Source organism: Methanocorpusculum vombati (genome assembly GCF_026891935.1).
Lineage (GTDB): Archaea > Halobacteriota > Methanomicrobia > Methanomicrobiales > Methanocorpusculaceae > Methanocorpusculum > Methanocorpusculum vombati.
On sequence record NZ_JAPTGC010000004.1, the window covers coordinates 113,205 to 170,875 of the forward strand.

Sequence of the window (57,671 nt, forward strand, 5' to 3'; positions counted from 1 at the left end):
CAGCACCGATCTTGCCGCACTCGTCGGACGCGGAGGAACCTCCGGTATCGGCGTACACGCCTTCGACCTTGGCGGATTCATCGCCGACGGCGGTCACAGCAAAAAAGAAAAAAGCAGCTTCCTGCCAAGCTCTGTCTCCACCGCCAGACCCGCATGTCTTCTTGGACGCTATCCCTTCCCCGAAGACTGGGGCGTCCTCCTCGCCGTCCCCGCATTCGGCAACCGGTATACCGGGGCCGCCGAGAAAAACATCTTCCAGACGCACTGCCCTGTCCCCAAAACCGACGTCGAACAGGTCTCCCACCTCGTCTTCATGAACCTCATCCCGTCGTTGATCGAACACGACATCGAAGCATTCGGCCACGCCCTCGATCAGATTCAGACCGTCGGCTTCAACAAAATCGAGTTCACCCTCCAGCCCCCCGAACTCACCAAACTCAAAAACGACATGCAGGACGCAGGCGCCTACGGTGTCGGCCTCAGCTCCTTCGGCCCGACACTCTTCACCGTCTATGACCGCACAAACAAAGACATCGTCGCCGCAACCCAGGAACTCCTCGGAGAAAACGGACTCGTCATCACCACCCGCGGCCAGAATCACGGCGCAGAACTGCTCTGAAACCCAAAACCCCGCCCCCTATGAACATACAGAACATCACCGTAAAAAATATTCTGACAAAATCCAGTCTCCCGATCGGAGATTACTCCGTAAACCCGTATGTGGGCTGCACCCATGCCTGCAAATACTGCTATGCCTCCTTTATGAAACGCTTCACCCGCCATCCGGAACCCTGGGGAACCTTTCTGGATGTGAAATACTGGCAGGAAATCCGCAACCCGGAAAAATATGCCGGAAAACACTTATTTATCGGATCCGTCACCGACCCCTACAATCCACAGGAAGAAGTCTACCAAAGAACACGGGAACTTCTGATACAGCTGCAGGGAAGCGGCGCAGCGATAACCATTGCCACAAAATCAGATCTGGTACTGCGGGATTTGGATCTCATCCGGACGTTCCCCCGTGCCCGCGTCTCCTGGTCGATCAATACACTGGACGAAACATTCCAAAAAGACATGGACCAAGCAGTCAGCATCCCCCGGCGGCTGAAAGCAATGAAAACATTCTTCGAAGCAGGTATTCGTACGACCTGTTTTATCTCCCCCATCTTTCCGGGTATCACCGACATCCCCGCCATTGTCAGGAAAACCCGAGATCAGTGCAACCTGATCTGGCTGGAAAATTTAAACCTCCGCGGCAGTTACAAACAGAACATTCTCACCTATATCGCAGAAAACTATCCGGAACTTATCCCCCTCTATCACGAGATCTATCAGCTGGGCAGCCGCAGATACTGGGAAATGCTTGATGCGGAGATGCAGGAGTTTGCAAACGAACAGGGACTCCCCTACCTGCGCAACGACGACACCATCCAACGACCATTTGATGCCCCGCCGGCGCTGGTGAATTATTTTTACCATGAACAGATCAAACAGTCCGCAAAAAAGAAGGAACGAACATGCCCGAACTCCCGGAAGTAGAAACCGTCAGACGCATTCTGGAACCACAGCTGAAAGGACGCAGAATCTCTGATCTGACGGTGAACCGTCCGGAAATCATTGCCCATCCGACTGCGGATATCTTTACGCATGCAGTGATCGGAACCGTGATTGCACGCATGGGCAGACGGGGAAAATATCTCTTCCTGCATCTGGACACGGGAAATACTATTCTGCTCCATCTGCGGATGACCGGGCAACTCCTGGCAACACCCGCGGACTTTCCCGCAGAAAAACATACCCACCTGATCTTTCATCTGGATGACGGAACCGAACTCCGGTACCTTGACACCCGGCGGTTTGGGCGCTTCTGGCTGCTGCAGAAAACGGAAAAAGACATCTGGAGCGGAATCCAAAAACTTGGTCCGGAACCCTTCGACCCGCAGATAACGCCCGCATGGCTGCGGGAAAAAATCGGCAGAAGCCGCAGACCCGTCAAGGAATGTCTGCTGGATCAGCGTACAGTTGCCGGAATTGGAAATATCTACGGGGATGAAATATTGTTTGCAGCAAAAATCTGTCCGGCACGCCCTGCATGTTCATTGCGGGAACAGGAGTGGCAGACACTTGCCGCAGTGATTCCTGCGGTCCTGCAAAAAGCAGTTGACGACAACCGCATGACGCCGGAAGAGTATCTGGAGGGGCGGGGAAAAGAGTACCGAAACGATCCGTTTCTGCAGGTGTACGGACATGAAGGGGATTCCTGCCCGTGCTGCGGAGCGGCACTGAAACGGATTACACTCTCCGGAAGAAGCAGTGTGTACTGCCCAAACTGCCAGCCGGAACAGCCGATACCGTAACAGAACCATTCCAAAAAAAAAGAAAACCGGCGGAATACCGCCCGCCGCAGATAGGTATTACACTACCTGATTTACCAGGCTCTGTTTTACCGGCGACATACTCATCGGAGAAACCGTCTCCGCAAGCACCTTCATCAGGATACCAAGACCCTGCACCAGCTGCTCATCCTCGATCACCAGTGGCGGCATAATCTTCACCACAGTATCCTCGCGGCCCGACAGCTCAAGGATCAGACCCTGCTCAAAGCAGGCTTTCCGGATCTTCTGCGTCGTTCCGCAGGGGTATGACCCCATATCAATACCCCACATCAGACCGAGACCCCGGAAGGTCAGTGACGGATCGATCAGCCGCAGACGGGATGCGAGGAACTCCTCCACAATCCTTCCCTTCCGCATCGTCTCCGCCTCCAGATCATGGGCAAGCATGTACTCAATCGCCGCCTTTCCGGCAACAAACGCCAGCTGGAATCCGCGGAACGTCCCGTTGTGCTCTCCGGGCAGGAGAACATCATACTCCGGTTTCACAAGAGCAATCGAACACGGCATCCCGATACCGCCGATAGACTTCGCCATCACCACAATATCCGGCACAATACCCGCACGCTCGAACGAGAAGAACGAACCCGTCCTGCCGCAGCCCGTCTGGATATCGTCAAGGATCAGCAGCATATCATGCTTATCGCACAGCGCCCGGGCATCCCGGAGCCACTCATTGGACAGCACATTAATACCGCCCTCTCCCTGTACCGCCTCAACAATCAGTGCCGCAGGCTTATCCACACCGCTGTGATCATCCGTCAGCAGCATATCGATATAGGCGATCGTATCAAGACCCGGCATCATACACGGATGCGGAACATGCGTCACGTTCCCGAGTGCCACACCGCAGGCATCACGGGCACTGCGTTCGGTCGTCAGGGCAAGCGACCCGAGCGACATCCCGTGGAATGCACCCATCAGGGCAAGCACATTTGATCTGCCCTTCACCTTGCGGGCGATCTTGAGTGCAACCTCAACCGCATTCGTACCGGTAGGTCCCGGGAACAGAACCTTGTAATCATACCCCCGCGGAATCAGAACCTTGTTCTCCAGACACTCGATGAACTCGCCCTTTGCAACCGAGTACATATCCAGCCCGTGCAGAAGGCCGTCGTTCATCAGATACTCAACCACTTTTCCCTTGATATAGTCATTATTATGACCATAGTTGCAGCTTCCTGCTCCACAGAGGAAATCGATGTATTCTTTTCCATCCTGATCGATCAGTACTGATCCTTTCGCTTTCGAAAAGACTACCGGATATTTTCTGCAGTACGATCTGACGTTGCTTTCGAATGTTTCGAATACCGTGGATTCCATTAAGACTTCATTTGTGTTTCTTAAACCCATAGACCACACCCCCACTTGACTAGGATAGTATGAATTTACAGGCAATCTTACTCTGCAGATTTCGCTGCGCCGAGATTACAGGATCATGTTGCCCCCCTCAGTTCTTAAAGCTGTCCCTCAAAAAGAATGGATCATGGCCTGCCGTATGGACTTTCAGCGAATATCCTTGGACTTCAAAAAACCCGGCCACCCCCCCGATTCCCCATCCCTGACCCCTGGGGGGTTAAATGGTTTTCGGATGAAACATCCTTTCGTCAGGGTCTCCGCAAACGCCCGGAACGGGACGCGCACCAGTGAGGAAATACAGAACAGGAAGAGTGAAACGGACGTTTCCCCAAAAAAGGAATTATTGTTTTCCGACGGTGATCTCATCGTGGTCGTTGACCCCGATAACCTTCTCGCCTGCAGCACGGAGATCACGGATATAGCAGATGACCTCTTCCGTGAGCATTTCGCCCGGACAGACAAAAGGAATCCCCGGCGGATAGGGAATAATAGCCGAGGCACAGATTCTGCCGGCGCCTGCGACGAGAGGAATCCGTTCTTTGTCCTGGGGGACGGGGAAGAGGGAAAGTTTTGCTTCAAACACCGCACTGACCGGTTTTTTGTCGGGCTGAACCGCAGTTCGTCCGCGGCTGATCTCCCGCAGGGCGGCAAGCAGCCGTTCCATATCGGCTTTCGTGTTGCCGATACCGGTCATGCACATGAGAATGTTGCCGGTCGTAAGCTCGGCGAAGATGCCGCGGTCCATCAGCTGGTGTTCAAGCTCTGCCGCGTCCAGTCCTGCGGCACTCATGTCCAAATTGATCTTGGTGAGGTCAAGGCTGATGCTGCCTGCATCATCGAACGGATTACCAATAACAGAAAGTCCCTGAATCGTTTTTGCTTCGCGATAGAAGAAAAGCAGAGCCTCATACCAGTTGGTCATGATCTCATTGCCGTGCCGTTTGAGAATGTCGGCATTGATGTCAAGCGACGCCATCAAAAGATACGAAGGGCTGGTTGACTGAATCATCTGGAGTTTGTCTTCGAGTACATACGAATCAACACGGTCTGAGTTCAGGTTGAGCAGTGCGCTCTGCGTGAACGAGGCAAGGGTTTTGTGAATCGAGTTAACGGTAATGTCGGCTCCCTGCTCCTCGGCTGACCTCGGCATCCCGGCGCAGCCGGCATCCGAGAAGAACTTGAGATGTGCCCCGTGCGCCTGATCGACGATGAGAACTTTTCCGCGGGCATGGACGACCTCGGCGATTGCCCGGATGTCTGAACAGATGCCGTAGTAGTTCGGCGACGGAAGAATGACCGCTTCAGCGTCAGGATTTTCGGCAAGGCAGCGTTCGATCTCTTCGGGCGTGATGACCCCTGAAATCCCGTACTCGTGAATCATCTCGGGATACGCATAGACCGGCTCAATTCCGGCAAGCACAAGAGCGTTGAAGATCGCCTTATGGGAGTTTCGCGCCAGGATCAGTTTCTTTCCTTTGGGAACTGCTGCCATGATTGCCGCAATAACCCCGCCGCTCGTTCCGTTAATGAGGAGGTACGATCGTCTGGCGCCGTAGAGGTTTGCGTACTCTTCCTGAGCGGCTTTGAGGATTCCCTCGGTCTGGAACAGATTGTCGGCTCCGGGAATCTCGGTGATGTCGCAGTCCATGATGCGGTTCAGGAATGGTTCATAGCCGAACCTCCGGTAGATTGCCGAGCCTTTGTGGCCCGGCATGTGAAAGGATACGGTATGTTTGTCTGCATGGCGAATGAGAAAGTTCAGAATGGGAAGCGTGGTCACGGGCGTTACCTCTGGTTGGTACACACGTTGACGCGGGAACGAGATGAGGATTGCGGTGTTGGTGAAAAAATCCAAATGAAACTTGGATACGCGATTTTTTCCCGCATTCCACATCTATAAATCTCCTCAGCCCAAAGATAGTACCTGCAAATTGAGACGGGAGTTTTCTTCCGTCTCCGGTGAAAAACATGACAAACGATGACTCTTTCGTGTCCTCCGGACACCAGCCGGATCGTGTCTATATCTTTGACACTACACTCCGTGACGGCGAACAATCTCCCGGCGCAACCATGACCCTACAGGAGAAGGTGCGTCTCGCCCGTCAGCTTGAGCTACTCGGCGTAGATATCATCGAAGCAGGGTTCCCTGCCGCAAGTCCGGGCGACTTTGAAGCGGTGCGTGCGGTATCGGCAACCGTCCGCAACTGTCAGATCGCAGGACTCTGCCGCTGTGTTGCCGCAGATATTGACCGGGCGTGGGAAGCACTGGCGGACGCCGCACATCCGCGGATTCATGTGTTCCTCGCAACCAGTCCCATTCATATGGAGCACAAGCTCCGCAAAACCCCGGAACAGGTTCTGGAGATGGCGGTTGCCGGCGTCCGGCACGCAGCATCCCTGACGAAGAATGTTGAGTTCTCCGCTGAGGATGCGTCGCGAAGCGAGCCTGCATTTCTGGCAAAAGTGGTGGAAGCGGTGATCGATGCGGGCGCAACCACGGTAAATATTCCCGACACGGTCGGTTACAGCCAGCCTGCCGAGTACGGTGCCCTTATCCGGTACCTCAGGGAACATGTCAGCAATATTGCAAAAGCCGTAATCTCCGTGCACTGCCATGACGATCTCGGCCTTGCGGTCGCAAACAGCCTCGCCGCGGTTGAGGCGGGCGCCCGGCAGATAGAGTGTACCATTAACGGCATCGGCGAACGTGCCGGAAACACGGCAATGGACGAGGTGGTGATGAACCTCAACGTCCGCCGCGACCACTATCACTGTACCTGCGGGATTGTCACCGAACAGATTTTTCCGACCGCACGCACGCTGTCTCACATCATCGGTATGCCGATTCCGGCAAACAAAGCAATTGTCGGTGCAAACGCATTCGCCCACGAGTCCGGCATTCATCAGGACGGCGTCCTTAAATGCCGCGAGACCTATGAGATCATGGACGCGGCCACTATCGGTAAAACCGGTAACGACATGGTTCTCGGCAAACACTCAGGCCGCCATGCAATCAAGGCCAAGGTCGAAGAACTCGGTTACAAATTAACCGACGATCAGATCACCGTCGTCTCTGATGCGGTGAAAAAACTGGCCGACATCAAAAAAGAGATCTTCGCCGAGGACGTGGAGGCAATCATCCTTGAGGAGATCTTCCGGATGCCGGACAGGTTCAAACTCAAATATCTTCAGGTCCATGCCGGTAACGGCCCGATTCCGCCGAACGCCGTCGTTATTATGGACGTGAACGGCGAGGAAAACCGGCTGCACAACTTCGGGGTCGGCCCAATCGATGCGGTCTTCAACACGATTGGAACGATTGCCGGGTGCAAACCTGACCTCGAACAGTTTGCCGTCAACGCAATCACGGGCGGAACGGACGCCCAGGGTGAGGTGACCGTCAGACTCCGGAGAAACAGCTACTCGGCTATCGGCAGAGGATCCGATCCGGATATTCTCGTCGCCGCAGGCAAAGCCTACGTGAACGCACTCAATCGTCTTGCAAAGAAAGTGGAGGAAAACCATGCATAGAACCATCGCCGAAAAAATCCTGCAGGCACACACCGATCAGAAGATTACCGGCCCCGGCCAGATTGTCAGATGCAAACTCTCGCTGGTGCTCGCAAACGACATCACCGCTCCCTTAGCCATCAAATCGTTCCGCGAGATGGGGGCAGCGAAGGTCTTTGACAAGGATCGGGTGGTCTTTGTCTGTGACCATTTCACTCCGAACAAGGACATTGATTCCGCCGAGCAGGTTGCGGTCACCCGCCGGTTTGCCGAGGAGATGGGGCTGACCCACTATTACGAGGGAGGCAGATGCGGTATTGAACACGCCCTCCTCCCGGAAGAGGGTCTTGTCGGTCCCTGGGATCTCGTGATCGGTGCGGACAGCCACACCTGTACCTACGGGGGACTCGGGGCGTTTTCGACCGGTATGGGTTCGACCGATATTGCCGCCGGTATGGTTCTTGGGGAGAACTGGTTTAAGGTTCCGCCGAGTATCCGTGTGAATGTCCACGGCAAGATGGGTAAGTTTGTGCAGGGCAAGGATGTTATTCTGAAACTGATCGGCACAATCGGTGTTTCCGGTGCTCTCTATAAGGCTCTGGAGTTCGGCGGGTCGGGCGTTGAGAAGATGTCAATGGAAAGCCGCCTGACGATTGCCAATATGGCAATCGAGGCGGGCGGTAAGGCAGGTCTTTTCCCGGCGGACAAAAAGACGCTGAAGTTTACCCGCAAGACGGGACGGGAGGACGAGGAGATCAAGCCCGATAAGTTTGCGGTCTATGAGTCGGAGGTGGAGATGGAGCTGAAGGGTATGGCCCCGCAGGTTGCTCTCCCGCATCTGCCGGAGAATGTGAAAGGCGTGGACGAGGTAGGCGAGATGCGAATCGATCAGGCGGTTATCGGCAGCTGTACGAACGGAAGAATCGAGGATATGCGGGAAGCGGCAGAGATTCTGCGGGGCAGAAAGGTGGACCGGCATGTCCGCTGCATTATTATTCCGGCAACGCCCCGTGTCTGGCGGGACTGTGTCCGCGAAGGGCTGATGCAGGTGTTCATCGATGCAGGTGCGATTATTTCGCCGCCGACCTGTGGTCCGTGTCTTGGCGGTCACATGGGGATTCTGGCAAAAGGTGAACGGGCAATTTCCACGACGAACCGGAACTTCCGGGGACGGATGGGGTCTCTTGAGTCCGAGGTTATTCTGTCGAATCCCGCGGTTGCGGCGGCGTCTGCGGTGACGGGTCTGGTTACCGACCCAAGGAGTCTGTGAAAATGAAGTATAACGGCAAAGCCCATGTGGTCGGGGCAAATATTGATACGGATGCAATTATCCCTGCACGGTTTCTGGTGACGACCAATGAGGCCGAACTTGGCAAAAACTGTATGTCGGGTCTTGCGGAGAACTGGATCTCCCGCGTTGCCCAGGGTGATTTTCTGGTGGCAGGCGAGAACTTCGGCTGCGGGTCGTCCCGCGAACATGCTCCGGTTGCGATTAAAGGAGCGGGTATTCCGGTTGTGATCGCCCACAGTTTTGCACGAATTTTCTACCGCAATGCGTTCAATACCGGATTGATCCTGCTGGAGGTCGGCGACGATTACCAAAAGATCGCCGACGGGGAGGAGTTGACCATCGATACGAAGAAGGGGACGATCACGACCGCCGAAGGCATCGTGATCACCTGTCCTCCGGTTCCTGCGTTTATGCAGGAGATTTTAGATGCGGGCGGGCTGGTCGGGTATGTGAAGAAGCAGATCGGGGCTGAGTAAGATGGGGAGATATACGCTTGCGGTTCTTCCGGGCGATGGTATCGGTCCGGAGGTGGTTGCGGAGGCGGTGAAGGTTCTTGCGGCGGTCGGGAAAAAGTTCGGGCATACGTTTGATCTGCGGTATGCACCATTCGGGGGAGCGGCGATCGATTCGTCCGGGTCACCGTTTCCGCCGGAGACGGAGGATACGTGCATGAATGCAGATGCAGTTCTGTTCGGTGCGGTGGGGGGTCCGAAATGGGATACGCTTGATCCGGTCATCAGGCCGGAGAAGGGGCTGCTTGCCCTGCGGAAAGCGGCGGGAGCGTTTGCAAATCTCCGGCCTGCGAAGCTGTTTCCGGAGCTTGCGGATGCCTGTTATCTGCGGCCCGATATTGTGGCAAAGGGTATTGATATCATGGTCGTTCGGGAGTTGATCGGGGATGTGTACTTCGGGGAGCCGTCGGGGATTGAGGTCCGGGACGGCGAGCGGGTGGGTTTTTCCAATATGATTTACGGGGAGTACGAGATCCGCCGCGTTGCAAGGGTGGCGTTTGAGACGGCAATGAAGCGGAACAAAAAGCTCTGTTCGGTGGATAAGGCGAATGTTCTGGCGGTGTCCCGGCTCTGGCGCGAGGTGGTGACGGAGGTGTCACGGGAGTATCCGGAGGTTGAGCTGTCATATATGTATGTGGATAATGCGGCGATGCAGCTTGTCCGTAATCCTGCGGCGTTTGATGTGATTGTGACGGGGAATTTGTTCGGCGATATTTTGTCGGATGAGGCTGCGGCGATTACGGGGTCTATTGGGATGCTGCCGTCCGCGTCGGTGGGAGGGCCGGATATGCCCGGTCTCTACGAGCCGGTTCACGGTTCGGCCCCGGATATTGCGGGGCAGGATCTGGCAAATCCGGTGGCGACAATTCTGTCGGCTGCGATGCTTTTGCGGTATTCGCTGAGTCTTCCTGCGGAGGCGGACGCGGTGGAGGCGGCGGTTGCTGCGGTGCTGGCGGAGGGGTACCGGACGGGGGATATTTACCGGGACGGGATGCGGAAGGTCGGCTGTTCCGAGATGGGACAGCTGATTGCGGATCGGGTGTGAGTGCCACCCGTTCTTTTTTCGTATACTGTGATGAAAAAATATTTTTCTGTGGATGTGCTGCGGAATTTTTTTTCTGCCACACGGAAAAAATTTTGTGAGAAATAATTTCAGATGTCTGGCTGCGATGCAGAATCTTCGGAGGCTCCCTGTGTGAGGCGTTCGTAGATCTGTTTTGCCTCGCCGGTAAGGAAGCAGCAGAATTCGTCACTCATCAGGTTCCATGAGAACGGTGATGCACACGATCTGTTGTGATCCGAAATACGCGTGAGCTCTGTTCGTTCAAGTGCCACAAGCGCGCACAAGCGGACATGATAGCCCCAGCATCATATCTGCCCCCAACCAGAATGGGAATACTACGTATCTCATCAGGGTGTGAGAGTTTGGTATTTTTCTATTGGCAGAATTATTGATCATAAACTCGCATTTCACCCAAAAAATTCAAAAATATGATCAATACCTATATCATCACTGAGATCAATATACCCGATTATGGGGATCGGCATATTCCCCAAAAAATGCAACTGACGCAGGCATCTGCATGGGTTGTACTGTTGACTGCGTCCGATCTTTGAGTCGGAGAGGCGGATAACAGAAAGCCGGAACATTCTCCACACAGGTTCCGTTCCGACATATGCCAAGTAGGCAATAATCGAGATATCACATTTTGTGGCGAGAGAATTATCTTGACTCGGATATTGCCATGGAGTTGATTCTATGAACCTAAAGATATTTCTTATTTCAATGATGGTGGTGTTATTAACCACAGTAGTGATTGCCACACCAGTTTGTGCAAATGAAAATAATGTCACAGATGCTGAAATAGCTCTGGAGATTCCTGATTTACTCTCCGTACAAAGAACAATCATTACACAGGATCTACTGGATAAGATGGCACGTCAAATCTCTAATAATGATCAATTGGATCTTTTAGAGAAAGAACAACGCCTGAGTTATATCTCAATCATTCATGAAAAATACCCAAATCTAACTTCAGATGATACCGAAGGAATTGTGGAATTACTGTCAACTATCATCAGCGAATCAGAACCAGTTCCTACCGTTACTCCCTATTGGGGTGGTGTAAAACCGGATGAAGGTCCCCCATACTCTTATGGGATGCACAATGCAATGGCGAGGCATGCAGCTTCAACGATGGGAATCACCAATACTGCTTATCTTGATCTCATTGAAGCATGTGCTTCGGAGCCAGATACATGGTTTGGGCAGCTTGGCACAGTTGTTCACTATAACCCTACTGCTCAATTATACGCCGAGGCGCATGCAAATGAGGCGATCTCTCATCTGTCTGCTCAGTCCCATGTAGAAGGGTATAAAGATTTGTCATATGCATTACATTTTATGTCTGATCTCTCAAATACATTCCATGCCAATACTCTTGTACAGGATTATGGTGCCCATTACTTATATGAAGTATATGTAGCAAATAATTGGGAAAATGGTGAGAACTATCGTAATGCTATGACATCTGCCTCAGGATACTATGCAATAACTGATGTTAGCGAAGCAGGAAGCAATCTTGCATCATTAGCTGGTTCATATGCCAACGCAATTTATCTTACACTTATATCTGAACCCAATACTTGGACAAATGATCCTGATGTGATCGCCTACACGAAGGAATGTATCAAATTGGGTATTCGATATGATAAAGGATTAGTTGAGTATGTGATCGGATAATTTACAGGATAATTATGCAAGAAAAGAAGAGAACACCTTGGTTCATCGTGGGATTGATCCTCATTCTATTTTTATCCCTGCCCTTAGGATACATGGGTGCCAGCTGTATCGCTGGTTTTGTGAATGGGGAGAAAGCATACGAGGTAACGATCTCCGGTTTTGAAAATTCTTCCCTTGAACAGTCCCTTACCCTCTATCTGCCGTTGCCTCTGGTAAACGGTGAACCCCTCTATCCGGATGATCAATATCAGAACAAACAGTTTTCCGGCTGGGAATCATCCGTTGTCGAGACACCCTATGGAAAAATGCTGGCATTCCACACAACCTCCCTGCCGGTACAAAATCTCCATGCCGAGTTCCGGGAAACCGGTATCCTCACACACTCTCTCCCAAAACTGCATGGGGATTCCTCTCTAACGTACTTCCCGCAATCTGCGGATAATCTCAGTACGATTCTCCAGTACAACGCGATGAATAACTATCCACACTGGGGCGGGCCGTTTCCGACCTATGTGTATTTCCCTGATTCTTGTGCAGACATGAACGTGCCCTTCGTCGAAATACGGACTTCTGCGAAAGTAAAAAGAACGACCTGGCATTTTCCGAGGAGTTATGGTATGACATACTATCTTGAAAGTCATGTAAAAATCCCCGGAGAACATGCGTCAGGATTTGTTACCATACCCGGCTTTTCCCGGAACGTTCCCTGGGATGGATTTTAACGAACCTATCTTTATATTGGTAAAATTATTGATCATAAACTCGCATTTCACCCAAGAAATTCAAAAATACTATCAATACCTATATCACCAGTGAGATCAATCTGCTGGATTATAGGGATCAGCATATGCCAAGTAGGCAATAATGGCCTTCGGGAAATTGATATCCCATGAAGCAAACCACCAGACGTATCCTCAGTATCATACTGATACTTCTCATAGCTGTGTCTATTTTTTCGATCATTCTTTGGTCTTCGGCGGAAGATGATTCTTCCTGGACAGAATATACACTGATCATGTACCGATGCTGGATTTATGAGTGCAATGAGACGTATCTGAATGAGAAAAATATGACCGTTACATATCTGAATGAGACCTTCCTCGATCAGTACCCAAAGTACAAACTGGGTCTGGAAACAGCGTTCAATACATCAGTAAACCAAAAAAAGTGGCGGGAAAACCTGCGTTTTGTTACTGAGTTTTATGATTATGATCTGGTCTACCCAGAACTTCCCGCTCTATTCTCGAAAGAAGATCTGCTCTATAATCGACCGGTATATGAGTATTAGGGAAAGTACTTCGTCTTATTCTACATGCCAGAATATCACCGAACTGATGGAGCTGTTTGAAAAGAACGTGTGTATTGTGTTGTTGTTTTCATTTTTGTAAGGGAAAATGTAGTTCTCTCAGAAAAAAAAATATTTTTTGCAATGGACGGTAGAAATTTTTTTTGCCTGTCACTCGAAAAAAAAATTCACGAAAACAAAACGGATCTCCAAAAAATTTCTTCTGTGATCTGAAACGTTCTCAGTTGTATTCGCGAACCATTTTCTTACAGTGTTTCCTCCGCGAACCACTCATAGATTTTCTCTACCTCATTGGTAAACGAGCAGTAGAACTCCCGCCGCATCTGATGACGCTTTGCTCCAAAACTGATAAATAATCTCGCGGGAAACACTCAGCATATGCCTCTCAGCAATACCGCTCTCACGAAACTCGGCCTCATATTCGCCTATCTTCTCTGCTTTTCCCTCTTCCTCTGGTTTGCAGTCGCCCTGCTGTACCTGCCCTTCCTTCCGGCAACCAACCTGTTCGCGTATAACTATTTTTACATAAGCCCCCTTCCCGGCCTCATCCTTCCCGCACTCGGAGGAGTTCTGTACCTCCGGCATGGCAGACCGGAAAACCCGAAACCACTGTACCTTTTCATCGCAATTCTCCTGATCGCCGTTGCCGTATCCTTCCTCCCGGGCATCAATACACTACTGACCCTCTTTTTTCTTGGCACACTTTCTCCTGCAATCCTCTACCTCTCCCTACTTGTCCTCCCGAAAACCAGCTTCATCCGGACACTCAAAATATTCTCCGCCATCTTTGCAGGAATCGCCCTCGTATTCAGCATCTGTATTCCGGCATACTTCGACGCAGTAAAAACCGCCGCAGCCGCAGCCGGCGGCTATCCCCTCGCCGGAGAAACCTGGCTCTTCATCGGCATAATATTCTGCCTTCTCTTCCTCACCCCCGCCTATGGATTCACCTTCCTTCTCAGCTCCTTTAACGCTCTCAAATCAGTACCGGCATCACAAAATTCACCACAACCTGAACCATAAACCCAGCACAAAAAAACGATGCACAGGAATCAGAACCCCTGCATCCTTTCTTTCAGTGGGAACCATACTTCTCCGGATACCTTGGGATCACGCGGTCAGCAGAATCTTTTGTACCGCACCATCCGAATGCAGCGTGACAAACCCGGCATATTCTATCAGTTCCCGTTCAGGAATGGTTGCAAAGTGATAGTGTTATACACACGCACCTTAGCGGTACTCCCGCTCCGCCGCCTCCACAATACCGCCCGCCGTCTTCTCCCCGACACCTTTGACCTGCATCAGCTCCTCAGCGGACGCGGAAAACACCGCCCGCAGTGTCCCGAACGCCGCAAGAATCTCGCGTGCAGCCTTCGGCCCCACCTCCGGAACGGCGGTCAGAATATACTCCAGCTCCTCGCGGCCGCTGCGTGCGGACTTGTGGCGGTGGAAACTCCGCTCGCCTTTTGCCTCGCCCATCTCCCGGCGGGCAAACGCGTACAGCATACCCGCCGTCTCCTCGGCATCCCGGGTAAAGACAAGGGAGACATCAAAGTCCACCGCAATAGAGGCGAGGGTGTTGCGGATTGCATTCGGATGGATGTTCCGCAGTTCATAGAGATCGGCAATCGATCCTCCCTCGACGATCAGAACCGGGCGGGACGCCGACTCGGCGAGGGAAGCAATCTGCCCAAAGAGATCGCGGTCAACCAGCGTATCCACAAAATCCTGAACGGTTTTGCGTTCCACCAGCACACGGTCTCCGATCGCGTAGTCACCGACCGGCAGAGCCGCAAGAGTAATCTTTGCGCCGAGATTACTGAGATGCTCCGCAACCTTGGACGACATCTCGCGGTTGTCAATGACAACCGCAGGCCTGTCTGCGCCGTCCCCCGCGGCAAGAGTCGCCGCACGAATGGCAGCGTCCGCAAGCGTAAGCTGGCCGCCTTCGGCGGCGGGGCTGCCGGCGGGAGCCGGAGCTGTCGGAACATTTCCGCCCCGCATCGCTTTGACACCTTTTTGCATCTGCTTTTCGCGGGTATTACTCACCCAGCGGAAGGTTTCGTCGGTCGTTCCCTTGGTGATGAGAACGATAATCTTTCCCGCCGAGTTTCGGCCGGTACGTCCCTTTCGCTGAATACTCCGCACCTCAGAAGGCACGGCCTCATAGAACACCACCAGATCGGTGGACGGAATATCCAGTCCCTCTTCCCCGACCGAGGTTGCGACGAGGACGTGATACTCGCCCTCACGGAACTTGCGGATCGCTTCGATCTGTTCCTTCTGCGACAGGCCTTTCTCCGTGTCGCGGGATGCCTGACCGACAAACCGGATGGCGGGAACACCCGCTTCGGCAAGATGATCAACGAGCATGGAGACACCATCGCGGTAGGTAGCAAAAACGATGACGCGGGAATCGGGATCCTCAACCAGCTGATCCAGTACGATCCTGACAACTTCATCGGCTTTGGGATGCAGCTCCCGCGTCCAGCTGTCCGCAAGCGCAAGCAGACGTTTGAACCGTTCGTCCGCACAGAGCCGTTTACTTGCTTTGCTTCCGGCACCGGACGCTCCTTCGCTTTCGAGGCGGGAGAGGTAGGCTTTGAGTGCGGTCGTTCCCTGCGACTCGGCCATGGTAACCCCGTGTTTGAGTTTCATCAGCTCGGCGTGAACGGAAACAGCCGTATAGGCTGTGCGGTCACGCTGCTGCATTCTGCTCTGAATCTGCGCCATGATGCCGTTTAAGGCTTTCATGGAGAGTGCTTCCCGGCGGGGAACGCGGTACCCGAGATCAGCAAGCGTGGAGAGGCGATCCTCGATCATACTGTTTAAGACACTGAGTGCGAGCCAGAGATCTTCGGGAAGGTCAACCGTCCGGTACTCGATCTCCCGTTCATGGACGTACGGCCGTACGTCCGCGTCCGTCTCAACCCGGCTTTCGACGATATCGACTGCGAGATGGCCGCAGATTTCTGCGACCATCTCCGGGTCGGAACCAGGCGATGCAGTCATACCGAGGATGAGGGGCTGCGCCGCGGTTGCGGCGTAGCGTTCGGCGATAAAGACGTAGGCGTAGTTGCCCACCGTCCGGTGGCATTCATCGACGATCAGGAGCGAGACGTCACGGAGCGAGTAGCGTTCGGCGATGAGATCGTTTTTGATGACCTCCGGCGTTGAGATGCACAAGCGCGCTGCCTTCCACATCTCGATGCGTTTTGCCGGAGGATTGCTGCCGGTAAACATGGCGACGTCTCCCTCTTCGAGGAGAAGGTTCTGGGAGAAGTAGCGGAAGTGCTGTTCGACCAAAGGTTTGGTCGGGGCAAGCATGAGAATTTTTCCGAGAGCCAGCCGCTCTGCTGCGACGCGAAGCGCAACGGCGGTTTTTCCCATACCGGTAGGCAGGACGACGAGGGTGTTGCCGTCGAGGGCGTGCCTGGCGATGTTGGTCTGGTAGGCACGTTCTTCGATTGTGTCCGGCGGGATGAGAGGGTGGCTGACGTGGGGCATTAGTTCTGGGTAGTTTGTCTGTAAATTCTTATGAAGGTTTGCCAACAAACTGAAGTCGGGAAAAAGAACTGTTTGGTAACCGAACGAAAAGATACAAGAGTATGCGTATGTTTTTCTGAGAGTTCGTTGAAGAAACGTATACAGGGTATCTTCGAAAATAAACTCAGAGATAATTTTCGAAAACAGAGCAGGATACCACAAACATCCACGCATCTTTTTTGGAAAAATGCTAACGCATCTCTCCGGAGCCACGAAGAGCTATTCACCCTACACGAAAAAAAGAAAAATTATCCCAGCTGATCAAACGCCTTCTTGCCCTTGATCAGCTGATACACCACTGCGGGAATCTCCGCCAGCGGCATCCGCACCTGCTTCATTGAATCACGATCCCGCAGCGTTGCCGTTGCATCCTCCTTCGTATCATAATCGATCGTAATACACACAGGCGTTCCAATCTCATCCTGACGGCGGTAGCGGCGACCGATAGCTCCCGCATCATCATACTCCGTCTGAATACCTTCATCCTGCAACTCCGCCACAAGCTTGCGGGCAATCTCGTCCAGACCATCCCGGGCCATCAGCGGCAGAACCGCCACCTGAACTGGCGCAACGCAGGACTTAAACCGCATCACCGTACGGGTCTCGCCGTCCGCCTCATCCTCCGCATATGCATGCTCCAGAACCATGTAGCTCATCCGGTCAATACCGTAAGACGGCTCGATCACGTGCGGCATCACATCCTCGCCAAACACATCAACCATCTCATCCTTCACCGTGTACATCTCCGGCGGGACCACAATCTCCTCGCCGTCAACGGTGAGGTGCAGACCATCCGCCTGCGGCTCTGCGATCGTCGTCTTCATCAGCTCGCTGATAGCCTTTGCCTTCCCGCGATAGACCGGGCCCATCTTGCCGAAGTTCGGCACAACCGCCTTGTGGTGCACCTTCTTCGCCTCCGGATACTGGACAAAAACCGTCATCTTCTCGCCCGACACCCGGGAGTGAGCTTTCAGATCATAATTCGTCCGATCCGCAATACCCACAATCTCCACCCAGCCGAACCGGTCGGAGAACGCCTCGGCGTCCCAGCAGTCGGTCGCATAATGCGCCCGCTCGTCGGGCATGTGCTGGCGGAACCGGATTTTGTCCGGATTAAACCCGACCGTACAGAGAATATCATGCGTCATTGCAACGTAATATGCAACATACTCATTTGCAATGATACCCTCATCAACCGCCTCCCGCATCGTTTTAACGACCGCGGGAGCATCGGCCTCCTGCTGGGCAATGCCGCAGAGCGGCATTGCATAATCCGCATACCGGGCGAAGAACGGATGATCCTTCTCCTCCGGATGCACAAAGATCTCCGCCTCGGCCTGCGTAAACTCCCGCAGACGAATCATACCCTGACGGGGCGAGATCTCATTCCGGTAGGACTTGCCGATCTGAACAGCCCCGAACGGCAGATGATCCCGATAGAACCGCAGAAGACGCGGGAAATCCACAAACATACCCTGTGCCGTCTCCGGACGCAGATACCCCTTGCGCTGTCCTCCGGGACCGATACTCGTCGTAAACATCAGATTGAAATCAAAGACATCAACCGAACCGAGAACTTTCCCGCAGGCCGGACACTCCTTATCCTTCAGAACCTCATGCAGCTCCTCCTTCGACATGGTTCCTGCATGCGGAATCCCGAACGCCTCGGCAACATGATCGGCACGGAGGAACTCCTGGCAGTGCGGGCACTGGAACATCTTATCGGAGAAACCGCCGACATGGCCGCTCGCCACATAGATCGGCTCAATACCCACCGTCGGGCACTCGATCTCATAGTAGCCTTCCTGCACGACGTAAAAATTCCGCCAGACATTCTCAATTCTGCGCTTCATCATTGCGCCAAGCGGGCCGTAGTCAATGAATCCGGCAACGGAACCGTAAATTTCAGACGAGGGCCAGACAAACCCGCGTCTCCGTGCAAGTTCGGTGACTCTTTCGTAGGTATCTTCCATTTCTGCCATGGTATTCAGGTGCTGTATGTATGGGTCGGACAGGCATATAGTTCTCTCGTTCAACAGCGACACTCCAAAAAACCCGGGACACCGCAAACGTTGCCTGCACACTCTGAGATTCTGTCAACCAAAATCAACATACTTTTTTTGCAAAAAAAACTTCTGCTCACAAGGAACGAAAACACCTCAGACACAAAAGAATGCCCGCAGATGCAGGACAATCGCCGGAGAAAAAAATTGAAAAAAATTTCATGCAGGGATCGTTGCCGCAATCAGAGACGCATGATCCCCTTTCGCAAGCTCCGCGACCCGTACCGGATCAAGTCCCAACGCCCGTGTCATCCGTTCGCCGTACTCGGCATCCGCCCAGACACAGTGAACCGCATGGCGGTACTTAATGTTCTCCGTACACGGCTCAATATTTCGCGCCGTGTTCTCGATCAGAAGCTGCTTCTTATCCTCGGCAAGAATCCGCCAGAGATTTCCTCCCGCACGGAAACAGTCATCAGTGGGATCCTGTGCCGGATCAAACGCGTACGCTGCGCCGGAAATATCCAGTGCAGGCTCCATCACCTCAGGCTGCGCCGTCCACGCACCCGCACTGTTCGGCGTATATGCCGGAGTCCCACCGTAGTTTCCGTCAACCCGCATCTTTCCGTCGCGATGATAATCATGAACCGCAACCTTCGCACGGTTCACTGGAATCTGATTATAGTTCACCCCGAGCCGGTACCGCTGGGCGTCACCGTACGAAAACAGCCTGCCCTGCAACAGAATATCCGGACTGAAACCGATACCCGGCACCACATGTGCCGGAGCAAACGCCGCCTGTTCAACCTCCGCAAAATAGTTCTCCGGATTGCGGTTGAGTTCAAGAACACCCACTTCAATCAGCGGATACTCCGCATGCCGCCAGACCTTCGTAATATCGAACGGATTCTCATAATGATTCTTCGCCTGATCCTCGGTCATGATCTGTACATATAATGTCCAGCGGGGATACTCCCCGCGTTCGATCGCCTCAAACAGATCGCGGCCGTGACTCTCGCGATCCTTTGCAATGAGAGCTTCCGCCTCCGCATCCGTCAGATTCTTGATTCCCTGCTGCGTCTTGAAATGGAACTTGCACCAGACCCGCTTGTTCTCCGCATTGTATAAACTGAAGGTGTGACTGCCAAACAGATGCATATGGCGATAGCTTGCCGGAATACCGCGGTCAGACATCACCACGGTGGTCTGATGGAAACACTCCGGCAGCAGCGTCCAGAAATCCCAGTTGTTCTGAGCTGACCGCAGATTTGTACGCGGATCGCGTTTCACCGCACGGTTCAGATCCGGGAAGTTGTGGGCGTCGCGGATGAAAAACACCGGCGTATTATTGCCGACCATATCCCAGTTACCGTCCTCGGTGTAGAACTTGCAGGCCGCTCCGCGAATATCCCGTTCCGCATCGGCTGCCCCCCGTTCTCCGGCAACGGTGGAAAACCGCACAAAGACCTCGGTCTTTGCGCCGGGCCGGAAAACCTTTGCTTTCGTGTACTGCGTGATATCGTGCGTAACCGTAAACGTACCGTAAGCCCCCGACCCTTTCGCATGCATTCTGCGTTCGGGAATAACCTCACGATCAAAATGGGCGAGTTTTTCCAGCAGCCACACATCCTGCAGCAGAACCGGCCCGCGCTCCCCCGCCGTGATCGAATGCTCGTTTTCGGCTACCGGAGCACCGACTTCGTTGGTGAGTTTCTTGTGTTCGGATGAATTCATCGTATGGGGAATTGGGGCGTATAGGTTCTTATAGATTGGGGTAAAGGTAAAAAAAGAAGAGTCAGGCATCACTCTTGTGCAGAGGAAGCTCTAAACCGGCAGGAGTCGTCAGTGTGGCGGAGCCGTCCGCAGAAAGCGTCACCACATACGTTCCCAGCAGCTGGGCATCAATCGTATAGACGTTTTCATTTTTGGAAACAGTTCCGTCCATTGCGTAGTGATTGGAGGTGGAATGGAAACCCTTCCGCTCTTTGAGATCATAGGCAACAATACCACGACCGTCCGACGAAATGGTGATGGTATAGTTTGTGGAAATCTCGGTTGTTGTGCCGGAATCGGTCTTGGTTGTCTGTTCACTTGCGGTCCAGACACCAAGGGCAGGATCTCCGGCAAGCGGGGAGGGGGTTGGAGTCGGGGTAGGAACTGCCGGAGTGTCCGTTCCAATACAACCGGCAGCAAACGCCGCGGCTGCAAGAATCAGAATGCAGGCAGTCAGGGAAACATATCTCATAAACAAACGTATAGATCAGAACACCAATAAACGTTTGCACCGCAAGAACCATGCCACCCGCCCGGAGGAAATCATCACACGGGAGTCGGGGACAGGGCAGATGAACTCTTGTGCAGAAGAAGCTTTGACCCGCATGGAGTCTCCAGAACAGCAGGACCGTCCGCAGAAAGCGTCATCACATACGTTCCCTCTGAAGAGCCGCCGATCGTATAGACGTTGTCCTGTTTGGAAACGGTAACATCCCCCCAGAAAGAATGAGAGACATCTCCCTCATACTGACCAACGGAGGAACGGCCCCGCTTCATAGAATGATAGGTAAGAGTACCGCTGCCGTCCGCAGAAACCCGGACTGTGTAGTTCTCGGAAATCTCCAAAATATCACCAGTACGGGAATCGATCTGGGTGATCTGTTTGTTTCCGATCCATTCTCCCAGAACCGGATCTCCGACAAGAGATTCGGTAACCGGAGAGTCCACGCCTACACAGCCCGCCGACAGTATCCCCACCGCAAGAACCAGAACAAGAACAGTCACCACCCCATACTTCATACGGAGTTTTAGGACGAACGTGCAGATAAACATTTGTCCGGTCCCGGACATTCCAAACCCTTAATCCCTCACGCACCAAACCACATAGACAACAGGAGGGAAGTATGGCAACCGAACTGGAAATCATTGATCGTTCCAAAGAATGGGCGGCGTTTCTGAAAAAGAAATACAAAACCGAACTCAACAAACTCGCCCGTGAATACCCGTACACCAAATCCCTCACCATTGGCTACGACGTCCTCGAAGGCTACGGCAAAACCGGAACAATCCTCGCCGACGAACTGCTGGAACGTCCCGGCAAAACCCTCGAAGACATCCGTGACGCCATCCGCACCGCTCATCTCATCAGCCGCAAAGACCGCGAAGGAAACGACACCTCCGAAGACGTCATTTCAGGCATCAACATCCGGTTTATTCGTCTCCCGAGAAAAACCCAGATCCGGGACATCCGTGCCGAACACATCAACAAATTCATCAGCGTTGACGGCATCATCCGCCGTGTAACCGAAGTCCGGCCCCGGCTCGTCATCGGCGCATTCCGCTGCGCTGCAGGCCACTTCACCTACAAAGCCCAGGACTACGGCACTTACTCCGAACCCGACGTCTGCGGAAACGCCGAGTGTACCCAGAAAAAACTGGAGCTCGTCCAGAACAAATCCACCTTCATCGACTCCCAGAAACTCCGCATTCAGGAAACCCCCGAAGGACTCCGCGGCGGTGAACAGCCGCAGAACATCGACATTGACGTGGTCGACGACCTCTGCGGCATCGTCTCCCCCGGCGACCGCGTCATCATCAACGGCATTCTCAGGAGCGTTCAGAGAATCACCGGCGGCCAGAAAAGTACCGTCTTTGATCTCTTTGTGGAATGCAACTCCATCGAGATCTCCATCAAAGAGTTTGAAGAGGTCAACATCAGCGAAGAAGACGAAGAAACCATCAAAGAGATGGCAACCGACCCCGCCGTATACGGAAAAATCGCCCGCTCCATTGCCCCGACCATCTACGGAAACGACGAAGTCAAAGAAGCAATCGCACTGCAGATGTTTGGCGGCATCGCCAAGGAAATGCCGGACGGCAGCAGTCTTCGGGGCGACATCCACGTCCTCCTCGTCGGTGACCCGGGTATTGCAAAATCCCAGCTCCTGCGTTACGTCATCAAACTCGCCCCCCGCGGCATCTACACCTCCGGCAAATCTGCATCCTCCGCCGGTCTCACCGCCGCCGCCGTCAAAGACGACCTCGGCGACGGACGGTGGACTCTTGAAGCCGGAGCACTCGTACTTGCCGACAAAGGAATCGCCGCCGTCGATGAGATGGACAAGATGCAAAGAGACGACCGCTCCTCGCTCCACGAAGCAATGGAACAGCAGTCCATCTCGGTTGCCAAAGCCGGCATCAACGCAACGCTCCGGACACGCTGTTCTCTACTTGGTGCCGCCAACCCGAAACTCGGACGGTTCGACGAGTTCACCAACATCTCCGAACAGGTCAATATGCCGCCGTCGCTTCTCTCCCGGTTTGACCTCATCTTCATCATGAAAGACAAACCCGATGCCGTTCGCGACCTCAACATCGCCAACCACATCTTAAAGTCCCACATGGCCGGAGAAAAGATCATGCATCACAAAAAGCATCCGATCCCGGGAGCCGACGACGAGTACTTCAAACGTGAACTCGCCCCGGTAATGCCTGAGATCGATGCCGTGCTGCTCCGCAAATATCTCGCTTACGCAAAACGGAACTGTTTTCCGATGCTCACCAACGAAGCAAAAGAGATTCTTGTCCAGTATTATCAGAGTCTTCGCGGTGTTGCGATCGACTCCGATAAACCCGTACCGGTCACCGCCCGTCAGCTAGAAGCACTTGTCCGCCTCGCCGAAGCCAGTGCCCGGGTCCGGCTTGCGGATGAGATTGACGTCGAGGATGCAAAACGGGTGGTCAAGATCGTGGACACCTGCCTCCGGCAGGTGGCATACGATCCCGCAACCGGCCAGATCGACATCGACAAGGTCGCGACCGGCATCAGCAAATCCAGCCGCGACATGACCCGCGTCCTGCGCGAAACCATCAAAGTCCTCTCCGAAGGGGGAGGAGCCGCCAAACTGGACAAAGTGATCGACACCATGGTCAGCCAGCACCATTACGGCAAAGACGAGGTCGAAAAACTTCTGGACAAAATGAAACGTGCGGGCGACATTATTACGCCCCGAAACGATACCGTAAAACTACTTTAAGGAAATCATCATGGCAACCGACAGAGAAAACGCAGTGTTTGAAGCAGCGATTAAACTTGGCGCACTCTACCACCAGTTTGTGGGAACGCCCATCAGCAGATCAACCGCCGACAAAGTCGAGGCAGCAATTGAAAGTGCAGTCTCGCTTCAGCCGTATGTGACCCGCATCGAAGTACATCTCGACCGGTCTCTCATGAACGAAAACCCGTTCGGATACTCCGAACTGACCGGAGCAATGTATCATGCGGTGATTGAAACAACCTTCGGCGACGCAACCTGCCGTGCCCAGCTGAAGTTTGAGAACGGCTACCCCATGATGAAGATCCTTGAGTAACATGCAGGAATCATTTCCCGTCCTCGACGATCATTTCCACATCAACCGCCGAACGGGTGTCGGTCCAGTCGTGGTCAGGGAGTTCATGCGGTCGGGCGGGACGCACATCGTTCTCGTATCGCTTCCCTCCTGGTCGCACGAGATCGCTCCTACCCGGCCTGCGGATTTCCGGCCCGTGTTTGACGAACTGCTCGAAACAGCAGCAGCAGTCCGTGCCGAAGGATGTATCTGTTATCCCGTTTGCGGCGTCCATCCGGCGGAGATCGGAAAACTCTGCACCCGCATGAGCCTCGGCGAAGCCGAGGCTCTCATGTGCGGGGCACTGGATGTTGCCGCAGAGTACGTTGCCGAAGGACATGCAATCGGCCTCAAGTCAGGCCGTCCCCACTATCCGGTAGAGCCGGAGGTATGGGACGCTTCCAACCGTGTGCTCTCCCATGCTCTCACCCTTGCAGGTGAACTGGACTGTGCATTGCAGATTCATGCCGAAAGCGGCACCTGTGCAGATGTTGTCGATCTCGCAAAAGCTGCCGGCATGAATCCGGCCCGTGTCGTCAAACACTTTGCCACCTGCGAAACACCGCTTCACCCATCCGTTACGGTCCGCGAACCGTTCCTTGCTGACTGGTTCGCAGAGAAGCGGGAGTTCACCATGGAAAGCGACTACATGGACGATCTCTCCCGACCGGGAGCAGTGAACGGACCGCGGTCCGTCCCCCGGAGAATGCAACGAATGCTTCAGGAAGGAACCGTGACTCCCGAAGACATGTGGCGGGTACACTCTGCCGTACCGGAAAAGATCTACGGCGTATCATTTTGTGTCTGAGAAGACCTCCGCAACGTATAGTGCGGCGTCACACACTGCACCGTAAACTCCTCGGAATCGGGGAACAACCCTCTCAACTCTTTTGGCAGTTCCTGAATAAACTTATACTCACTGATACCTATCGGCTTTTCAAGATTGCGGAGAGCATATTCCGCAACCACCTGCGACTCATCGCGGCACAGAATCAATCCGATCGATGGGTTGTCGCCTTCTCCCCGCAACAGATCATCCACAGCAGAAAGATAAAAGTTCATCTTTCCTGCATACTCCGGGCAGAACTTCCCGGTCTTCAGTTCGATCACCACATAGCAGCGAAGCTTCAGATGATAGAACAAAAGATCCAGATAGAAATCCTCGCCACCTACCTCAAGATGATACTGTCTCCCGACAAAGGCAAACCCGGAACCAAGCTCCAGCAGCATTCGCGTCACATTTTGTACCAGCTGGTTTTCCAGATCCCGTTCAAGGGCATCCTCTTTCAGATCCAGAAAATCAAAAATATATGGATCCTTCATCACCGCAAGCACCTGCTCGCTGTGCGGTGAAGGAAGCTGATGACGGAAATTCTGGATCTTTTTGGATGCAACCTGCCGGGCATACAATCCTGTGGCTGCATGGTGTTCAAGGACTGCAACCGACCATCCGTTTTCAATTGCCATTTCGCCATACCACATGCGTTCAGCAGGACTTTTCACCTTCTCAAGAAGCACGATGTTATGCGACCAGGATAATTTTGCAGACACTGTCTGCACAAATCGGGATTCGGGCATCAACTGCGCAAATTTTTTCATGTATCGAAGGTTTCTTACAGAAAACCCTTTCATTTCTGGATATTCTTTCAAGAGATCTTTGGATAAATTTTCAATGAAACGGCTGCCGCGGGTATCCTGTGCAAGGAGAATACTGCCAATCTTCCAGTACAAAAGAATCAGCTCACTATTCACGCTTAACGCTGCTTTACACCGGGATGACTGAATTTCCTCCTTTACGCTCACAAGGATATTCAGGTACTGCGAGGTGTTGGAGATCATAGCAATATGCTCTGGTTGGGACGGGCAAGGATTTATGTGTTTGGGCAGAACTTATCTCAAAAGACAACCCACTCTTTTCTGATGAACACCCGTCTGCTCCTTATCCCGGCACTCATACTTCTTCTCATCACCGCAGGCTGCATCGCTGCCCCGCACACCGAAGAAAATCCTCTTCAGCCGCTGGACTACGCACAGGAAGAAAACTGGGCTTACCTGCCGGATCCTGCCGATGAAAAACCCGCGGACGTCTTCTACCTCTACCCGACGCTGTTCAGAACCCTCTACATCGATGCAATGAACACCAGTGACCCCGCATTCCGGCATGGGGCCATCGATGATGTTCTGATGAAGAAAGGACTCTTTGCAGAAACGGCAAACATCTATGCCCCCTTCTACCGGCAGACCGGCCTGTACTCCATGCTGGGAAACGGTACGTGGACAAAAGATCAGTACATCGCTGAGAAACGTGCCTATGAAGATGTAAAAGCCGCGTTCCGGTATTATCTGGAAAACTACAACAACGGAAAACCATTCATCCTTGCCGGTCACTCGCAGGGATCCTACCGGATCAAACAGCTGATGATCGATCTCTTCGTCGACCCGGACCTGCAGGACAAACTCATCGCTGCCTATCCTATCGGCTACACTATCTCGGAGTATGAACTTGCCCAGTATCCGCAGCTGAAAGCAGCTGCTGGCAAAACCGATACCGGCGTGATCGTCACCTACAACACACAGGGAAAAACCACCTCCGGCAAAAACACAATTGCCCTGCCCGGGGCAATCGGGATAAACCCACTGAACTGGAAGACCGACACAACCTATGCGAACGCTTCTGAAAATGCAGGAGCCGTGTTCTTCTATAATAATGGCAGCATCTCCTCAGAAATCCCGAACTTTACCGGAGCCTATCTTGCGGAGGTGGACGGATCAGTTGTCCTTATCGCCGACTCACCCGACCCTGCATCCTACTCGCTGCCGGAACTGTTCGCCGACGGCGTATACCATGTCTATGACTACTACTTCTTCTACGAAAACCTCAAAGATAACGTCGCAGATCGGACTGCCGCATACTTCGCCCAGCATGCAACTGCCTGACCTCCCTATTTTTCAATCCGCATCAAACCGAATCTGTTATATGACAACACGTGACACTCTTATGGTATGATACTTGGATTACCTGACATCACCGTGCTGACTGTGGGCGGCACGATTGTCATCGTCTTCATTCTTCTCATCCTCTGGGGACTTACCTTCCCCAAGGTGGTGGAGGAGTAATCAATGGGGCTAAGTGAAGGAAGTACCCTGGTCACTCTTGCACTTATTGTTGTGTACTTCATAGTGCTGCTTGGTATCGGTGTGTGGGCATCGAAAAAGATCAAAAACTCCGAGGATTACATGCTTGCCGGCAGAAGTCTCGGGTTCTGGCTGTTCACGCTTCTGATCGTCTGTTCCATCTGCAGTGGTATGACGCTTGTGGGAACCAGCGGGTTCGGTTACGCTTCCGGCTGGCCGGGAATCTGGGAACAGATCTTTGTACCGCTCGCTGCTGCGTTCTGTATTATTTTCTTCGGATCCAAACTCAATAAAATTGGCCGGGAAAAAGGATGCATGACGCTTGAGGACTACTTTGCCCTCAGATACGAGAACAACAAAGAGCTTCGCGCTCTCTCGGCTCTGGCGAGCATTGCCGTCAGTCTGGTCTATCTTGTCGGCCAGTACACGGCAATCAGTATTGTTCTCATCTGGGTGTTCGGTCTGGAACACTGGCAGGCGCTTCTGATCTCAGGAATCATCATCACGGCATACACCGTGATTGGCGGGTTGTATGCGGTGTCGTGGACCGGACTTGTGCAGGGACTGATTCTCATCTTCGGTGTTCTGCTGGTCTCACCGTTCATTCTCAGTTATGCGGGAGGCATTGAGCACATCAATACTGTCCTCGCATCGATTGATCCAAACCTTGTCATGCCCGCGTTCCCGAATGCGTATGCGGCGTATGCCTACTGTACGCCTGAGTTCCTAGTTTCGTTCGGAATCCTCCTGATGGTGGGTCTTGCCTGTGCGCCGCACATCATGTCCAATGTCTTTGCGGCGAAGAAGATCTCCTACTTCAAGTGGGCCCCTCTCGTTGCATTCGGTATTTATGTTGTCATCATGTTCCTCGTCAAGCTGTGTGGTATGGGTGTCCGTGTCATGGCCGAGGACGGAAAACTTGACGCAATCGCGGCAACCAATGCTCCGGACTTCGCGCTGATGTACGGGATTCAGGCGGCAGCTCCAAGTATTTTTATTACTGGCCTGTTTGCGGTGATTGTTCTGTCCGCAGTCATGTCCACCACCGACCGGCTGATGCTTACGGTGGGCACAGAGTTTTCCTGGAACATCTTCAAAGTTATGCTTCGTCCGAATGCAAGCGAGCGGCAGGTTGTCCGCATCAGTCAGATTTGTGTGCTGATTGCAGCGGTTGTTTCGCTGATTCTTGCGATTAATCCGCCGGAGATGCTGGCTTTCCTGATCTGGCTTGGTATCGGGCTGATGCTCTGTTCGTTTGCCGTTCCGCTGATTGCTGGTCTGTACTGGCGGCGGGCGACCGCAGCGGGCGCGATTGCGAGTATGGCGGTCGGATTAGTTTCGTCGATCGGGTTTGGCTACTATTATCAGTTCATTGAGAAACTGCCGATGCACTTCTCTATCTACGCACTGGCGCTTGCTATCCTTGCTATGGTAGTGGTGAGTCTTCTGACGCAGAAGAATTCGGATGCGGCACTGGATGAAACATATACCGGTGCGTATCTGCATCCGAAAGAACTCAGGAAATAATCTGCAAAACTATCTTTTTTTGGGAGCGAACATGCGTTGTTCTGTTCCCGTGCCTGTCTGAGGGGAAGAGAAACTGCAACCCCATAGAACATATATGCAAAGACCGAACAAATAGATAAGGAATTTTCATGACGCGGGTTGTAATCTCTGTGGGAGGATCGGTTCTTGTACCAACACTTGATACTCATCGGCTGATGGAGTGGGCAGATGCCCTGAAAACTCTGGTCAAAGCCGGACATCAGGTGTTCGCCGTGGTCGGCGGGGGAGGGGAGGCCCGCCGGTATATCAATGTGTGTCGTGATATCGGACTGGATGAGGCGTCGTCCGATGAGTTCGGCATTCTGATTACCCGTATCAATGCCCGGCTGCTGATCGCGGCCCTTGGCGAGTACGCGTATCCGCGGGTGGCCGAGTCGTATCTGGATGCAAAGGAGTTTGCCCTGACCGGAAAGATCGTGGTGATGGGCGGCGTCACTCCCGGCCAGACCACCGATGCGGTTGCCGCGTGCCTGGCGGAGGAGATCGGTGCTTCGATGATGATCAATATGACCGCGATTGACGGTATCTACTCGGCCGATCCGAAGAAGGATCCGGCAGCGGTCAAATATGATACGCTCAGTCCGCAGGGTCTGATCGATTTGATTATGAAGGAAAAACTCTGTGCCGGCAGTAATATGGTCATTGATCTGGTGGCCGCAAAGATCACCGAACGTTCCGGGATTCCTCTGGTTGTCATCGATGGTCGCGACCCGTCGCTGATCTGCCGGGCACTGCTTGAGGGTGCGTTTGGGGGAACGGTTGTCGGCGACAAAGTTGTCACGTTCCCACTCTGAAACTTTTTTTTCACTATGCGTTCCGCAGGGTACCGGGCCAAAGCGAGGCAGCGTCGTTCATCAGGACCCGTTTCGATCCTCCCAACAAACAGAGAGCTGCAACCCTTGCTGCGGGGATCACACGAAAAAAGAAGGAGAGAAGATCACTCCGGATCTTCCGCAATCCATGCCTGGTACTCCTCATCGCTTGGTTTCCAGGACGGCTTCTTCAGCTTCCGCAGAATGATCGGCGGCAGAAGAATAATCACCAGCACGGAAACCAGCATACCGATCACATACAGAATCGTCTGCGTCATACCGTAACTCACCCCATTCGTCTCCGGCAGCAGTCCCACCCCAAACGCAAAGAACAGCGTAATCAGGGCAACACCGCCCACGAGCCACATACCGACCTTTCCTCCCGGCAGTTTGTACGGCCGTTTCACATCCGGCTTGGTCTTCCGCAGCTTAATGAACGCCGCGAACATGAACATGTACATCACCGCATTGATCAGCGATGTAATCGCCGTCAGAATCCAGTATCCCTCATTGATGGACGGAATCGCAATCATTGCAATCGCAAACGCCGACGAGATGATACCCTGCACGACCAGAACACCAAGCGGCATACCGTACTTGTTGGTCTTCCGGAAGATTGGCGGAAGATCTCCGGTCATTGCCGCGGGCAGCAGACCTTTTGCCGGACCGACAACCCACGTGGACAACTGGGCAATAATACCGATCGCAAGCATAATCGCAACCGGAATAACCAGCCACTCCACATGCATGTGGGTAAACATCGACAGGAACGTCTGAACGATACCTGCATTCAGACTGATCTCCTCAGCCGGAATCACCACACCAACCGCAAGAGTTCCGAGGATCGACATGATACAGATAATTGCCGCAGCAATGAACATCGCAATCGGATAATCCCTGCGTGGATTCTCCGTCTCACGGGCATGATACCCTGCCATTTCCATACCGGCAAACACAAGGATCATACTCGCTGCAAAGGTCACGGTACTCATATTCATCGACGGCAGAAGATTCTCAACGGTCGGGTCCCCGAGAGCGTTCGGGTTCCCAAGGGCAAGCCAGACGATCATCAGCACCACAATGATACCGATCGGAATCAGCGACCCGAGGAAGGTACCCACCGTGGACAGCAGCGTCGAGTTCTTCGTCGAGCTGTAGAAGTTAAAGAGCGTTACCCCCCAGTAACAGGCAAGCATCGCAATTGCCATGTAGATGTGGTTGTTGCCAAGAGCCGGTGCAAGAACCGCGTAGGCAAGGGTTGCCGCAAAGAACGAAACAACCGTCGGGAACCAGACCAGATTGTTCACCCAGGAACACCAGATGGTAATAAAACTCCCGTCCCCGGGAAAAGCTTCCTTCACCCACGCGTAAATACCTCCAGCCTTCGGCCAGGTAGAGGCAAGTTCGGCAGCAACAAGAGCGGTCGGAATCAGGAAACACACGGTAAACAGAACGTACCAGAAGATCATTCCCCACCCTTCCATGGCCATCGTCGGGAAATTCCGCAGACTTAACACTGCGGCGACGTTGATCATCGCAAGAGAGATGATTCCGAGCTTCTTGTTGGAGCTCAATTTTTTCGCCGGGGCACTTCCTGAGGAAGTGCCCGCGGCAGCTGGCGAATCAGTCATGAAATCTTACTCCTTCAGACAGTACACATAGTAGGTTCCGTCAATTGCCTCAACACCATGCGTGTCGTGGGCAAATCCGGGGAACCTCCGGTCAAACTCCTGCAGGGTCTTCAGGTACATCAGAATCGGGCCGTCAGCCTTTCCTGCGTTCTCGCCCGGCATGAGCATGGGGATTCCCGGAGGGTAAGGAACAACACCCGTTGCAACAATGCGGTCTGCCATTTTGTCGACCGGCACATGTTCAACCTGACCTTTGACGATATAGCAGTATGCATCTGACGGTTTCATAACCGGAGTCGGCATCACCGCACAGGCCTCGTTGGCAAGCTGGGTCTGGCGGGTGGCCTTGATGTACTGGTGCATCTCCCGGGCAAGCGTCTGTAAGGTCATGCCGCCGTAGCGATCCGGATATGCTTTGACGAGCTCCGGCAAAACCTCTTCCAGAGGTGTATTTTTGTCAAACAGTGTCTTGAAATCGAAGAGTGCGGACATGAGCGTACCCCACTTTCCTTTCGTGACGCCCATCGAGAAGAGGAACAGAATATTGTAGTCACCGGACTTCTCATTGATGATTCCTTTCGTGTCAAGGTAGGCGAGCACGACCGCTGCCGGAATACCGAACTCAGCATGGGTTCCGTCATCGTTCATACCCGGCGTAAGGACCGTGACTTTGATCGGATCCAGCATTGCCCAGTTCTCGGACATGTCCGGGAACCCGTGCCACACCTCGTCCGGCCGGAGCATCCAGCATCCCGGATTGTGGGCAAGGATCTCCGGGTCGGCGTCGGCAAACGGAACTTTCTTTCCGTCCGGCATGGTAACCATATCGGGCTGCCAGGCATGGAACCACCAGTCGCCGGGTTTGCAGATGTCCAGCTCCCCACAGGCACGTGCCATCATCTGGCGGAAGTGGATTGCTTCGTTGATGGATTCCTGCATGAGAGCGCTGCCGCCCATATCCATCATCTTGGAGGAGACATCAAGGGATGCAATGATGCCGTACTGCGGGGAGGTGGATGCATGCATCATGAACGCTTCGTTGAAAAGAGCGTGGTCAAGCGGGTGTTTGCCGTTCTTGATGTGGATCATCGATGCCTGGGAAAGAGCGGCGAGCAGTTTGTGGGTGGACTGGGTGGTGATCACCGTCGGGCGGTCGCCTGCCGGACGGGTATCCTCGTGCATGCCGAACCGTCCGGCATACATGGGGTTGAACTTTGCATAGCCGTACCAGGCTTCGTCGTAGTGGATGGTATTCACGGTCTGTCCCAGCAGTTCTTCGGAATGAACTGCGTCGTAACAGACGCCGTCGTAGGTTGAGTTGGTGACGACAGCAGCTGCCGGGGTCTGGTTCTTTGCTTTGGATGCCAGAGGATGGTCGGCGAGTTTCTTTGCGAGCGTCTCCGGTTCCATTTCATGCTGCGGGATGGGGCCGAGAATGCCGTACCGGTTCCTGGTCGGCACCATATAGACAGGAATGCCGTGGTCAAGGGTGAACGCCTGTTCAAGGGATTTGTGGCAGTTCCGGTCCACAAAGACGATCTCGTCCGGAGCGACAAGCGCGCCCTGTACTACACGATTGGAGGTGGAGGTTCCGTTGGTGACGAAGAAGGTCATGTCTGCGCCGAATACTTTTGCGGCATACTGTTCCGCATCACCGATGGGGCCTGAGTGGTCAAGCAGACTGCCGAGTTCGCCGACCGAGATGGAAAGGTCGGAACGGAAGGTCTGTTCACCGTAAAATTCGTAGAAGAGTTTGCCGATCGGGGATTTGAGGAATGCGGTTCCTGCGGTGTGACCTGGGGTGTGCCAGGAGTACTCGAAGTCTTCGGAGAAGTCCATGAGTGCGCCAAACATCGGCGGAAGAATTGCTTTGCGGTATTTCCGGGCGGCGGATTTGATTCTTCCTGCAATGAATTCGGGAGTGTCGCCGAGAATCCATGCGTATTCGTCGATGGTGGAGAATACGTCTACCGGGATTCGGGAGAGGTCACCGGGTTCGGTAAGGAGGAAAATGCTGACGTATTTGTTCTGTTCACGAATGAGTTTGATCAGTTCTCTGGCGCTTTTTGCATGCCAGTCGATGAGGACGCAGTCGGCCATTGCACCGTTTGCGATGAAGCCGTCTTTGAGGCCTTCAAATGTATCGACGCTGATTACGTTCATGTCATCGTCTTTCAGATGATTGATGAGTGCCTGCATGTTGTGGGAGAAGGCACTGCCGGATTTTGTGTCGGCCCCGATTATCAGGACGGACAGGGTATCTGTTGGTTCCATAAATATTCACCTGTGGGTTGATACAACGTGTGTTGTATGCTGAACTATTGCCCCCCGCATAATAAAACCATATCAATGATGACAAATTTTTGTAGATTTTTGGCAACATCAGGTACATTTAATACAAAATTTTTCGTTTGATAATGTCAGTATGCATATCTATATATGAGATGCGGGCGGGAGGGGCTGTCGCTATGCGGGGATTTATGTAGAAGGATAGTTCGGGCGATAATTCCGGAGGCATGCCGGATCTGTGTTGTGACAGGGACGCGCACCTGTTGGAGTATTTTGCAGAAAGGGTTGATTATTTACTTTCTGCCGCCGCATGTGTATAGCATATATGGCAGGTGTGCCGGTTCCGTTTTCTCTTGCGGATATTCCCCATAGTCCGGGCTGTTATCTGTACAAGGACCGTACGGGGACGATCATTTATGTGGGGAAGGCGAAGGATCTGCGGAAGCGTGTTTCGTCGTATTTTCAGAAGCGGGATCATGATCCGAAAACGCAGAAGCTGGTGCAGACGATTGCGGATGTGGAGTATATTGCTACGGGGACGGATGAGGAGGCGTATCTTCTGGAGAATAGTCTCATTAAGCGCCATCAGCCGAAGTACAATATTGATCTGCGGGATGCGAAAAGTTATGCGTATATTGAGCTGACGAAGGAGGTTTTTCCCCGGATTACGATTGCCCGGAAGGCGAAGGGTGCGGGGCAGTTTTTCGGGCCGTTTGTGTCGGGGAAGGAGCGGGATTATGTGCTGTCTGTTGTAAAAAAGACGTTCAAGCTCCGGTCGTGTAAGAGTATGCCGAGGAATAATCGTCCGTGTTTGCGGTTTCATATCGGGAATTGTACTGGGCCGTGTGCGGGGAAGGTGAGTGCGGAGGCGTATGCGGTGCAGTGTTCGCAGGCGGAGGCGGTGCTGAAGGGGAGGACTGCGGAGCTGGTGGCTACGCTTACGGAGGAGATGAACCGGTATTCGGCAGCGATGGAGTTTGAGGCGGCGATGCGGTGCCGGGATGTGATTGGGGCGGTGACGCATCTTGCGGGGCGGCAGTGTGTGTCGCGGCAGAAGGATTATGATGAGGATGTGATTCATTTCCTGACGGCTGCGGGGATGGTGTATCTAATGGTGTTTCATGTGTATTCGGGGACGCTGGGCGGGCGGGAGGAGTTTATTTTTGAGGAGTCGGCGGGTTTTTTCGAGGAGTTTCTGGCGCAGTATTATTCGGAACATGCGGCTCCCCGTGAGGTGATTGTGCCGGAGGCAGTGGATGAGAGTCTTGCGGGGTATCTGGGGTCGGTTGCGGGGCGAAAGGTGATTGCTACGGTGCCGAAGCAGGGGGAGAAGGCGAAGCTGCTGGAGCTTGCCCGGAAGAATATTGAGCTGGTGCATTTTGGGGATGAGATACGGGTGGAGGAGCTGCGCAAAGCGCTGCGTTTAGCGGAGGCGCCGCGGGTGGTGGAGTGTTTTGATATTTCGCATCTGTCGGGGACGGATACGGTGGCGTCGATGGTGCAGTTTCGGGACGGGAGGCCGGATAAGAGGAATTACCGGAGGTTCCAGATTAAGACGGTTGAGGGGATTGATGATTTTGCGTCGATGGCGGAGGTGGTGCGGCGGCGGTATTCGCGGTTGATTGCGGAGGAGAAGGAGATGCCGGATCTGATTCTGATTGATGGGGGGAAGGGGCAGTTGTCGGCGGCGAAGCGGGTTTTGGATGAGTTGGAGGTGGATGTGCCGGTGATTTCTCTGGCAGAGCGTGAGGAGGAGGTGTTTGTGTCGGGGGTTCCGTTTCCGCTGCCGTTTGGGAAGAAGACGCGGGCGAATATGTATCTGCAGGAGATCCGGGATGAGGCGCACAGGTTTGCGATTACGTATAACCGGCTGCTGCGGAAGAAGCGGGTGGTGGGGAAGTAATTTTTTGGGGGGTTTTGGGGGTTGTTGGTGTTTTTTGGGGGAGGTGGAGGTCACTGGTCAGTGGTCACTCTCGGATTATTCTGAGATAGAGGGGGTGGAGGGAAACTTTTCTTTTGTGGACAGTCCGTTTCTTTATATACTATTAGTTAAATATAAATACAACAAGAGAGTACTGCGGAGCACTGGTGTGGTGTTGTGAGAGTGTGCGGGATTTTTTTGTGGGGATTTGTTTTTTGTGGGGAAGGGGAATGAACTATGACCAGTGAACTGGACTTTTGTGGATTTTGGAGGTATTTATGAGAATTATTGGATAAAGCAGAATAAATTACCGTAGGTTATCCCATCACTCTATGAGATGGGATGAGAAAGAATGTCAATCAGAAAACTGCAAAAAATTCACCAGTTGATCAAGAATCCCGAAACTCACCTCAATTCAAAAGATCAACGGTTCATCCACATTCAACGCAGGCTTCGCTCCCACATGTTCTACTCTTCTTCGGCCTTCACTACCCATGTTATAATATCGGACACTATCTGTTATCACATCTATAACACCTAAAATCTCTGCTTTCATCTGCAGTAACTGTACAGAATCAACCACACACTCAAACACCGAATTCTGAACACGGGTCCCATAATTCTTACACACACGAGCAACCTGCCGCAGTCTTCTTCTTCCTTCCGGACTTTCGGTATTTACATCATAGGTAACCACAACAAACATACATCACCTCATTATAAATGGAGGATATCCATCAATATCTCCCCGCAGATATCGGGCAAGCAACATCGCCTGAGCATAGGGAAGCAAACCCAACGCAATCTTTTCCTCAAGATATCCATGCATGACCTCATCAGATTTTCTCTTTTGCCATTCCTGCAAAATCTTTCTGCGCCCATCATCCGTCAGAAAAACTGCACCATTTTCCTGGAGCACAAAATCCTTCACGGTTACCATACGATTGTTAATCAGACTCAGAACAAACCTATCTCCCAGATACGGACGGAACTCCTCCATCAAATCCAGCGCAAGACCAGGTCTTCCTGGCCGTACCCGATGCAGAAATCCTACCTGTGGATCCAATCCCACTGACTCCAGAGCAGATGCACAATCCGCAGCAATCAGCATATATACAAACGAAAGCAGAGCATTCACTCTATTTAACGGAGGACGGCGACTTCGGCATTCAAACGAAAAATCTCCCTCGCGTGAAAGAATCAGATCATCAAACACGGAAAAATAATAACGGGAAAGCATACCTTCCATACCCCGAAGTTCATTCAATGTCATCTGACTTCCTCTCAGCTGTTCGATTCCATCAGTAATTCTCACCAGATTTTTCTGAAAATCAGCTGAAACCATCTCTTCGTGATCCCGGGAAAACCGCAACAACACACTTCGGCAGTTTGCAAGTTTACCCAAGATTATCCACTTGGCAATTTTGGCAGCGCTCTCTTCATCATCAGAAAGAACATACTGTTTTTTTCGAAGCAGAACATTACCGGAAACGCCACCCCCGACACGGGCAAGAAATTTCCCGTACGGAGACACAAATGACATTCCCACATCCCGCTCACAACAGAGCGACATCAACCTGGGACTCGCACCCATAAACCCGAAACAGACAATTCCTTCCAGATTATGAATAGGAACACGAGCCAAGATGGTATTTTCAACAGTAATTACAACATTTTCCCCGTCTTGGGACAAATAAGACCGGGGATTGGTAACATAGAGAACATTGCGAAGTTTTCTCATGATCGAAGAACCGTATTCAGATAAGATTCAACAGACTTCCTTCGGACAGACATATCCGGCATACAGAGATGAACAAGAGAACAGCTGACACAGTACGACCCGGGCGTTGCGGGAGGTGTGGCCCCGGATTGGAGAAGGGCATACATCTCATCAAGAAGGCAGACAACCCGTTCCCGAAGTTCCTCATCGAACACAACCTCAACACGTCTCCGGTTCTTTCCATAGTACAGGTATCCAGCCAAAATTTCTGTCTGCAGCATCTCTTCCAAACACATTGCCTGACAACAAAGCTGAACCTCATCAGCATGAAACATATTTTTCTTCCCAGATTTGTATTCCACCGGGACTGGCTGCCAGGAACCCGTTCGATTTACCAGAGAGATTCCGTTTGGATTTCGGTGATACTCCACCACATCCGCAACCCCATACACTTTCAGACGATGAGAGACCACAGGAACCGCACGCGTGATCAACGTGTTACCACGCAGCTCAACATAGGCCGGATCATCCGCATTTTTATGCAGAAGTTTACCGGAAAACGTTAATGTATTCTCCTCCCACAGCTGTTCAATATGAATCAATGCCCAGCGCCGTCGGCAAAAAGCAAAGTGGAGAATTCCACTCAGGGAAAGATACTCATCAGATTCCATCTCAGAGCATTTCGAACAGCTCAACGCCTTCAGGAAGATCAGCTCTGCTGATAGATACGGTATAATCCTCAAAGGAACGTGGCGGTTTTTCCTCTTTTCTGGTAACCTTCACCCGTTCAAACAGCTGATGAGACGGGGCACATCCCAGGATCGAGTTGTGTTTAAAGACAATCAGTTTTCGTGTCGCCATTTTGCCGCGTGCTGCCGAATGGTCATGCTCAAAGAGATTGATCAGGGCTTCCCAAAGAAGATTGAGATCCTCATCATCAAAACCCGTGACCCGCTGTGCAAGGTTTGCAGAGACGTATCCTTCGGCACGGTAAAGAGCGTACGGCACAATGTGTTTTCTTCCCATTTCATGCTCTTTCTTGGCTGCATCTTCCACACTGGTTACGGCAACACGCGTGATGGTTACCTCCTGCGTAACGATAGGATCAATACTGCGGGCAAAGTTCATCTGAACCGGACCGCGGACCTGACCACAGTTGACTTTCGTTGTCATAACCGCACCAAATGCCCGGATGTCATAGAAATTTTCACACATGAACCCGGTAACTTTTTTGGCATCTTCCACATCCTTGGGAAGTTTCTTCTCTTCGGGTTTCAGATTATATTTCTTGTAGGCAAGGTCATGCTGATTGTTGAGAACAGCACCGTCACTCACATAAATCTGATAGCCGGGGACTCCGCCTTTGGCAAGTGCCACGTAGTCACGGATTTTTCGTTTGAGGCAGACATCCGTTACCAGACCATAACTGGTTTCCGGATCAATCCTCGGCATGTTTCCGGCATCCGGATCGCCGTTGGGATTTCCATTTTCTACATCAAATAACAGTACAAACTCATATCTGTTTTCAATTGCCATAGTACAATCAGGCCTCCAATTTTTCTTTGTCTTCTTTTTTCAGGTAGTTGTATTCACGCTGATGATAGTAACCGAGGACGAACATCCCCTGGTCTTCAAGCGAAAGGTATGCAGGAAATTCGGTAATACGCCCCAATAAGTTCTGAATCTGGCGATCATACCATTCGCCAGACCGATCATCTTTTACAACATGATGCTTTACAATATGATGCTGGGCAAGATTCAGCAGGGTGGGAAACACCAGTTTCGGGTTTACCGAAGCTGATGCAAAATACCGTGCCCGAATATTGGAACTGCCGTTTGCTGATTTCTGCAATAGTTCCAGAACTGCAAATAAGTTGCCTAAGAGGTAGGCGGGGTTTGTAGATGATAGATCAAGACTCATAGATAATTCCTCATGATAGTAATTTCTCCGGAGAACAGCTTTCAGATAGCCTGCCCGGACAGCATCAATACCATACTCTTTTCCGGCTTCAGCACGGATTCGTACCAGAACTGCAGTATAGACGGACAGTGGATACTTGTTTCCGGTAACGATAGATTTGAAAAGGGCATTTTCATATGATGCCGGGACATTTTCCCACCATGTTTTCGATTCGGGTGCAAGTTTTCTCAAAATCTGAGAGATGCTGACAATGCTCTGTGGTTTGTCGGGATGGCCAATCCACATGTTATTTTGATGGTCTGCCATCCGGGTGATGAAGTTTCCAAACGTATCTTCATACCAGAAACGAATGGAAGCCCGTGCTGCATTCGGAGACAATCCGAGAATGTAGGTCTGGGTAGCCGGGTCAGCTATGTCAGAGATAGATTTTCCCTCACGAACGCGGATCAGAAGTCGGGCAATTTTTGTCTCCATTTCGATATCTTCAGCGGATTCCGTTTTATCCGGAGCATTGTTCAGGAAAAATGCCATGCTGTTTTGGACAAAACCTTTTTTGTTTGCCCAGAAGACAACGGTTGTCTCCCCTAATCGAAGTTTGTTGGTTTTGCCGGCAAGCAGGTAGTTTAACGCAGTTGTGTACTCAAACATGGCAGATTCGGAAACAGGAGCATTGTAGCTCTGTTTTTTTCCGTAGGATTCTACAGAGTCCATGTTGAAGCTTACGACTGCACAGCCAGTAGTGTTGGCATTGACAACACCGGAAAGAAGTTTATGTATGCGTGCGATGGGAACATTTTCTTCCCCGGTTATGAGGCACTGACCACGTGAAATTTCATCATCCGTCACCTCTGGTTCGGCACAGAGAGCGACTGCTGCCTCACGTTCATGGATGTAGCACGGATCATTTTCCAACCGGAATACAATATTGCCTCCAAGATATACCGGATGATCTGCAGGAATGTCAACGGATTCCCCATCCATTCGTTTTTGCAGAAAGGAGAGAACTGCCAGTAACCCTTCATCAGGAGTGGTACCAATCCGCTTACGATGATATGCATACGAAGTGGCGAGGTAGTCAGGGAAAGGGACGAGTGTTTTTTCCTTCTTGTTGAACTCACTACCAAGAAGGTACTTTGCATTGTCACAAAGGAAGTAGGCTTTTTTTCCGCTTCGGCCTTTTTGTTCCGGAACGGTGAGTACTTCTTTTTGTTTTCCTTCTGTCAGGGTAATGAGACTCAGCAGGTCACCTTTTGTGTTGAGGAGAATGGCATAGGAACAGGGAACTTGTGAGTAACCGGGTCGGGCAATTTTTGATTCAGGATCGTTTACAAGCATCTGGTAGTAGTCGCAGAGTGCCTGAAGTATCATTTATTTACCTCCTGATGCAGTATGGGAGGGATTTTTATGATGCCCTGATGCATCTGTGCCCGGAAAAATCTTGGGGACATGTTATTACTGAAGTCTATGTCGTAGAGCATCCAGCCAAGATCGCGATCTTCTTTGATAGGGGGAGGGGGAGTCTGGTCTTCAAGGAGTTCAAAATTTACGGGAAATTCGCGGCAGCCAAAATACGGACGGTGGAAACATTGTCCTTTTCTGGCACGTCGGAGAAAGATGTTGTAGTGTTTTTCTTGTGTGTCGTCCGGTGTTGCGTTCTTTGTCAGTTCAAAATGTGCTGAGATGACATATTCGACATCTTTCAGCATGAGGGTTGCACGCTGCTGTCGTACTTTGTTTGGATCCTGGTAAAAAGGAACTCCGGTTCCGGTTTCCGAGACAGTTTTTATCAGGCTGTTCACATTTGCCTTTGAGATCACCGAGGAGACTTCGTTTCTTCGGATATTGGAAAAGGCAATAGGTTTTGTCACCTGAATTTCATCGATGACCCACCGTATGGCAGGTTTCCAATGAATTGCTTCAAGAATGCCGCGTGCAGCTGATGGGGTGATGGTGTCATAGCTTACCCGTTCCACTTTCATTTCTGGACGGGTGAAGCAGGCATAATCGCCCCAGACTTTAAGCTTGATTCCATACATTGGAATATCCTTGCCTCCGATAGGATTCAGTGATCCCTCAGAGGTTACTGGTATGTTGTTTTCAGAGGCAATAAAATTTACTACCTCTCATTACTTATGTCTAAGGGAGGACATAATCAAAGTCAGAGGGGACTCCATCCCAGTTCAGTCCTATAGCTTGGTCATAATACTTCAGATCGGTGAGCACAGCAAAACTCCCTCCTGCAAGCCGTACAGCACCACAAGTGTGAAGATAGTCCAGATCTTTCAGGGTAACACTGATTGTGTAAGGCGTGAGTTCCCGCAGTATCTGACCTGTTTCTCCTTTATCAAGGCGGGTAATGCGTTTTTGGACATAGGGTGAACAGGGGATTATCACAGAGTATCCTGCATCTGCAATCAGATGGAATTCATCCGAGATGTAACGGAATGGAAAGGGGAAGTGGGGTGTTTGTGCAGCATTTTTACATAAATTGAGTATCTGCAGTTTGTCAAGACGATTTTGTTTGATGTCGAACAATAGGCTGAAGTACTTCCGGATAGCTTCAGGCGTGAGGTAGTTTTCTGAAATACTCCGTGTGATGTCTGCAGTGGTTTTGATGTAATCAGGTCCGGCATATGTGGATTCCGGAATGAAAACATACAGATCACCATACGGAAGGTTTCCTTCGCGATTGCATCGTCCGGCTGCCTGCGTAATCGAGTCCACACCGGCAAGGGAGCGATAAACGACCGGGAAGTCAATATCTACACCTGCTTCGATCAGTTGGGTGGATACGACCCGGCAGGGAAGGTTAACGTCAGGTTTCAGCCTACGGCGTATTTCATCCAGGACTTTTTTTCGATGAGCTGGGCACATGTTGGTACTGAGATGAAAGCAGTCACCGGTTTTCGTTATTTTTTTGTACAGATCAGCGGCATGCTGTTTGGTATTTACTATGCAGAGTACCTGTTTGCGGTTTTTGAGTTGTTCGGCAATCTGATCTAAGGTCTGTTCTTTGAGAAAGTGACAGCGAACACGCTGCATTTTGTCAGCGAGTTCCGGATAGTTGGTGATGATGGGGGTTACCGGAATATTGGGGAGGATATTACTTTTCCGGAAGTCAGGTTGTGTTGCAGTACAGAGCACGACACTGCAATGATAATTTTTTACCAGTTCGGCAAGAGCGTACATACAGGGTTTCAGGTATGCGGGAGGGAGTGCCTGTACTTCGTCTAAGATGATCACACTGTTTGCAATGTTGTGTACTTTGCGAGAGGGGGAGGGACGCGAGGAGAAGAGTGATTCAAAAAACTGTACATTGGTGGTCAAAATAAGGGGAGCGTTCCAGGTTTCGGCTGCCATTGCCAGTTTGAGGTTTTTCGGATCAGAATCGTCAAGGGTATTTGTGCGGAGGGAACTTGGAAGGGTGAAGTTGGAGTGGTGTTCGAGTACATTATCCCGGCCAAAGATTTTTTTATAGATCCCTGCATTTTGTTCAATGATAGAGGTAAATGGAATGGTATAGATGATTCGGTCACACTGATGCTGGTTTGCATGTTTCAGGGCGAAGGCGAGGGATGAGATGGTTTTTCCGCCTCCGGTTGGTACGGTAAGGGTAAAGATACCGGGTTTTTGTATGGCGGCTTTTGTACACTGATGACGTATTGCAGTCCGAAGCTGATTGATCTCCCCAGTTTTATTTGTGTATTCGCGATTGATATAGTCATCAAGCAGTTGTTCCATTTCAGTTAATGGGAGATATTCTGTACCTGGAAGTTGTTCACCAAATGCTGTTGCAGCGTCAGTTCTATCGGCATCGATCAGGCATGAATGCAGGAAACGGGTGTACAAGAAGAGGGATAGACCAATTTCTTCATAGGTGTCTGCACGTATTTTTTCCCGGGTAATGCAGTCTGCGAGCGAGGGAAATGTTTGTGGGAGTTCAGTTTTCCAAGCGTTATAAAGTTTGGGATCAGCGTTTTTTATACGGGTTTCCAGATCGTTTTTGCGGTCATTATTGGTGTTGATCCAGTTGGGAATCCCAGATCCGTGATGCCCGGCAATGATGTAGGAGAGGAGGTAATAGGTAATTTTTTCCGGACATGGGAGGGATTTGGCAATTTCTGCGGCGACTTGGGCTCCGGCAGTTGCATGATCGGTACGTATGGTGTTGTCTTCAAGCCTCTGTTGGAATCTGTCGGAGTATTTTCCAATGTCATGCAGCAGGCCGAGTGTATAGCCGATTTCCCGTGAGGTAAAGGTCTGGGCATATGTTGCTGCATATTCCGCAGTTTGCGTAAGATGATCCAGAAGAGTTTGGTATTGGATTGTTTCTCCATCTTCTTTTTTTCGTGCATAATATTGCGTGGCCATGGTTGTTTCACTGATGGTATTTTATGGTAATTTGATCGTTTCTTCTATGTAGGTTTTTTGCAGGATGTTTTTTATGTATGGTCGGATAAATGATAAAGAAATGTCGTGCCATTTGTCGGCATGTGGATTGAAAATCATTTCTTATGGGGAGGATATTCGATCCTAATCTGCGAAGGTGAAGTACCCAGAATTGTTCCCGGGTGGTTCGCATTTGGCAGATTTGTTATCCTTTTCTGAAACTTAGGTATGTGGAGTGTTCTTTTCCATTTTTGTATGTGTTCTATCATCTTCGAAAAAGGGCGAATACAGCTAAATAGCTGAGGTTCTATATATATTTTAGAGTCGTACCTCACGGAGGTACGTGGATTGAAATCAAAGAATCACAAGACCAACGAAAGCAGCGAGCGCGTCGTACCTCACGGAGGTACGTGGATTGAAATTTTGACCTGGTGGATCAGTTTGCATCTGGCTTCTGTCGTACCTCACGGAGGTACGTGGATTGAAATTACTTTTCCACTTTTCCCAATCTCAGGATACTTCGTCGTACCTCACGGAGGTACGTGGATTGAAATCTCAACAAATCACGAACCTGCATCCACACAGGCAGTCGTACCTCACGGAGGTACGTGGATTGAAATAAAAACAATAGGATTCAACTCCAAAGGCAAGGCGTCGTACCTCACGGAGGTACGTGGATTGAAATCAAAGACACCTGTTCAAATGCTTCACGAACAAGTCGTACCTCACGGAGGTACGTGGATTGAAATGGATACAGATTAAGCCCTGGAGCAGTCAAGGAGATGTCGTACCTCACGGAGGTACGTGGATTGAAATTGCCATGATCAGTCCACCGGTAGTGATCCGGCGTCGTACCTCACGGAGGTACGTGGATTGAAATAGTCCGGATGTCAAAGGACGTTCCTGTCTGCGGGGGTCGTACCTCACGGAGGTACGTGGATTGAAATATCCGGACCGTGGATCGGAGGCCGCGAGTGCAGTCGTACCTCACGGAGGTACGTGGATTGAAATTGCTTTTGAGATGTACTGGCTCGGTGCATCCATCGTCGTACCTCACGGAGGTACGTGGATTGAAATAAACTGTATCTTGATTCTGTGGTCAACACTGCCGTCGTACCTCACGGAGGTACGTGGATTGAAATTGATGAGACTTATAACGCAAAAGCGGATAGGAAGTCGTACCTCACGGAGGTACGTGGATTGAAATAGCTGAAACGTCTTTCCGAAAAACTTGCAGAGTTGTCGTACCTCACGGAGGTACGTGGATTGAAATAACCACCCTGTTTCCTTCCAGATAATCTCTGCGTCGTACCTCACGGAGGTACGTGGATTGAAATGGCGTTGGATGGCGGGCACAACACGAGATCATGTCGTACCTCACGGAGGTACGTGGATTGAAATCTTCATACGTCGTCAATTGTCATAAAACCTACGGTCGTACCTCACGGAGGTACGTGGATTGAAATGACGGATCTCTGAAATGGAACCGTTGGGATAAGGTCGTACCTCACGGAGGTACGTGGATTGAAATGAGCACATCGCAATCGTTACGTGGCCCGCCTGCGAGTCGTACCTCACGGAGGTACGTGGATTGAAATGGTACATATCACTGGGATATTGAATATTTTGCAGTCGTACCTCACGGAGGTACGTGGATTGAAATGATTTCTGCGGGGGAAATGCGGATGAGTGGGGCGTCGTACCTCACGGAGGTACGTGGATTGAAATCAAATGTCTGTCTGACAACATCGTCTTTGGGAGTCGTACCTCACGGAGGTACGTGGATTGAAATCCATCCTCGGAGCCGCGGCGTTTTCCTGCGGTGGTCGTACCTCACGGAGGTACGTGGATTGAAATTCGTTGTAAGCCGAGTACTGCAGTGTGGCCAGCGGTCGTACCTCACGGAGGTACGTGGATTGAAATATCAGACGATCGGAGGGCAAGGAATGATCCCACAAGTCGTACCTCACGGAGGTACGTGGATTGAAATTGTCCCGACAGCAGCGGCATACCATCCGCCCGGTCGTCGTACCTCACGGAGGTACGTGGATTGAAATAGAACATGCTCCGTTACAACCCCTGCCCTAACGTCGTACCTCACGGAGGTACGTGGATTGAAATTGATTCGGAGAGGGCCGTCAGGTGATCGAGTGTGTCGTACCTCACGGAGGTACGTGGATTGAAATTAATCTTCGGAAATGCTGCACTCCACAAACTTATCCAGTCGTACCTCACGGAGGTACGTGGATTGAAATTAATCCCTCAATAAGCCCCCCGTAGGATGTCCGTCGTACCTCACGGAGGTACGTGGATTGAAATGTCAGAGGATCCAGGGTCGCATTCTCAAGCGCAGTCGTACCTCACGGAGGTACGTGGATTGAAATTCATAAATCCAGTGTTCCCCCAGCGGAGGATTGAGTCGTACCTCACGGAGGTACGTGGATTGAAATATAGTTGTTTTCTTTTGTGGTTACAATCCTAAGTCGTACCTCACGGAGGTACGTGGATTGAAATATATACAAACTGTAACTGTTCCTAATGATACAAGTCGTACCTCACGGAGGTACGTGGATTGAAATTTGTTTTCAAGTTGCTTGGGTATGATATGGGGGAGTCGTACCTCACGGAGGTACGTGGATTGAAATGTTGAATTACGTATTTAGCAGCTTCATAACCATCGTCGTACCTCACGGAGGTACGTGGATTGAAATACATATTTGTGTTATATATTTAACTGCTTTACGTCGTACCTCACGGAGGTACGTGGATTGAAATTTTTCAAAGCAGTACAACAGGCACTCATTGCCGTCGTACCTCACGGAGGTACGTGGATTGAAATCGGCAGCGGGAGCGGTACGGAGAGCGATCCGTACGTCGTACCTCACGGAGGTACGTGGATTGAAATTCCGCCAGACGCAGAACCGACCACTAAACGAGGATGTCGTACCTCACGGAGGTACGTGGATTGAAATAGGCATCCGGGAATATAGGAGAGCAGATAGTTGGTCGTACCTCACGGAGGTACGTGGATTGAAATCTCGCAATGTGCGTAATCCGAATAGTAAGCATGTCGTACCTCACGGAGGTACGTGGATTGAAATGTTTGCTGTGCGATGCAGGATCGTCACAATCAGAGTCGTACCTCACGGAGGTACGTGGATTGAAATATGTCCCCCGAAAATGCCATTGCACTGAATCGCGTCGTACCTCACGGAGGTACGTGGATTGAAATATCTTTTGTCCGGTAGTTTTTGACCCGCACCATGTCGTACCTCACGGAGGTACGTGGATTGAAATTATCTTATCTATTATTGGAGTTTTTAAAATGGGTCGTACCTCACGGAGGTACGTGGATTGAAATATACTTGAGTAGATAAGCAACTCTGCACCGCGTCGTACCTCACGGAGGTACGTGGATTGAAATCACAATCAATCAAAAGTGGCATCATGCAGTAGGTCGTACCTCACGGAGGTACGTGGATTGAAATTCATGAGATGTTTATATAGTCATATCACCGAAAGTCGTACCTCACGGAGGTACGTGGATTGAAATCGAAAGCCGTATTAGTAGCAGCAGAAGAAATACGTCGTACCTCACGGAGGTACGTGGATTGAAATATCGCACCAGCCGCAGCAATCAGCATCAACGCGGTCGTACCTCACGGAGGTACGTGGATTGAAATTTATGCAGGATGCCAGCATTACGATGGATTTCATGTCGTACCTCACGGAGGTACGTGGATTGAAATTTGTCCTGCCAGTAGACGCCAGTCGCGAGCACTTCGTCGTACCTCACGGAGGTACGTGGATTGAAATCGAGTAACGCCGACTGATCCTGCATCTCTGGGTCGTACCTCACGGAGGTACGTGGATTGAAATTCCCAATCCGGCGAAATGCCGTCTGAAATCGTCGTCGTACCTCACGGAGGTACGTGGATTGAAATACTCGCTTCCTTTGGGATACATATACGGAGGAACTGGTCGTACCTCACGGAGGTACGTGGATTGAAATCGAAGAAGACTACACCGAAATCTACTCAATGGTAGTCGTACCTCACGGAGGTACGTGGATTGAAATTACGTTTTCCGCGTGCCGAAGCCACCCGAAAAAGTCGTACCTCACGGAGGTACGTGGATTGAAATACGTCGACCGCCACTACCTGCAAAACCCCGACCGGTCGTACCTCACGGAGGTACGTGGATTGAAATCAGTTGCCGCGGCGGGTGCTAAACTGGTAGATAGTCGTACCTCACGGAGGTACGTGGATTGAAATTACGCTTGGAAATAAGGCTGTTAACGACGACGTCGTACCTCACGGAGGTACGTGGATTGAAATCCCCAGACCACCCGTCAGAGGAGCTGTCAGAATGTCGTACCTCACGGAGGTACGTGGATTGAAATACTTGGACGCGCGAAGGCGGTCTTGCAGGTGGGTCGTACCTCACGGAGGTACGTGGATTGAAATTCATTATCGGCGGTATTGCGGCGGTCGGTGTTCGTCGTACCTCACGGAGGTACGTGGATTGAAATCGCTCCCCGCGTTTCCGGCACACCGTGACCGCGTCGTACCTCACGGAGGTACGTGGATTGAAATATTTTTCCTCGTTGGATGTTGTGGGTTTTGGGTCGTACCTCACGGAGGTACGTGGATTGAAATATATGACAAAAACGGGAAACTCATGTCATCCACGTCGTACCTCACGGAGGTACGTGGATTGAAATAACCGTAAACGTATACGTATACTGCCGGTTGTGTCGTACCTCACGGAGGTACGTGGATTGAAATAGTCTCCATCCGGATCACCCGCCGGAGCAGCTCCGTCGTACCTCACGGAGGTACGTGGATTGAAATTTCGTTCGCCATGTTTTCCGCGGAGTGCGGCAGATCGTACCTCACGGAGGTACGTGGATTGAAATCAATGATTCGGGGAGCGACCACTTGGAAAACGTCGTACCTCACGGAGGTACGTGGATTGAAATCACGTACCTGCATTTCCCAGTCTCGATCGCGTGTGTCGTACCTCACGGAGGTACGTGGATTGAAATGGTTTCCACCTTAGCGATAAACTCGTGCGGGTTGGTCGTACCTCACGGAGGTACGTGGATTGAAATTGTGCGACTGTGTTCCGGGGACAAACTACAACGTCGTACCTCACGGAGGTACGTGGATTGAAATCCATTCGCCTATCCGGCATTCGTTGGGGCCGGGGTCGTACCTCACGGAGGTACGTGGATTGAAATTGATCTTGGCTTCTGCGTGGAACCGCTCGGGATGTCGTACCTCACGGAGGTACGTGGATTGAAATTTCCGGGATATGTTGTGGGAACTGGTGACACGGGAGCGTCGTACCTCACGGAGGTACGTGGATTGAAATTTCCCCACTCAATAGCACCAGAACCTGAACTAGGTCGTACCTCACGGAGGTACGTGGATTGAAATTTTTTTGGGCTTATCAGACATTACCCCTTCCTCACGTCGTACCTCACGGAGGTACGTGGATTGAAATCGTATATGTATCCCTAGCGGGGAAACAACCGGAAGTCGTACCTCACGGAGGTACGTGGATTGAAATCATTTCCCAACCGTTATCAGTGGCCAGCTTATCGTCGTACCTCACGGAGGTACGTGGATTGAAATTTACCGAGCGGCATCCGCCCAACAAGGGATGGGTCGTACCTCACGGAGGTACGTGGATTGAAATAGTTTTCCACTTGTACACAGCCCTCTCAGAACGTCGTACCTCACGGAGGTACGTGGATTGAAATCAAATATCCTACAGCGTGGACACGACCGGCAATGTCGTACCTCACGGAGGTACGTGGATTGAAATCGACAAACACGTCAGTTGTTGCAGGCAAGCCGGGTCGTACCTCACGGAGGTACGTGGATTGAAATTACGACCAGAACGGAACAGCGTGCGAATCTTAGTCGTACCTCACGGAGGTACGTGGATTGAAATTTGCTGCGTTGCGCGTGCACACTGCGGGATCTCGGTCGTACCTCACGGAGGTACGTGGATTGAAATTCATTCAGAGTTGGCCGGAAATCAGGAACATCATGTCGTACCTCACGGAGGTACGTGGATTGAAATCTTCGATCAGTACCTCGCCAACCTCGCCCCTCGTCGTACCTCACGGAGGTATGTGGATTGAAATACCAGAAAAGAAGCCCAAAAACGGAAGCGACCGGTCGTACCTCACGGAGGTACGTGGATTGAAATTACAAAGTCCATGAACGACTGGAAGTCCTCCTCAAGTCGTACCTCACGGAGGTACGTGGATTGAAATTTGTTGTCGCAAACGGCGGTAGTGTGAACAGCAGTCGTACCTCACGGAGGTACGTGGATTGAAATTGGATGGTGCACGTTCTGCGTTTAAATCGATTGTCGTCGTACCTCACGGAGGTACGTGGATTGAAATTTTGCTTTGCGGCGTCCCGGATGCGGTTTTCGGTCGTACCTCACGGAGGTACGTGGATTGAAATATTCCACCCGTTAATGCAGGTTCTTTCCACGTTGTCGTACCTTGTTACAGTATGTGGATTGAAATACAGCAGCCTCAACTTTATTGTAATGGATACCAAGTCATACCTCGTGTAAGTACGCGGATTGAAATGGATGTGATATCCATGTAGTCCATTTCGGCATGTCATACCTGCGAGAAGTATGACGACAATCCTCTCAGAAGGTTACATCCTTCGGGTAATTTCAATCCGAGTATCTGTACAATGCACGACTTCAAATCATAATTTATCAACTGTTAATCGAGATTTCAGTTCACTAACATAGGGAGTGAAATCACCACATCAGTAACGTCTCCAAGCTCAAAACGTTCATACCCCATACAGACATCTGGATGAAACAAGACAAGAAAAAAGATAGCATGCCAGAAGGAGGAGACATACCTGTAGAGAGTCTCCCCAGTAAAACCACCTTATCATACCCTCCGTTTTCCCCAGAAGCGAATAACATTTCACCCCATCACCCCAATCCTCTCCAGATCCCCCTCCCGCACGCACCGCACAACCTCCGCAACCCCCCGTTCAACCTCCGCACTCAACCCCTCCCTCTCTCCCATCCAGAAAGGCTGCACCCCCACAACCACAATCCTCCCCGCCGCATCCGCCAAAAACCGCACCAGATGTGACAACGCCAGCATATGCGTACCTATCGCCGTATCACAAATCCGCTCCGCAGGAATCCTCCGCACCGAACCCGCCGGAAGCCCCATCTCCGCCGCATCCACAATCACCAGAAGATCCGGGGCTGCCCGACGCACCACACCCGTAAAATTCTCCGGCGCCGTACCACAATCATACGCAGCAACACCCGGCAGTCCCAGAGCCGCAACCCCCGCAGCAGTCGCAGGGCCCGCTCCGTCATCACCATGCAGAGAATTACCAACACCAAGAACAACAATCATAGAAACCGGAAAAAGAAGTGCATCGACCGGGACTCGAACCCGAGTTTAGGCGTTGGCAACGCCTAGTGATAACCACTACACTATCGATGCAAGATTGCACTAATTACAATGACGTCTACGCATTAAAATAATTCGGTTTGTGAGGTGCTGCACCGGTATTCCGAAAACATCTCACGACCCGCACCGCAGAGCCATGCCCGCCGCATCAAGGAAACACACCGACCACAAAAAGAAGAAAACACAATACAACATCTTCATTCCCGGAAAGAGCGTATGCATACAAAACCAAACAAAAACAAATGGAAACCCGGGTGAATCCCCATGAAAAAATGGTATGACGAAGAATACGAATTTAAAATCGAAGTAACAGGATTTCTCCGCAACGATCACACCGAACGCTACTGCCGAAACGGTGAAGAAATTGGAGATACCTATACCTGTACCTATGGCTGTCCCGTAAACACAGACGGACAGGGAATCTGCTCCAAAGTAATGATGATTCTGTTTCCCGTAATGGAAGCAGTCAGAAGCGGCGGAGATTTGGAAAACATCGGCGGCAGTGACAAATATACCAAAGAAATCGTATGCCCGGACGGCTGCGTCATGTTCCGGCTGACAGCAAAAAAACTGGGAAACGAGAACTTTTTCAAAGGAAAATTCTTCGATTGAATCGAACGAAAAAAATACAGAAAAATCCAAAAAAAAAATATTTATTTAAAGAAGCCGCGCTTCTTTTTCTTCTCTTCCTTCGGCGCATCAGACCCCGGAGAACTCTTCGACTCCTTCGGCTCTTTTGCATCCTTCGTCTTCGGCGCATTCCCTTCCGCCGCAAGAAGCTGCTCATACAACTCCCGCTCAGCCGCGGACAACTTCTTCGGCGTCGCAATCACAATCCGCACCAGCAGACTGCCAAAGTTCCCGCGTCTCCGGACACCCTCACCCGGAATCCGCATCCGCGTCCCATAGGAAATACCCGCCGGAACCTTCAGCGACACCTTCTTCTTATCCAGCGTCTCGATCAGAACCTCACAGCCAAGAGCAGCCTGGGCAGGTGTAATCTCATACTGCGTCACCAGATTATCATCCTCGCGATCGAACCGAGAGTTCGGCATCACGCGAACCTCAATATAGAGATCCCCGTTCGGCGCACCGTAATCCCCGGCCTCGCCGTACCCCTCCATCCGCAGACGCATCCCGGACTCAATGCCCGGAGGGACATGCACCGTAACCTTGCGCCGGACCTTCGTTCTGCCGGTACCATTACACTTCCGGCACACCGACTCCGGAATCTTCCCGCGGCCGCCGCAGTTCGGACAGGGTGACGCCGTCACCATCTGACCAAAGATCGAGTTTCTGACCTGCTTGATCTGACCGGTTCCGCCGCATTTCGGACACGTTGTAGTCTTCTTCGTCGAACTGCCCGTCCCGTCACAGTCCGGACACTGCTCGGTATGCATCACCTCGATCTCCTTCTGCGCACCAAAGACCGCATCCTCAAGACTGATCTGAATACGCATCAGAAGATCATCACCCTGACGGGGACCGGAACGCCGTCCGCCACCGCCGAAGAACGAATCAAAGATATCCCCGAACCCGGAGAAGTCCGCATTAAACCCGGCACCGCCCGGCCCTCCGCCGTAACTTCCCTTCGACGCATTCGTAAAGTTCTCGTGGCCCAGCTGATCATACTGGCGGCGCTTCGACTCATCCGACAGTACCGCATACGCTTCATTGATCGACTTGAACTTCTCCTCGGCGCCCGCCTCCTTGCAGACGTCAGGGTGATACTTCTTGGCGAGGTTCCGGTATGCCTTTTTGATGTCCGTCTCCGTCGCATTGCGGGGAACACCCAAGACATCATAGTACGATTCCGAACCCATTGTCATTCACCTGGAAAAGAAGGGGATTAGTCCTTCTTTACTTCGTAGTCCGCATCAACCACGTTATCATCCTGCTTGGCGCCTGCACCGCAGTCGCCGCCGCAGTTTCCATCGCAGCCCGCATTTGCGCCTGCCGCACCAGCGGCACCCGCTGCGGCCTGCTGCTCAGCTTGAATCTTCTGGTACATCTTCGAGGTCACCGCAAACACAACCTCCTGCAGAGCGTCCATCTTTGCCTTGATATCCTCGGTTGCCGCGTCCTCCTTTGCCAGAACTTCTTTGAGTTCGCCTGCTGCCTTCTCGATCTTTTCCTTGTCCTCGGCCTCGATCTTGTCGGCGGTCTCTTTGTCGTTTACGAGTTTCTCTGCAGCATAGACGGCGTTGTCGGCATTGTTGCGCAGCTCGATCTCCTCGCGACGCTTCTTGTCCTCTTCCTCATACTGCTTTGCATCGTTGACCATCTTATCGATCTCATCGCTGTTGAGATCCTTTCTGCCGGTGATGGTCATGGACTGCTCGTGGCCGGTACCAAGATCCTTTGCGGAGACGTGAACAATACCGTTCGCATCGATATCAAACGTCACCTCAATCTGCGGCATTCCGCGCGGAGCCGGCGGAATGCCGGTCAGCTGGAACTTGCCGAGGCTGAAGTTGTCGCGGGCGAACTGACGTTCTCCCTGCACGACGTGGATTTCAACGGACGTCTGGTTGTCGGCTGCGGTGCTGAAGATCTGGCTCTTTCTCGTCGGAATTGTGGTGTTTCTCTCGATGAGTTTGGTTGCAATACCGCCGAGCGTCTCAATGCCGAGAGTCAGCGGGGTCACATCAAGAAGCACAACGTCCTTGGTCTCGCCGGTCAGGACTGCACCCTGCACGGCAGCACCGAGAGCGACACACTCGTCCGGGTTGATGTTCTTGTCCGGTTCTTTGCCGAGGAGTTTTCTCACGGTGTCAACGACTGCCGGTACACGGGTGGAACCGCCAACGAGCAGAACGTGATCAATGTCGGATGCGGAGAGACCTGCATCGCTTAATGCCTGTTTGACCGGCTCGACAGTCTTCTGGACGAGATCGTCGATGAGCTGCTCGAACTTTGCCCGGGTCAGATCAATATCGAGGTGTTTCGGACCGGAGGCATCTGCGGTGATGTACGGCAGGTTGATGTTCGCTTTCTGCAGCGAGGAAAGTTCAATCTTCGCCTTTTCGGCTGCGTCCTTTAACCGCTGCATGGCGACTGCATCCTTTCTGAGATCCACTCCCTCCTTCTTTTTGAACTCGTCGGCAAGGTAGTCGATGACTCTCTGGTCGAAGTCATCGCCGCCGAGACGGTTGTTTCCGGCGGTTGCCTTGACTTCAAAGAGACCGTCGTCAAGCGTCAGGATGGAGACATCGAATGTTCCTCCGCCGAGATCGTAGACGAGAACGGTTACTTCGTTTTCCTTCTCCAGGCCATATGCAAGAGCGGACGCGGTGGGTTCGTTGATGATACGAAGAACTTCAAGACCTGCGATCTTTCCTGCGTCTTTGGTTGCCTGACGCTGTGCATCGTTGAAGTAGGCCGGAACGGTGATGACGGCTTTCTGTACTTTTTCTCCGAGGTATGCTTCTGCGTCCATCTTGAGTTTCTGCAGAATCATTGCGGAGATCTCCTGCGGAGAGTACTTCTTGCCGTCGATATCAACGTGATAATCACTGCCCATGTGGCGTTTGATGGAACTGATGGTTCTCCCTGGGTTGGTGATTGCCTGACGTTTTGCGACGTTTCCTACCAGCCGTTCGCCGTCTTTGGAGAAGCCGACGACGGACGGGGTAGTCCGGAATCCTTCGGCGTTTGCAATGACGATCGGACTGCCGCCTTCCATGACGGCAAGGCAGGAGTTGGTTGTTCCAAGGTCGATTCCAATTACTTTGTTACTGATTTTATCTGCCAATTGTTTCACCTTTGTGAAGTATTCATTCGTTTCCACGTGATACGGCAACTTTTGCATGCCGGAGCACTTTGTCATGCATGGTGTAGCCGCGTATTGCTTCGTCGATGACGGTTCCTTCGGGCGAGTCGGACGGGATGTGGGCGACTGCTTCGTGCCGGTTGGGATCAAACGGGGATCCTTCGGCATTCATGGGTTCTACACCGTTGCGGGAAAGGACGGAGAGATACAGTTTGTGTATCTGTTCGAGTCCTGACCTGAGATCGTCGTCACCGCCTTTGAGTGCACGTTCGAAGTTGTCCAAAACGTCAAGCATGTCGCGGGCAAACTTTTCGTTCGCGTAACGAACGGTGTTTTCTGCATCACGCTGGGTGCGTTTTTTGTAATTTTCAAACTCTGCGACGAGACGGAGATACCGGTCGTTTACCTCATCATATTTTTTGGTGAGTTCGGCAACCGGATCAACCGGAGTCTCTTCAACGGTAGTCACCGGAGGTTCCTCTGCCGCCGGTTTTTCTTCAGCCGGGGTTTTCGTTTTTTTCTCCATGGTAATTACCTGATACTTGTACAACTAATTATTTGTATTGCAGTTCTATATAAACATTTGTTTTAAGGAGATTTGCGGATATTTGGCAGTTTGATAAAAGAGGATGTTTCCACGCGAATTCCGAAAAATCAGATCCGATCGGCAGTTACCAAAGGTAAGGGAGCGCGAAGGGAGGAGTTACGTTTTGGGCTTGCCCGGACTGGGGTCGGGATCTTTTTTGCGGTAGAGTTTTCCGAGTTTCCAGCAGAGGGCAGCGAGGGCAACTGCGGTGGTTGCAGGGAAGAGAAAATGCAGCCAGCCGCGAAAGGTGTTGACGTATTCGACCGGGACGGTCTGGAGGGGTGATCCTTCATAGGCATGCATTTTGAGGATGGCGGCGTCGACAATCGGCATGCCGTAGGTTTCAAAAAGGGAACTGAGGAGAAAGTCCACGGCAAATATTGCAAGGAAGCAGCAGGTGGCAACAGTTATCCAGAGTCTGCGTATCGTTCGTCCCATCATGTTTGTATCGGTATCGATTCTGCATAAATGTTTTCCCGTAAGATGACCACGAGAGTTTATCCCCGCAGGCGTTCAATACTAGTACTGCATGACCGAAACGGCAGCACACAATATGACGGATTACGAGGAAACTTATTCCACGTTCTCGATTGCCGTGCCGGAGTACTACAACTTCGGATTCGACGTAGTCGATGCATGGGCGAAGAAAGACAGAAACAAGCTCGCGATGATCTGGACGAATCAGAAAGGGGAGGAGAAGTATTTTACTTTCCGCCACATGATGAATCTGTCCAATCAGATTGCGAATATGATGTTTAAGCAGAACATCGGTAAGGGCGACCGTGTGATGATTCTGCTGCCGCGGGTTCCGGAATGGTGGACCTTTGCGATTGCAGCGATTAAGATCGGTGCTGTGTTCTGTCCGTCTCCCTGCATTCTTACTCCGCACGATCTGAAGTACCGTATTAATCAGGGTAAGTTCAAGATGATTGTGACGGATATGGAGAACTCCTGGAAGATTGAGGAGATCCTGTCCGAGTGTCCGACGCTTTCCGTGAAGTTTCTGACGGACGGGGGACTGCCCGGATGGATTAATTATCAGACAGAGCTTGTCCACCCTGCACCTGCGTCAACGAAGCTGATTCCGCTGGCACGGAGTGTCCGGACGAAGGCAGCCGATCCTATGCTGATCTTCTTTTCGTCGGGTACGACGGGCGAGCCGAAGATGGTTCTGCATACGCATGCGTATCCGCTGGGGCATATTGTGACGGGCCGGTTCTGGTATGATCTGACGGAGAATGATCTGCACTTTACGGTTGCGGATACGGGATGGGGTAAGTCATCGTGGGGGAAGTTCTACGGTCCCTGGATGCAGGGGGCCTGCGTGTTTGTGTATGATTATCGGGGGAAGTTTAATGCTACGGAGCTTCTGCCGTTACTTGAGCACTATGAGATTACGACGTTCTGTGCGCCGCCGACGATTTACCGGATGCTGATCTTAGCGGATCTTGAGGCGTTTGATTTTTCGGAGCTGCGGCACTGTGTGTCGGCAGGTGAGGCGCTGAATCCGGAGGTGACGCGTGTCTGGGAGGAGGCGACGGGGAAGACGATCTATGAGGCGTACGGTCAGACGGAGACGGTGATGGTTATCGGTACGTTCCCGTGTATTCCGAATAAGCCGGGGTCGATCGGGAAGCCTGCGCCGGGATGGTGCGTGCAGCTGCATGATGAGGACGGGCATGAGGTTCCGGCCGGCGAGGAGGGGAAGATTGCGATCAAGACGAAGGATCCCAGTCCGGTTGGTCTTTTTAAGGAGTATCTGGATAATCCCGAGGCGACGTCATCGGTGTTTGTGAACGGCTGGTATTATACGGGCGATAAGGCGGTGAAGGATGAGGATGGATACTTCTGGTTCATGGGCCGCGATGATGATATCATTAAGAGTTCGGGATACCGGATCGGCCCGAGCGAGGTGGAGTCGGCACTGATTGAGCATCCGGCGGTGAAGGAGTCGGCGGTTGTGGGCAGTCCGGATCCGATCCGCGGTGTGATTGTGAAGGCGTTTGTGGTTCTGAAGGATGGGTGGAAGCCGTCGGATGAGCTGATCAAGGAGCTGCAGAATCATGTGAAGAAGACGACTGCGCCGTATAAGTATCCGCGTGCGGTTGAGTTTGTGGAGGAGCTGCCGAAGACGATCTCCGGGAAGGTGCGCAGGGTTGAGCTGCGCGACCGGGAGATGCAGCGGTATCAGGCTCTGCACCATAATGATTCGGACGGAGAGTCCGGGTCACCATAATTTTTTTCTTTTTTTGCGGGAGATTTTTTTGTCAGCGGGCTTGAGCTGGGTAAGTTCGGGAACAAAATGAACAGTGGTGATGAAATTTATTCGTACCCGAGCATTCTTTTCACCCGTTGTTCGAGTTTTTTGTATTCGGGGGAGTCATGGATGGCACGCCGGAGT

42 protein-coding genes, 1 tRNA gene and 1 CRISPR repeat array (2 of these 44 cut by a window edge) are annotated in these 57,671 nt (G+C 51.8%); of the genes, 19 read left to right on the forward strand and 24 right to left on the reverse strand.

Translation table 11 applies throughout. From position 1 onward, the window contains the following. The 3 genes in view from O0S09_RS04055 to mutM are tightly spaced (at most 20 nt apart) and all read left to right on the forward strand, a layout consistent with a single transcriptional unit that may run on beyond the window. Positions 1-619, forward strand: partial view of a beta-ribofuranosylaminobenzene 5'-phosphate synthase gene (locus O0S09_RS04055; protein WP_268922670.1) — the 3' portion only. Its footprint begins 368 nt before the window's first position; 619 of the gene's 987 nt are visible here — the last part of the coding sequence; its start codon lies off the left edge, out of view; its stop codon occupies positions 617-619. 20 nt (positions 620-639) lie between these two features. Next, positions 640-1,542 carry a radical SAM mobile pair protein B gene (locus tag O0S09_RS04060; RefSeq protein ID WP_268922671.1) on the forward strand — a complete coding sequence of 301 codons (903 nt, stop codon included), beginning with the start codon at positions 640-642 and terminating at the stop codon, positions 1,540-1,542. Then, entirely contained in the window at positions 1,521-2,360 is an 840-nt protein-coding gene (gene mutM, locus O0S09_RS04065) for a bifunctional DNA-formamidopyrimidine glycosylase/DNA-(apurinic or apyrimidinic site) lyase (RefSeq protein ID WP_268922672.1), read from the forward strand. The genes O0S09_RS04060 and mutM overlap by 22 nt, the downstream gene beginning before the upstream one ends. Positions 2,361-2,417: 57 nt before the next feature. Here mutM and ectB read toward each other — a convergent pair whose 3' ends face one another. Next, positions 2,418-3,719 carry a diaminobutyrate--2-oxoglutarate transaminase gene (gene ectB, locus O0S09_RS04070; protein ID WP_268922673.1) on the reverse strand — a complete coding sequence of 434 codons (1,302 nt, stop codon included), beginning with the start codon at positions 3,717-3,719 and terminating at the stop codon, positions 2,418-2,420. 376 nt (positions 3,720-4,095) lie between these two features. After that, the gene (locus tag O0S09_RS04075; protein ID WP_268922674.1) at positions 4,096-5,535 is read right to left on the reverse strand and encodes an aminotransferase class I/II-fold pyridoxal phosphate-dependent enzyme; all 1,440 of its coding nucleotides are present in this window, start codon (positions 5,533-5,535) and stop codon (positions 4,096-4,098) included. A 188-nt stretch (positions 5,536-5,723) separates the two neighbouring features. Here O0S09_RS04075 and O0S09_RS04080 point away from each other — a divergent pair, with 188 nt between their 5' ends. From O0S09_RS04080 to O0S09_RS04110, 7 genes are all read left to right on the forward strand, one after another. After that, entirely contained in the window at positions 5,724-7,286 is a 1,563-nt protein-coding gene (locus O0S09_RS04080; protein WP_268922675.1) for a 2-isopropylmalate synthase, read from the forward strand. Then, positions 7,279-8,535, forward strand: a complete 1,257-nt coding sequence (gene leuC / locus O0S09_RS04085; RefSeq protein ID WP_268922677.1) for a 3-isopropylmalate dehydratase large subunit — start codon at positions 7,279-7,281, stop codon at positions 8,533-8,535. The genes O0S09_RS04080 and leuC overlap by 8 nt, the downstream gene beginning before the upstream one ends. 2 nt (positions 8,536-8,537) lie before the next feature. Beyond that, entirely contained in the window at positions 8,538-9,032 is a 495-nt protein-coding gene (locus O0S09_RS04090; RefSeq protein ID WP_268922678.1) for a 3-isopropylmalate dehydratase small subunit, read from the forward strand. Between the two features lies 1 nt (position 9,033). Further along, positions 9,034-10,113, forward strand: coding sequence for a 3-isopropylmalate dehydrogenase (leuB, locus tag O0S09_RS04095; protein WP_268922679.1), 1,080 nt, complete (start codon positions 9,034-9,036; stop codon positions 10,111-10,113). A gap of 714 nt (positions 10,114-10,827) precedes the next feature. Then, on the forward strand, positions 10,828-11,811 hold the full coding sequence (locus O0S09_RS04100; protein WP_268922681.1) for a phospholipase C/P1 nuclease family protein: 984 nt from the start codon (positions 10,828-10,830) through the stop codon (positions 11,809-11,811). Between the two features lie 92 nt (positions 11,812-11,903). Beyond that, positions 11,904-12,533 (forward strand): ADP-ribosyltransferase family protein, encoded by a 630-nt coding sequence (locus tag O0S09_RS04105; RefSeq protein WP_268922683.1) that lies wholly within the window; start codon positions 11,904-11,906, stop codon positions 12,531-12,533. Positions 12,534-13,495: 962 nt separating this feature from the next. Continuing rightward, positions 13,496-14,140, forward strand: coding sequence for a hypothetical protein (locus O0S09_RS04110; protein ID WP_268922684.1), 645 nt, complete (start codon positions 13,496-13,498; stop codon positions 14,138-14,140). Between the two features lie 207 nt (positions 14,141-14,347). Here O0S09_RS04110 and O0S09_RS04115 read toward each other — a convergent pair whose 3' ends face one another. From O0S09_RS04115 to O0S09_RS04135, 5 genes are all read right to left on the reverse strand, one after another. Beyond that, on the reverse strand, positions 14,348-16,624 hold the full coding sequence (locus O0S09_RS04115) for a DEAD/DEAH box helicase (protein WP_268922685.1): 2,277 nt from the start codon (positions 16,622-16,624) through the stop codon (positions 14,348-14,350). Between the two features lie 287 nt (positions 16,625-16,911). Then, on the reverse strand, positions 16,912-18,636 hold the full coding sequence (gene glyS / locus O0S09_RS04120) for a glycine--tRNA ligase (protein WP_268922729.1): 1,725 nt from the start codon (positions 18,634-18,636) through the stop codon (positions 16,912-16,914). A gap of 249 nt (positions 18,637-18,885) precedes the next feature. Further along, positions 18,886-20,400: a catalase gene (locus O0S09_RS04125; protein WP_268922686.1), complete on the reverse strand. Its 1,515-nt coding sequence runs from the start codon at positions 20,398-20,400 to the stop codon at positions 18,886-18,888. 61 nt (positions 20,401-20,461) lie between these two features. Then, entirely contained in the window at positions 20,462-20,911 is a 450-nt protein-coding gene (locus tag O0S09_RS04130) for a hypothetical protein (protein WP_268922687.1), read from the reverse strand. A 74-nt stretch (positions 20,912-20,985) separates the two neighbouring features. Then, positions 20,986-21,459, reverse strand: coding sequence for a hypothetical protein (locus tag O0S09_RS04135; protein WP_268922688.1), 474 nt, complete (start codon positions 21,457-21,459; stop codon positions 20,986-20,988). 104 nt (positions 21,460-21,563) lie between these two features. On the opposite strand from O0S09_RS04135, the gene O0S09_RS04140 reads away from it, so the two are divergent. The 3 genes from O0S09_RS04140 to O0S09_RS04150 are packed head-to-tail and all read left to right on the forward strand — an operon-like array spanning position 21,564 to position 24,856. After that, a complete protein-coding gene (locus tag O0S09_RS04140) occupies positions 21,564-23,696 on the forward strand; it encodes a minichromosome maintenance protein MCM (RefSeq protein ID WP_268922689.1) in 2,133 nt (710 codons plus the stop codon). 10 nt (positions 23,697-23,706) lie between these two features. Further along, positions 23,707-24,030: a dihydroneopterin aldolase family protein gene (locus O0S09_RS04145; protein ID WP_268922690.1), complete on the forward strand. Its 324-nt coding sequence runs from the start codon at positions 23,707-23,709 to the stop codon at positions 24,028-24,030. A gap of 1 nt (position 24,031) precedes the next feature. Next, positions 24,032-24,856 carry a TatD family hydrolase gene (locus O0S09_RS04150; RefSeq protein ID WP_268922691.1) on the forward strand — a complete coding sequence of 275 codons (825 nt, stop codon included), beginning with the start codon at positions 24,032-24,034 and terminating at the stop codon, positions 24,854-24,856. On the opposite strand, the gene O0S09_RS04155 is transcribed toward O0S09_RS04150, so the two are convergent. After that, positions 24,832-25,887: a PDDEXK nuclease domain-containing protein gene (locus O0S09_RS04155; protein ID WP_268922692.1), complete on the reverse strand. Its 1,056-nt coding sequence runs from the start codon at positions 25,885-25,887 to the stop codon at positions 24,832-24,834. The two genes, O0S09_RS04150 and O0S09_RS04155, sit on opposite strands and share 25 nt — an antisense overlap. An 81-nt stretch (positions 25,888-25,968) precedes the next feature. Between O0S09_RS04155 and O0S09_RS04160 the strand changes: the two genes are divergently transcribed. From O0S09_RS04160 to pyrH, 3 genes are all read left to right on the forward strand, one after another. Continuing rightward, complete coding sequence (locus tag O0S09_RS04160; RefSeq protein ID WP_268922693.1) at positions 25,969-26,985, forward strand: DUF3089 domain-containing protein; 1,017 nt, start codon at positions 25,969-25,971, stop codon at positions 26,983-26,985. A 183-nt stretch (positions 26,986-27,168) separates the two neighbouring features. Beyond that, positions 27,169-28,710 carry a sodium:solute symporter family protein gene (locus O0S09_RS04165; RefSeq protein ID WP_268922694.1) on the forward strand — a complete coding sequence of 514 codons (1,542 nt, stop codon included), beginning with the start codon at positions 27,169-27,171 and terminating at the stop codon, positions 28,708-28,710. Positions 28,711-28,838: 128 nt separating this feature from the next. Next, a complete protein-coding gene (gene pyrH, locus O0S09_RS04170; protein ID WP_268922695.1) occupies positions 28,839-29,543 on the forward strand; it encodes a UMP kinase in 705 nt (234 codons plus the stop codon). A 143-nt stretch (positions 29,544-29,686) separates the two neighbouring features. Here the strand turns inward: pyrH and O0S09_RS04175 are convergent, their stop codons facing one another. Together O0S09_RS04175 and O0S09_RS04180 are read right to left on the reverse strand one after the other, a co-directional pair. Next, complete coding sequence (locus tag O0S09_RS04175; RefSeq protein WP_268922696.1) at positions 29,687-31,192, reverse strand: amino acid permease; 1,506 nt, start codon at positions 31,190-31,192, stop codon at positions 29,687-29,689. A 6-nt stretch (positions 31,193-31,198) separates the two neighbouring features. Continuing rightward, positions 31,199-33,466 carry an Orn/Lys/Arg family decarboxylase gene (locus O0S09_RS04180; protein WP_268922697.1) on the reverse strand — a complete coding sequence of 756 codons (2,268 nt, stop codon included), beginning with the start codon at positions 33,464-33,466 and terminating at the stop codon, positions 31,199-31,201. A gap of 340 nt (positions 33,467-33,806) precedes the next feature. Here O0S09_RS04180 and uvrC point away from each other — a divergent pair, with 340 nt between their 5' ends. After that, on the forward strand, positions 33,807-35,384 hold the full coding sequence (gene uvrC / locus O0S09_RS04185) for an excinuclease ABC subunit UvrC (protein ID WP_268922698.1): 1,578 nt from the start codon (positions 33,807-33,809) through the stop codon (positions 35,382-35,384). A 433-nt stretch (positions 35,385-35,817) separates the two neighbouring features. On the opposite strand, the gene cas2 is transcribed toward uvrC, so the two are convergent. The 9 genes from cas2 to O0S09_RS04230 form a co-directional block, all read right to left on the reverse strand. Continuing rightward, entirely contained in the window at positions 35,818-36,108 is a 291-nt protein-coding gene (gene cas2, locus O0S09_RS04190; RefSeq protein ID WP_268922699.1) for a CRISPR-associated endonuclease Cas2, read from the reverse strand. A gap of 3 nt (positions 36,109-36,111) precedes the next feature. Then, on the reverse strand, positions 36,112-37,143 hold the full coding sequence (gene cas1c / locus O0S09_RS04195; RefSeq protein WP_268922700.1) for a type I-C CRISPR-associated endonuclease Cas1c: 1,032 nt from the start codon (positions 37,141-37,143) through the stop codon (positions 36,112-36,114). Then, positions 37,140-37,793 carry a CRISPR-associated protein Cas4 gene (gene cas4, locus O0S09_RS04200; protein ID WP_268922701.1) on the reverse strand — a complete coding sequence of 218 codons (654 nt, stop codon included), beginning with the start codon at positions 37,791-37,793 and terminating at the stop codon, positions 37,140-37,142. Before cas4 ends, cas1c begins: the two co-directional genes overlap by 4 nt. Before the next feature lies 1 nt (position 37,794). Then, complete coding sequence (gene cas7c, locus O0S09_RS04205; RefSeq protein ID WP_268922702.1) at positions 37,795-38,658, reverse strand: type I-C CRISPR-associated protein Cas7/Csd2; 864 nt, start codon at positions 38,656-38,658, stop codon at positions 37,795-37,797. 7 nt (positions 38,659-38,665) lie between these two features. Continuing rightward, complete coding sequence (gene cas8c / locus O0S09_RS04210; RefSeq protein ID WP_268922703.1) at positions 38,666-40,411, reverse strand: type I-C CRISPR-associated protein Cas8c/Csd1; 1,746 nt, start codon at positions 40,409-40,411, stop codon at positions 38,666-38,668. Further along, positions 40,408-41,079 carry a type I-C CRISPR-associated protein Cas5c gene (gene cas5c, locus O0S09_RS04215; protein WP_268922705.1) on the reverse strand — a complete coding sequence of 224 codons (672 nt, stop codon included), beginning with the start codon at positions 41,077-41,079 and terminating at the stop codon, positions 40,408-40,410. Before cas5c ends, cas8c begins: the two co-directional genes overlap by 4 nt. Before the next feature lie 100 nt (positions 41,080-41,179). Next, positions 41,180-43,414, reverse strand: coding sequence for a CRISPR-associated helicase Cas3' (cas3, locus tag O0S09_RS04220; RefSeq protein ID WP_268922706.1), 2,235 nt, complete (start codon positions 43,412-43,414; stop codon positions 41,180-41,182). A gap of 341 nt (positions 43,415-43,755) precedes the next feature. Next, positions 43,756-49,917: a CRISPR direct-repeat array (repeat unit 32 nt; unit sequence GTCGTACCTCACGGAGGTACGTGGATTGAAAT). 488 nt (positions 49,918-50,405) lie between these two features. Further along, complete coding sequence (locus tag O0S09_RS04225) at positions 50,406-50,855, reverse strand: hydrogenase 3 maturation endopeptidase HyCI (RefSeq protein WP_268922707.1); 450 nt, start codon at positions 50,853-50,855, stop codon at positions 50,406-50,408. Between the two features lie 18 nt (positions 50,856-50,873). Next, positions 50,874-50,945, reverse strand: a tRNA-Gly gene (locus O0S09_RS04230). A 231-nt stretch (positions 50,946-51,176) separates the two neighbouring features. Between O0S09_RS04230 and O0S09_RS04235 the strand changes: the two genes are divergently transcribed. Next, the gene (locus O0S09_RS04235; protein ID WP_268922708.1) at positions 51,177-51,524 is read left to right on the forward strand and encodes a TIGR04076 family protein; all 348 of its coding nucleotides are present in this window, start codon (positions 51,177-51,179) and stop codon (positions 51,522-51,524) included. Positions 51,525-51,565: 41 nt separating this feature from the next. On the opposite strand, the gene dnaJ is transcribed toward O0S09_RS04235, so the two are convergent. The 4 genes from dnaJ to O0S09_RS04255 form a co-directional block, all read right to left on the reverse strand. Next, positions 51,566-52,735 carry a molecular chaperone DnaJ gene (gene dnaJ / locus O0S09_RS04240; RefSeq protein ID WP_268922709.1) on the reverse strand — a complete coding sequence of 390 codons (1,170 nt, stop codon included), beginning with the start codon at positions 52,733-52,735 and terminating at the stop codon, positions 51,566-51,568. 26 nt (positions 52,736-52,761) lie between these two features. Further along, a complete protein-coding gene (dnaK, locus tag O0S09_RS04245) occupies positions 52,762-54,597 on the reverse strand; it encodes a molecular chaperone DnaK (RefSeq protein WP_425438236.1) in 1,836 nt (611 codons plus the stop codon). A gap of 91 nt (positions 54,598-54,688) precedes the next feature. Further along, on the reverse strand, positions 54,689-55,210 hold the full coding sequence (locus O0S09_RS04250; RefSeq protein WP_268922711.1) for a nucleotide exchange factor GrpE: 522 nt from the start codon (positions 55,208-55,210) through the stop codon (positions 54,689-54,691). A 177-nt stretch (positions 55,211-55,387) separates the two neighbouring features. Next, complete coding sequence (locus O0S09_RS04255; RefSeq protein ID WP_268922712.1) at positions 55,388-55,711, reverse strand: hypothetical protein; 324 nt, start codon at positions 55,709-55,711, stop codon at positions 55,388-55,390. 88 nt (positions 55,712-55,799) lie between these two features. On the opposite strand from O0S09_RS04255, the gene O0S09_RS04260 reads away from it, so the two are divergent. Then, positions 55,800-57,506: an AMP-binding protein gene (locus O0S09_RS04260; protein ID WP_268922713.1), complete on the forward strand. Its 1,707-nt coding sequence runs from the start codon at positions 55,800-55,802 to the stop codon at positions 57,504-57,506. A gap of 86 nt (positions 57,507-57,592) precedes the next feature. Here the strand turns inward: O0S09_RS04260 and O0S09_RS04265 are convergent, their stop codons facing one another. Continuing rightward, positions 57,593-57,671 carry the 3' end of a hypothetical protein gene (locus O0S09_RS04265; RefSeq protein WP_268922714.1) on the reverse strand. Its footprint extends 176 nt past the window's final position, so 79 of the gene's 255 nt are visible here — the last part of the coding sequence; the start codon falls outside the window, past its right edge; it ends in the stop codon at positions 57,593-57,595.

Coding starts and splice junctions, on each gene's coding strand:
- O0S09_RS04060 (WP_268922671.1), top strand. CDS start 640: ATGAACATACAGAACATCACCGTAAAAAATATTCTGACAAAATCCAGT.
- mutM (WP_268922672.1), top strand. CDS start 1,521: ATGCCCGAACTCCCGGAAGTAGAAACCGTCAGACGCATTCTGGAACCA.
- ectB (WP_268922673.1), bottom strand. CDS start 3,719: ATGGAATCCACGGTATTCGAAACATTCGAAAGCAACGTCAGATCGTAC.
- O0S09_RS04080 (WP_268922675.1), top strand. CDS start 5,724: ATGACAAACGATGACTCTTTCGTGTCCTCCGGACACCAGCCGGATCGT.
- leuC (WP_268922677.1), top strand. CDS start 7,279: ATGCATAGAACCATCGCCGAAAAAATCCTGCAGGCACACACCGATCAG.
- O0S09_RS04090 (WP_268922678.1), top strand. CDS start 8,538: ATGAAGTATAACGGCAAAGCCCATGTGGTCGGGGCAAATATTGATACG.
- leuB (WP_268922679.1), top strand. CDS start 9,034: ATGGGGAGATATACGCTTGCGGTTCTTCCGGGCGATGGTATCGGTCCG.
- O0S09_RS04100 (WP_268922681.1), top strand. CDS start 10,828: ATGAACCTAAAGATATTTCTTATTTCAATGATGGTGGTGTTATTAACC.
- O0S09_RS04105 (WP_268922683.1), top strand. CDS start 11,904: ATGGGTGCCAGCTGTATCGCTGGTTTTGTGAATGGGGAGAAAGCATAC.
- O0S09_RS04110 (WP_268922684.1), top strand. CDS start 13,496: ATGCCTCTCAGCAATACCGCTCTCACGAAACTCGGCCTCATATTCGCC.
- O0S09_RS04115 (WP_268922685.1), bottom strand. CDS start 16,624: ATGCCCCACGTCAGCCACCCTCTCATCCCGCCGGACACAATCGAAGAA.
- glyS (WP_268922729.1), bottom strand. CDS start 18,636: ATGGAAGATACCTACGAAAGAGTCACCGAACTTGCACGGAGACGCGGG.
- O0S09_RS04125 (WP_268922686.1), bottom strand. CDS start 20,400: ATGAATTCATCCGAACACAAGAAACTCACCAACGAAGTCGGTGCTCCG.
- O0S09_RS04130 (WP_268922687.1), bottom strand. CDS start 20,911: ATGAGATATGTTTCCCTGACTGCCTGCATTCTGATTCTTGCAGCCGCG.
- O0S09_RS04135 (WP_268922688.1), bottom strand. CDS start 21,459: ATGAAGTATGGGGTGGTGACTGTTCTTGTTCTGGTTCTTGCGGTGGGG.
- O0S09_RS04140 (WP_268922689.1), top strand. CDS start 21,564: ATGGCAACCGAACTGGAAATCATTGATCGTTCCAAAGAATGGGCGGCG.
- O0S09_RS04145 (WP_268922690.1), top strand. CDS start 23,707: ATGGCAACCGACAGAGAAAACGCAGTGTTTGAAGCAGCGATTAAACTT.
- O0S09_RS04150 (WP_268922691.1), top strand. CDS start 24,032: ATGCAGGAATCATTTCCCGTCCTCGACGATCATTTCCACATCAACCGC.
- O0S09_RS04155 (WP_268922692.1), bottom strand. CDS start 25,887: ATGATCTCCAACACCTCGCAGTACCTGAATATCCTTGTGAGCGTAAAG.
- O0S09_RS04160 (WP_268922693.1), top strand. CDS start 25,969: ATGAACACCCGTCTGCTCCTTATCCCGGCACTCATACTTCTTCTCATC.
- O0S09_RS04165 (WP_268922694.1), top strand. CDS start 27,169: ATGGGGCTAAGTGAAGGAAGTACCCTGGTCACTCTTGCACTTATTGTT.
- pyrH (WP_268922695.1), top strand. CDS start 28,839: ATGACGCGGGTTGTAATCTCTGTGGGAGGATCGGTTCTTGTACCAACA.
- O0S09_RS04175 (WP_268922696.1), bottom strand. CDS start 31,192: ATGACTGATTCGCCAGCTGCCGCGGGCACTTCCTCAGGAAGTGCCCCG.
- O0S09_RS04180 (WP_268922697.1), bottom strand. CDS start 33,466: ATGGAACCAACAGATACCCTGTCCGTCCTGATAATCGGGGCCGACACA.
- uvrC (WP_268922698.1), top strand. CDS start 33,807: ATGGCAGGTGTGCCGGTTCCGTTTTCTCTTGCGGATATTCCCCATAGT.
- cas2 (WP_268922699.1), bottom strand. CDS start 36,108: ATGTTTGTTGTGGTTACCTATGATGTAAATACCGAAAGTCCGGAAGGA.
- cas1c (WP_268922700.1), bottom strand. CDS start 37,143: ATGAGAAAACTTCGCAATGTTCTCTATGTTACCAATCCCCGGTCTTAT.
- cas4 (WP_268922701.1), bottom strand. CDS start 37,793: ATGGAATCTGATGAGTATCTTTCCCTGAGTGGAATTCTCCACTTTGCT.
- cas7c (WP_268922702.1), bottom strand. CDS start 38,658: ATGGCAATTGAAAACAGATATGAGTTTGTACTGTTATTTGATGTAGAA.
- cas8c (WP_268922703.1), bottom strand. CDS start 40,411: ATGATACTTCAGGCACTCTGCGACTACTACCAGATGCTTGTAAACGAT.
- cas5c (WP_268922705.1), bottom strand. CDS start 41,079: ATGTATGGAATCAAGCTTAAAGTCTGGGGCGATTATGCCTGCTTCACC.
- cas3 (WP_268922706.1), bottom strand. CDS start 43,414: ATGGCCACGCAATATTATGCACGAAAAAAAGAAGATGGAGAAACAATC.
- O0S09_RS04225 (WP_268922707.1), bottom strand. CDS start 50,855: ATGATTGTTGTTCTTGGTGTTGGTAATTCTCTGCATGGTGATGACGGA.
- O0S09_RS04235 (WP_268922708.1), top strand. CDS start 51,177: ATGAAAAAATGGTATGACGAAGAATACGAATTTAAAATCGAAGTAACA.
- dnaJ (WP_268922709.1), bottom strand. CDS start 52,735: ATGGGTTCGGAATCGTACTATGATGTCTTGGGTGTTCCCCGCAATGCG.
- dnaK (WP_425438236.1), bottom strand. CDS start 54,597: ATGGAAGGCGGCAGTCCGATCGTCATTGCAAACGCCGAAGGATTCCGG.
- O0S09_RS04250 (WP_268922711.1), bottom strand. CDS start 55,210: ATGGAGAAAAAAACGAAAACCCCGGCTGAAGAAAAACCGGCGGCAGAG.
- O0S09_RS04255 (WP_268922712.1), bottom strand. CDS start 55,711: ATGATGGGACGAACGATACGCAGACTCTGGATAACTGTTGCCACCTGC.
- O0S09_RS04260 (WP_268922713.1), top strand. CDS start 55,800: ATGACCGAAACGGCAGCACACAATATGACGGATTACGAGGAAACTTAT.